This is a genomic window from Streptomyces thermocarboxydovorans (assembly GCF_039524635.1).
Taxonomy (GTDB): domain Bacteria; phylum Actinomycetota; class Actinomycetes; order Streptomycetales; family Streptomycetaceae; genus Streptomyces; species Streptomyces thermocarboxydovorans.
Genome location: NZ_BAAAGU010000009.1, coordinates 1 through 54,382, shown reverse-complemented (window position 1 = coordinate 54,382; position 54,382 = coordinate 1). Strand labels below are relative to the sequence as shown.

Sequence of the window (54,382 nt, the reverse complement as noted above, 5' to 3'; positions counted from 1 at the left end):
GGTCCGGTTCTGGTTCGGTGAGCTCGACGAGCCCCGCACCGTCATCGCCGGAGACGACCTGCGTTTCACAGCCGGGGAACTCGACTTCACACTGAGCTGACAGGGGGGCGAGCATGCCTCTGCTGTCCACCCTCGTCGACACCTTCAACGACGGCGTCCTGGGCCCCGAGTGGGGCAACAGTTACGGCGGCACCACCGAGACCGGCGGTCGCGCGGTCGTCCCGTGCACCACCGACTATGCGGGCTGCCAGACCGGCTATGCGTGGACCCTCGCCGGCAGCGGCTTCTTCGTGCAGGTGCCCGTCACCCCCGACCCTGACGGGGCCACCGCCGAAACCTATGCGGCCGTCACCGTGCAGGGCACCGTCGAAGGCACCCGCGTCGGCTTCATCATCAACAAGTTCACCGGCAAATTGCGCTGCGTCAGCGAGGTCGGCTACTGGGACGACACCGCCGTCGAGATCGACTACGACCCCGAGGATCACCTCTTCCTGCAGCTGGTGGAGGACGACGGCGACCTCATCTGGTCCACGTCGCCCGATGGGGAGACGTGGACGACGCAGCGCACCCTGGCCACGCCGGGATGGATCGTCACCGATGCGGAGATGTGCGCGCTCGACATGAGCGCCCACCGCGACGGCGGCGACCCCGATACAGCCGAGTTCGACTTCTTCAATACGTTGTCGGACGCCGGGGTGGTCACCGCGTCGGCCACGCTCTCCGCGGCCGCCGCCCTCGATGCCGGAACCCCGGCGCTGGTCGCGAACGCCACAGGCTCCCTCACCGGCGAGACGGCCCTGTCCGGGGTGCTGCGCCTGACCGCGTACCTGTCCGCTTCGCTCACCGCCTCCGCGACGCTCACCGCGCACGCGGGCGCGCCCGCACTCCCGGAGGTGGCGGAATTGGCGGCCGGAGACTGGGACCTGTACATCGAGCAGGGCGCCACCTTTCTGCTCCGGATCGTCGTCGACGACGATCCGGAGTTCACGTGGGACGGGTGGACGGCGCGCTCGCAGATCCGCTCCGAGGCGTCTGAGCGCGGTGATCTGCTGCTGGATCTGACGCCGTATCTGACGGTGGACGGCGGGGAGATCCGCATCCAGGTGCCCGCCTCGGTCACCGAGACCCTGACCCGCAACGGCAGGTGGGATCTTGAGGTCGTCAACGGCTCCACCGTCGTCCGGCTGCTTAACGGGCGGGCGATTGTTTCGCCGGAGGTGACCCGGTGAGGATCCGAGTCATCGGCGAACGCCCCGCCGACAAGATCAGTGTGCAGGGTGTGCAGTCGCGTGTCGTGGCCGTGTCCGCCGGGCTCGTCTCCTCCGTGAACGGTCAGACCGGCGGGGTCACGCTCACCGCGGAGATGGTGGGTGCGGACCCGGCCGGCTCCGCTGCGGCGGTGCTGGACGCGGCCGTGCAGGCTGCTGCGGACGCCCAGGCGGCGGCGATCGACGCAGCCGCCCTCGACGCCACCGCGAAGGTCGAAGCGCACGTGGAGGCGGCCGACCCGCACGGGGACCGCGCCTACGCCGACGCGACCTTCCTGCCGCTCGAGGGCGGCACCCTATCGGGTGGGATCTTCGCCGACCTCGGTGAGCGGGTCCTCTTCGCGAAGACCACGTCGACGACGGAGCACGCGGTCACCATCTACCAGGCCGCCACGTCCGGCTCGTCGGGTGTCGCCCTCAACGTCATCAGCGACAAGCCGTCGGACTCGGCGATGTACCTGACCGGGCACGAGACCGCCCGCGGCACCCTGAAGATCACCCACAAGAACCCGGGGCCCGAAACCAACTCGGACGCCTCAGCAGCGGCCCTGTCGATCGACCTCCAGCGCAACGACATCGGCGGCACGGCAGCGCAGGGCATTGTCATCCTCGCCACCGACGGCGCCACCACCGGCAACCTCATCCTCGCCCGCAACAACGGCCGCGACGACTTCGTCGTCAAAGGCTCCGGCCGGGCAGGGGTCGGTATGAGCATCGGCGAAGTGCCAGAAGCCTCCCTCGAGGTGAAACAGCCCGACACCACGACCGTGGGTCTGGTCGTCACCGGGGCGGCCTCGACGACCTCCGCCCTGTTCCAGACCAAGACCAGCGCGGGGACCGCGACCTTCGAGGTTGGCGCCTCGGGCGCCATCGTCCACCGCGCCGTGTCCTTCTACACCAACTCGCTTCAGTTGGGGTCCACCTCGTCCGACCTCGGCGGCAGCGCAGGCGCCGTGATCAGCATGAAGAACGCCACCACCGCCCCCACAACCAACCCCACTGGCGGAGGAATCCTCTACGCCGAAGGCGGCGCACTCAAATGGAGGGGATCCAGTGGCACCGTCACCACCATCGCCAACGCCTGACCAGCACGGCCTCTACGGCTGCCCGCACTGCACCGACGCCGTCACCGACCTCGACGCGCACCTCGAAACCTGCCAGGCCCACCGCGAACAGCAACTCGCCGAAGCCCGCCGGCTCCTCGCCGAAGAACAACGCCAGCAAGACGAAGCCTGCCGCGCCGAGATCGAAGCCGTACTCGCCAAGTACGGGCGCAAGCTCGTCGTCACCCAGCCGCAGATCACCATCGCCCCCGCGTAGGGAGACCACCATGCCCCGCACCGCCATCTCCGCCATCCAGGCGAGCCGCTCCGGGACGGTACTCCCCGCGGCCACCGCCGGCGACGTCGCCAACGGCAACAGCTGCGCCAACGACGGCCGCGTCATCCTCATCGTCAACAACACCGGCGAGAGCGAGCGCACCATCACTTTCCAGACCGCCGTCTCCGTCGACGGCCTCACCGCGCCCGTGCGCAGCGAGGCCATCCCTGCAGGCGAGACCCAGGTCTTCGGGCCGTTCTCACCCAACGACTACGGCAACCCGCTCGCCTTCAACGTCGACAACGCCGAGCTGACGATCAACGTCATCCACGTCTAGTCCTGGAACGACCCATCCCTGCGGCGCTGGTGGTTGGACAGGTAGTGCCTGCACTGCGGGCAATGCCTGGCAAAGCCGCGCTTCACCATCAGGCTGATGCCGGCCGTGCACAGATGCAGGAAGCCCACAGTCCAGTCCTGCCCCATCCTCGCCATACCCGGCTTGGTGCACGTCGTGCAGTCACGACACCCACTCGCCACGAGAACACCCCCCTCTTCTGGAACCCCCCTGGTTCCTCGAGGAGGGAACGCTAGCGCATGAGGGGAGGCCCGCATGCCAGTAGCGCCACCCACCCGGTGCGGTGCAGTAGGGTGCCATGCCCTGGCCACCAAGCGTGGTCGATGCGATGACCATCAGCCTCAGCCCTGGGCCGGCCGGCCCTCGCCTCAAGAGCGGTACGGGATGAGCAGCGGAACCATGCGCGCACTCAAGCGGCAGGTCATGGTCAGGGACAACGGCTGCTGCTACATCTGCGGCGGCGAGGGCGCCGAGGAGCTGGAGCACAAGGTGCCCATCAGTCGGGGCGGTGCACCTCGCGACCTCGACAACCTGGGCGTGGTGCATGCCTCATGCCATGAGGGCAAGAGCAGGCAAGAGGCCATCGAGGGTGCCAGGCGCGCCCGATCCCGCACCTGATCCTCCCCGGGCGAGGCCGGCCATCACGAGTCGGCTCGGCGACGGGGGAGGGGGAGTCGAAATCGCTGGCGGTGATCGCCGGGGGACCGCCGCGGCCAGTCAGGGAGACGCGTGCTCACATCGCTGATAGGGGGTCTGCCATGGCCAAGGCTGCGGCGCCGGCCGCCCTCAAGCTGATCACCGGCCGTGCCCCGGGCCGGGACTCGGGCGGGCGCAAGGTGGAGCCGGGGCCGGCGTTCAAGCGGGTGCCGCCGAAGCCGCCGACGTGGCTGAGCGCGGAGGCGAAGGCGGAGTGGCGCCGGGTGATCCCGGAGCTGTCGCGTCTGGACCTGGTGAAGGAGCAGGACCGGGCTGCTCTGGCCGCGTACTGCGAGGCGTGGGCGACGTTCGTCGCGGCGACCCGGGTGGTTCAGGAGGAAGGTCTGGTCATCAACGCACGGCAGGGCAAGCTCGCGCACCCGTGTGTGGCGATCGCGCGGAACGCCGGCCGGGAGATGCGGAGCTGGGCGGCTCATTTCGGTCTGACGCCGTCGACCGAGCAGGCCCTGGCGCGAAGCGGGGGCGACGATGGCGAGGAAGCGAACCCCTTCGCCGGCAGCGGCTGAGTCGGGCATCAGTCCCGAGGTGGCCTGGTACATGGAGGAGCGGGGCATCCCGTTGCCGGACTGCCCGCCGCGGTTTCAGACGCCGTCGCCGCGGGAGGCTCCGGGCGCGGTGTTCGACCCGGAGCGTGTGGACCGGGTGCTGCGGGCGTTCCATCTGCTGAGGCACACGCAGGGCAAGTGGGCGGGTAAGCCGCTGGATCCGGATCCGTGGCAGGTGGCGTACATCCTGGCTCCGGTGTTCGGTTACGTCCGCTGGGACGACGAGGCCGAGGGCTATGTGCGGATCGTGCGCAAGCTGTACGTGGAGGTTCCGCGCCGTAACGGCAAGACGACCTTGTCGGGCGGTATCGCCGTCTATCTGATGGCGGGGGACGGCGAGGCGGGCGCGCAGGTGTACGCGGTGGCGACGAATGAGCGGCAGGCGCGGTTCACGTTCGACCCGATCCGGCAGATCGCGGAGCGGGCGCCGGCGTTGAAGGGCAACGTCAAGGCGTTCACGAAGAAGATCACGCATCCGGCGTCGGGTAGCTACTTCACGGTGGTGTCGAGCATCGCGGAGGCGATGCACGGCGCGAACGTGCACGGGGCGATCATTGATGAGCTGCACGTGCACAAGACGCCGGACCTGGTGGAGACGGTCGAGACGGGCACGGGTTCGCGCCGCCAGCCGCTGGTGGTGACGATCACGACGGCGGACGACTCGCGTCAGGGCTCGATCTACGACCGCAAGCGCGGCTATGTGGAGCAGCTGGCGCGGGGCGCGCTGACGGACCCGGACACCTACGGTGTGGTGTGGGGTGCGGACCCGGACGCGGACCCGTTCTCGGAGGACACGTGGCGGGCCGCGAACCCTGGCTATGGGGTGTCTCCGTCGGCGGCGTATCTGCGCGGTGCGGCGGCGGAGGCGAGGCAGTCTCCTGCGGACCTGGCGAAGTTCCTGCGGCTGCATCTGGGCCTGCGGACGAAGCAGGAGACGAAGTACCTGCAGCTGGAGGACTGGGACCGCAACGCGTCGATGGTGGACGAGCAGCGGCTGGCCGGCCGTGAGGCGTATGGCGGGCTGGACCTGTCGGCGACGTCGGACCTGACGTCGCTGTGCTGGCTGTTCCCCGATGACGAGCGCGGCGGGTTCGATGCGGTGTGGCGGGTGTGGACGCCGGAGGAGCGGCTGAAGGACCTGGACAAGCGCACGGCCGGTGAGGCGTCGGTGTGGGTGCGTCAGGGCCTGCTGCATCTGACTCCGGGCAATGTGGTCGATTACGACTTCATCAAGGCGCAGATCGAGCGGGACATGGACGCGTTCGATGTGCGGTCGCTGGGCTACGACCCGTGGAATGCGTCGCAGCTGACGAACGACCTGATGGAGCTGGGTGCTCCGATGGTGAAGGTGCGGCAGGGTTTCGCGACGATGTCGCCGCCGACGAAGGAGTTGCAGCGTCTGCTGCTGGCGGGCACGGCGGAGCGGCCGCTGCTGCGGCACGGCGGGAATGCGTGTGTGCGCTGGCAGGTGGACAACTTCGCTGTGGCGATGGACCCGGCGGGGAATGTGAAGCCGGCGAAGGACAAGGCCGGAGACAAGATCGACGCCGTGGCGGCTCTGATCACCGCGTTGTCTGAGGCGATGACGCGTGAGCAGCCGGTGCGGAGTGCCTACGAGGACGGCGGCCTGGAGGTCGTGTGAGGGGGTGGCCGTCGTGTGGGGCTGGTTTCCGTGGCGCAGGACTGTGGTGCGCAGGCGGGTGGTGGTGAATCTCGCGGACAAGGCGTTCGCGGGGGTGCTGTGGGCGAAGCGGGGTCCGCTGCTGGTGCTGCGGGACGTGACGCTGATGCAGCACGGGGCCGCGGACACGCCGATGGACGGTGAGGTCATCGTGGAGCGGTCCCGTGTGGAGTTCATCCAGGCGACGGGAGGCTGACGTGGCGTTCGTCGTCTCCCAGGGCCGCCTGTCGGCGGTGTCGGTTGCTCCGATGACGGCTCCGGCCGCGTGGGTGCAGCTCGCGGACGGTGTGTACCGCGAGTACGCGCACCTGTATCGGGTTCAGCCGCAGATCCGCACTGTGGTGAGTTTCCTGGCCCGCAATATCGCCCAGTTGGGGCTGCACGCCTATCGCAGGGTGTCGGACACGGACCGGGAGCGGCTGACGGATCACCCGCTGCCGCGGATCCTGGCCGCGCCGGGGGCTCGGCTGACCCGGTACCGGCTGATCGAGCGGCTGGTGTCGGACATTGCGATCTACGACACGGCGTACTGGGTGAAGGTCCGTATGGACCGTGGCGGGGTGGTCGGGGTGATCCCGGTGCCGCCGACCCGGATGACGATCGAGGGCGACAACTGGCTGGAGCCGGAGGAGTTCGTCGTCCATGGTTCGCGGGGTGATTTGAGGCTGCGCCCGGATCAGGTGGTGCATTTTCACGGCTATGACCCGGTGGATCTGCGCACGGGTTCGTCGCCGATCGACTCGCTACGGAGTCTTCTGGCGGAGGAGTTCGAGGCGAACCGGGCGCGCGAGCAGATGTGGCGCAACGGGGGCCGGTTGTCGGGTGTGCTGAAGCGGCCGGCGGACGCTCCGAAGTGGGATCCGGTGGCTCGGAACCGGTTCAAGGAGGGGTGGCGCTCGTACACCCGGGGCGGCGGGACGCCGATCCTCGAGGACGGCATGGAGTACGAGCAGCTGGCGATCGATCCGGCGAAGGCTCAGTACATCGAGGCCCGCAAGCTGACGCGGGAGGAGGTCGCGGCGGCGTATCACATTCCGCTGCCGATGGTCGGGATCCTCGACCATGCGACGTTCTCCAACATCAAGGAGCAGCATCAGCAGTTGTACCAGGACACGCTGGGGCCGTGGCTGCAGATGATCCAGGAGGAGATCGGTCTTCAGCTGATCCCGGATCTGCCGGACTCCGACGGCGTGTACGTCGAGTTCAACCTGCAGGAGAAGCTGCGGGGGAGCTTTGAGGAGCAGGCGCAGCAGCTGCAGACGGCGGTCGGCGCGCCGTGGCTGACGCGGAACGAGGCGCGGGCTCGGATGAATCTGCCGCAGATCGACGGCGGCAACGACCTGATCACGCCGCTGAATGTTCTGGTGGGCGGGCTGGCGTCGCCGACGGACACCGCCGGCGAACTGGCCCCGGGGGCTGTCCCAAAAGCGCAGGGCCGCCTGGTCCTGGTGAAGGCGGGGCGGCCCGAAGGACTGGATGACGCGGACGCTGAACGGCGGCGGTTCGCGGCCGAGCTGCAGGCGCTGACCCAGCGGCACGCGGATGATCTGCTGGCCGGGCCGCCCGAGGACCCCGACGGTGTGCCCGAGTGGTGGGCGCGGGATCGGGATGTGCGGGTGGCGCAGCTGCAGGCGCTGATCGAGCGGCACATGGTGCGGATGGCGCAGCTGGGCGCGTGGGATGTGCTGGAGGAGTTCAACCCGCGTGCCGAGGGCTGGTCGGCCGAGGTGATGGACGCCTGGCTGGCGGCGGCGGCTCTGCATCATGCGGAGCTCCACGACGGGGCGGGCGAGACGGCCGTCGTGGAGGCCGCTGCGGCACCGCCTCCGGTGGAGGAGGGCGGCCTGGCGGCCGGTCTGGCGCTGGCTGCGGCGAGTTGGGTGGCGTCGGCTCTGACCCGGTCGGAGACGGCCGCCACCGAAGCCCGTTCTTTCGGCGGGCACGACGCGGCGGAGGCGTCGGGTGTGGGGTTCAAGCAGTGGGTGACCACGAGCGCGAATCCCCGCTCGCAGCACGCCGCGATGAACGGGGAGAAGGTCCCGCTGGGCGGGGCGTTCTCCAACGGGCTGCGCTGGCCCGGTGATGGACAAGGTGACGCGGCCGAGACGGCGAACTGCCGCTGCCTGCTGACGTACTCGAATTCGGAGTGACCATGCGGATCAAGAGCTGCCCGGTGCGGATCAAGGCCGCGGGCACCCACGAGGGCACCGACGAGGGCGTGTTCGAAGCCATCGTTGCTGCCTACAACGTCGACAGCGTCGGCGACAAGATCGTCCCCGGTGCGTTCGAGGCGACCCTGGCCGAGTGGAAGGGCCGCGGCGACCCCATCCCGGTGCTGTGGTCGCACATGTCCCACGACCCCGAGTACCACATCGGTGAGGTGCTCGAGGCGGAGGAGCGGCCCGAGGGGCTGTGGGTGAAGGCCCGCATCGACACCGAGCCCGGCACGAAGGCCGCCCAGGTGTACAAGCTCCTCAAGGGCCGCCGTGTCACCCAGTTCTCGTTCGCCTACGACGTCGAAGAGGGCTCGTGGGTGGACGAGAAGGACGGCGACGGCTACTACGAGCTGCGCAAGCTGAAGCTGTACGAGGTGGGCCCGACCCTGATCGGAGCCAACCAGGCCACCGAGCTGATCGATGTGAAGAGCCGGCAGGCCGCAGAGACGTTCCCGGACCTGGCCAAGGTTCAGGAGGCCCTGGAGGGCCTGAAGGCCGGCAGGACGCTGTCGGCGAAGAACGAGCAGCGGGTGCGTGACATCGCGCGCCTGGCTACCGAGCTGCTGGACTCGCTTCCTTCCAGCGCCGACGAATCGCAGGACGCTGAGAAGGCCACGCCTGCCCCGCCCGCTGACGCCTCGCCCCAGGAAGCCCCTGAGGCCAAGGCGCAGCCCGCCGGGCCGAGCCCCGCCTCGCTCCGTCTGCACACCGACCTCGCCGCCCTGGCGGCCGAGGCTGACACGCTCACGGATTGAGGAGAGACGTGGACAAGATCCAGGAGCTGAAGGACCAGCTCAAGCACCACCTGGCGCAGGCGCAGGCCATCGCGGTGAAGGCCGAGGAAGAGGCCCGCGACTTCACCGACGCCGAGCGCAGCCAGGTCACCGATCACATGAACCAGGCGAAGGCCGCCAAGGAGGGCCTGGAGAAGGCCAAGGCGACCGCCACGATGAAGCAGGCCCTCGCCGACCTGGGCGAGGGCGTAGAGCTGGAGGAGAAGTCGGCCGGCGAGCGCCGCACTCCTTCCGGGCTGATCGTGCCGGACGGGAAGGCCTCGCTGGGTGAGTCGTTCGTCAAGTCGGCCGAGTACCAGGGCCTGCTGGCGACCGCCCCGAACGGCGTGTTCGGCAAGGACCACCGCGTGCAGTCGCGGCCGGTCGGCTACAAGACGCTCGTGACGGGCTCCTCCGACACCTCCGGCGGCGCGTTCGTCACCAACGACATGCGCGGCCTGCAGGTCGGCGCGACCGCGTTCCAGCGTCCTCTGCGGCTGCGGGACGTGGTGACCACTCTGACGACCACGTCGGACACCATCGAGTACGTGCGGCAGACGTCGCAGACGAACAACGCTGCTGCGGTCCCGGAGTCCACGACCACCGCGGACCCGGAGAACATGACCACCGCGAACGGCGTGAAGCCGGAGAGCGCGCTGGCCTGGGCGAAGGTCACCACCCCGGTGCGGACGATCGCCCACTGGATCCCGATCACCAAGCGGGCCCTGTCCGACGCCTCCCAGGTGCGCAGCCTGATCGACGCCTTCCTCCGGTACGGCCTGGAGGAGGAGCTCGAAGATCAGATGATCTCCGGTGACGGCACCGGGGAGAACCTGGAGGGCCTGTCGAACGTCTCGGGCGTGCAGTCGCAGTCCTTCGACACCGACCTGCTCACCACCACCCGCAAGGCCCGCACCAAGGTGCGGCTGAACGGGCGCGCGGTGCCGAACGCGTACCTGCTGAACCCGGCCGACCTGGAGACCATCGATCTCCTGCAGGACAACGAGGGCCGCTACTACTTCGGCGGCCCGCAGGGCCTGGGTACGGCGGCGTCGCTGTGGGGTCTGCCGGTCATCGAGACCGAGGCCGTCCCCGCGGGCACCGGCTACGTCGGCGACTTCTCCAAGGCGGTGCTGTGGGACCGCGAGCAGGCATCGATCACCGTGTCCGACAGCCACGCCAACTTCTTCATCCGCAACATGGTCGCGATCCTCGCCGAGATGCGGGCCGCCTTCGGTGTCATCCAGCCGAACGCGTTCGTCGAGATCGACCTGACCGCCTGATCGGAGGCCCGACATGGCGTACCTGAACCCGGGAGCGGGAGCAGCCCGCGAGGGCAAGCAGACGGCGGCCGTGCCCAACGCGGCTGCCGCCACGGCGGAGCCGGCTGAGGGGTCGACTCCGACGAAGGCGGAGTACGACGCTCTTCTCGACGACGTCAACGCACTGCGCACCAAGCTCAACGCGCTGCTGACAGCGATGCGAGCGTCGGGACAGCTGGCCTCGTAGTGCTGGTCAACTCACGGACAGTCCGGGGCCGATGCCCCATGTGCGGCGCCGATCACGCCGTATGCGGTGCGGCCCCGGACTCCACTCCCGTCGATGAACGAATGGAGGTGGCCGCCGTGGGCGGACCGCTGAAGAAGTACGAGGTGACCATGCCCTCCGGGGCCGTGACCACCATGAAGCTCAACGAGGACGACGCCCGCAGGCTCGGCGTCCTCAAGGAGCCGGAGCCCGAGAAGAGCGCCCCGGAAGCGTCGGCCGAGACGACGGAGCCCCAGACCGACACCGAGCCGCAGAAGGCACCGGCGAAGGCCAGGACCCCCCGGAACAAGAGCCGTGCCGCGGCCAACAAGGACGGCGGTACGAACGGTGGCGACGACTGACTACCTCGCCGGCCCGGGAGACCTGGCGGCGTGGCTGGGCGTACCTGACACCGACCCGAAGCTTCTCCAGGCCCTGGCCGCGGCCTCCAGCCGCTTCCGGGGCGCCGTCCGCCACCCGGTTTCGTTCGTGGCCGACGACACGACCGTGCTGGACGGCAACGGCATGGAGGCGCTTCCGCTGCCCGCCGCCCCGGTCACGGCTGTGACGTCTGTCGAACTGGACGGCGAGGCGCTGACCTACCGCACCGACTACGAGTGGTCCGCGGACGGTTTCCTGCGCAGGGTCGGCGGCTGCTGGCCCTGCCGGCTGCGCTGCATCGAGATCGTGTGGAGCCACGGCTACGAGCCGGTGCCGGAGGACATCAGCGAGGTCGTCCTGGACCAGGCGCGCGCCCAGTACACGGTGCGGCCCGGCCTGACCTCGATGACGGTGGGCGGCCAGTCCGTCGCGTTCGGCGCGCAGGCGTCGATCGGGGTCACCGCCCAGTGGACGACGGTCGTGGAACGCTACCGGCTCAACCAGGGGGATGCCCCGTGAGCCTGATGTTCCACCAGTCGTTCGTGCGGGTGCGCGCCCCGCTCGTCACCGACCGCTACAACAACGCAAAGCGTGACTGGGCCAACGCGGCACGGACCACGGTGACCGGCGTGAACATCCAGCCGGCCGGTGTCCCGGTCCGGTCCGAAGAGGACACTGCGGACCGGCAGACCACCACCACGACGTGGAACCTGCAGACCGCCGAGGGCGTCGACCTGGATTTGCTGGAAACCGACCGCATCGAGTTCGACGGCATGACGCTCGAGGTCGACGGCAAGGTGGGCCGCTGGCCCGACCCGTTCGGTCCCGGCGTCCACCACGTCGAAGCCCGGCTGAAGGAGGTCGACTGATGGCCCGCACCCGTGTCACGTTCGACCGCAGCGTCTTCCGGCAGATCGCCTCCAGCCAGCAGATGGCCGCCTACATGCTGTCGCTGGCCAACCGGGGCAAGGCCATCGCTGAAGCGCTGGCCCCGACCTACAGCGGCCCGACGTGGGGCAACGAGATCCGCTCCCAGGACTACAAGCGGTCTCTGGAGGCGACGGTCGTCCGCAACAGCTTCGGCTGGCGCGGCGAGATCGCCGCGAACGTCGCCTATGCGGTGCAGGTCGAGTTCGGCACCGGCCGCCCGTACACCTCGCAGGAGCGCCCCCAGGAGGGCCATTCACCGAAGTGGCGGGTCCTGGGCCGCACGCTGGAAGCGATGAGGAGCTGACACATGCCCCGGATCAAGCTGTCGAGCTGGTACGGCGACCACAAGCCGGGCGACGAGATCGATGTGGACGAGGTGCTGCTGAAGGCGCTCCGCAAGGACGGGGTGGTCGCCGCGGTCGTCCAGGCCCCGGTCGAAGAGCCGGCGCCCGCACCAGCGCCGCAGCAGCCCCCGGCGCATTCCGCCCCGGTCGCCGAGCGCCCGGCGCCCGCCGTTGCCGAGACGGGCCGCAAGCGGCGATGACCCTGCCTGTCGTACCGATGCCGGACGTCGAGCAGGTTGCCCTCGAACTCCTGGCGGAGGCGCTCGACGACGAGGTGACGGTCGGCAGTGAATGGCCGGAGAACCTGGCGCAGCACCTTCCGGTGGTGGCCGTCAGCCTCGGACCCAGCGGGGGAACCGGCATCAAGACCGTCACCGCGACCCGCGGCCTGGACATCGACGTCCTGGCCGCCAGCAAGGGCGAGGCCCGAGACCTTGCCGCTCTCGTGTCGGCGCATCTGATCGCCGCGCAGGGCACGGTCCGGCCCGGAGCCCGCATCTACGGGGTGGAGGAGACCAGCCTGATCTGGCTGCCCGACCCGGTCACCAACATCCCCCGCTACGTGCTCGTGATGAGCATGGTGGTCCGCCCCGCGTAGCTGTACCCAACCCGCATCCCGTTTCTGCCCATTTCACCCGGCGGCGTCTGGCCGTGCGGGTCCTCGCTATGCCTGGAGGCAACCCGATGGCGAACGACGCCGACAACGTGCGTGTGGGCCTTGGCGGCTCCATCTACATCGCCCCCAAGGGCACGACCGCCCCGACCGACCTGGACACCGCCTGGCCTGCCGGGTGGGTGGATCTGGGCTACCTGTCCGACGACGGCGTCGAGATGAGCTACTCGACGGAGACCGAGGACATCAACGCCTGGCAGTCCCTCTCCCCGGTCCGCAAGGTGCTGACCGGTGTCGACATGACGCTCGGGTTCACCGCGATCGAGCTGAAGACATCGACGGTGACCCTGTACTTCCCGTCGTCGTCGATGACCGAGGTGACCACCGGCGTGAACAAGCTGGCGATCCCCGCGGCACCGACGCCGGACGAGCGCGCCATCGGCCTGGAGTGGGCCGACGGCGACATCAAGAACCGGCTGATCATCGCCCGCGGCGAGGTCACCAACCGCGACTCGATCACCCTGGCCCGCTCGGGTGCGGTGGCGCTGCCGATGACGGTGTCGGCCTACGCCGACACCGCACCGGAGATCGCCGTGTGGCTGTCCAACGACCCGGCGTGGGCGCCCGAGTCCTGACCGAATCTCCCGGCAGGCGTGCCATGCGGGTCGCGCCTGCCGGGCCCCAACCCGCTACCACCCGCAAGGAGAGCAGCATGACCAGCAAGACCACCGGCACCGAAGTCGTCGACCTCAACGCGCTCGCCAAGGCACGCCGCGACGCCCTGCCGAAGCCCACCACCTTCAACCTGTTCGACGTCGAATTCACCCTGCCGCCGATCAAGGCGCTCCCGTTCGAGCTGCAGGAACGCGTCGGCGACCTCGACAACACCGTCGAGATCCTCAAGGAGCTCCTGGGCCGCGACAAGGTGCAGGAGATGTACAAGGCCGGGTTCACGTTCGGTGACCTGGAACTGATCGCGCTGGAGTGGCAGAAGCGCTCCGGCGTGGAGCCGGGGGAATCGCCGGCCTCCGCCGCTTCCTAGAGGAATACGCGGAGGCTGTCGAGTGGGACATCGCCCACTACTGGCCCGGCCGGTCGCTGCTGGAGCTGTACCGCGGACAGATGTCGTGGCGTGAGCTGCGCGTCTTCCTCAAGCACCTGCCCACCGACTCCGCGACCGCGCGGGCGGTGCGCAAGTCCACGCCCGAAGAGGACGCGTGGACGCTGGTGCCGCAGCTGCTGGCGAGCGTCGTGGACGCCGTCCGCGAGAACTCTTTCCTGCAGCTGAAGCTGCACGGCGACCCGAAGAAGACGGGCCGGCTCAAACCACCGGACCCGATCCCGCGGCCGGGTGTGGAGCCCGCGAAGAAGAGCAACGTCATCCGCTTCGGTGGCCGTCACGGCTCCGGGGCCAAGCAGCTGGCGGCCGTGTTCGGGAGGCCCGCCGCGAACCAGTGATGGGGGTGCGCGGTGGCTGCTGGCGGTGTGCTCGTCGGCCGGGGCTATGTCTCCATCCGGCCGGAGTTCGAGGGGGACTGGTCCCGCTCCGTGACCTCCCGCGCATCCAGCGCGGGCAAGGCCGGGGCGGGCGCTTTCTCTAAGGCGTTCGGTGCGGGCATGCGCGGCATCGGCGCCCTGGCCGGTGTGGCGATCGGCGCCAACCTGGCTTCCGCTGCCGCGGGCGCGGCGGCGCTCGCCCCTGCTCTGGCCACCGCGGGCGCGGCCGCGGGCGCACTGAAGATCGGCCTGTCCGGTGTCGGCGAGGCGCTGAAGGCCGCGTTCGACACGAAGGCGATGAAGTCCGACGCCCAGGCGGCGGCCAACGCCACCCGCGCGGTGGAGTCGGCGCAGCGCGGCCTGGCCAACGCCCAGCGCAACCTGGCGGACGCGCGGGTGCAGGCCGCCGAGCGGATCCGGGACGCCCAGAAGGCCGTCGCGGACGCCGAGGAGAACCTGGCGCGGGTCGTGGATGACTCGGCGCGCAGGCAGCGGGACGCCCAGCGGGCTGTGCGGGATGCCGAGCGGGACCTGCGGGACGCCCAGCGGGATGCCCGTGAGGCGCAGGCCTCGCTGACGGACGCCCGCCAGGAGGCGACGCGTGCCCTGCAGGACATGAACCAGCGGCTCGCCGAGGGGCGCCTCGACGAGCGTGAGGCCGTCCTGCGCCTGAAGCAGGCCGAGCGTGAACTGCGCGCCGCGCAGGTGACGCCGGGTACGACGTTCGAGCAGCTGGAGCGTCTGCGGATCGCGCACGAGCGGGCCAAGCTCAACCTGAAGGAGCAGCGCGAGGAGACCAAGCGGCTCGAGACCGACACGGCGAAGGCCAACAAAGCCGGCGTGGAGGGCTCGCAGCAGATGCTGCGCGCCCGCGAGCGCATCAAGTCGGCGAACGAGACGGTCGCCGACCGTGAGCGGGCACTGGCCCGCGCGCAGGAGGAGGCCCGCCGTACCGGTGTGGAGACCGCCCGGGATGTCGCCGACGCGCAGGAGGCCCTGGCCGAGGCGCAGGCCGATGTCGCCAAGGCCCGCCGTGACGGCGCCCGGCAGGTCGAGGACGCCGAGCGGGCTGTGGCGGAGGCCGCTGCCGCGGTGGCGGACGCGCAGGCTGCCGCCGCGGCGCAGACCAGCCAGTTCGGCGAGGCGATGGCCGAACTCGCCCCCAACGCACAGAGCTTTGTGCGCGCGGTGCAGGGGCTGGCGCCGGCGTGGGACAACCTCAAGCTGAGCGTGCAGAACGAGCTATTCCGGGGCCTGGACGACACGGTCACCACGCTGGGCCGGGCCACGATCCCGGTGCTGCAGCGGCAGCTGACCGCCACCGCCGGCGTGTGGAACGCCATGGCCAAGAGTGCCGCGAACGCGGTCACCGAGATGGCGCGGAGCGGGCAGCTCGAGCAGATCCTCGCCGGGGCCACGGAGAACTTCCGCGCATTCGAGCAGGTGCCGGGCCGTCTGGTCACGGCGTTCGGGCAGCTGGCGGTGGCCGCCCAGCCTGCCTTCAACGCCCTTTCGAAGCAGATGGCCGGCGCCATCACCAGTTTCACGGACGGCATCGCCAAGGGCTTCGAATCGGGTGGCCTGCAGCAGTCCATCAACAGCGCGTTCGAGGTGATCTCCCAGTTCGGGACGCTGCTGGCGAACGTTCTCGGCACGGTCAACCAGGTCATGAAGGCCGCCTCCGATGCGGGGGCGTCCATCCTCGGATCGCTCGCCGCCGTGTTCGGCGAGCTGCGCCGTGTGCTGGCGACCGACGAGATGCAGGCCACGATGCGGGCCCTGTTCGCGTCGATCGCGCAGATCGTCAACTCGCTCGTCCCCATCATCGGGGCGGTCGTGCAGGCTGCTGTTCCGCTGCTGGCGGCGATCGCACAGCCGATCGCTCAGCTCGCCACCGCGGTCGGTCCGCTGCTGTCGCAGCTGGCGACCGTCATCGGGCAGGCGCTGCTGCCGATCGTCGACGCGCTCGCCCCCGCCCTCGTGCTGGTCGGCGAAACCCTGGTGCAGATGGTCGCCGCGGTGATGCCGCTGCTGCAGCCCATCGCCGCCCTGATCGCCCAGGTGATCTCGGCGCTGGCCCCTGCCCTGCAGCCGATCGTCGCGGTGGCGACGCAGCTGGTGAACCTGCTGGTCGGCCCGCTCACCCTGGTCATCCAGGCGCTGACGCCTGCCCTGGTGCAGATCGCCGGGCTGGTCGCCGGCGTGTTCCAGGCGCTGCAGCCGATGCTGCAGCCGCTGATGGGATTGCTCGCGCAGGTCGCGCAGATGCTGGCCGAGGTGTTCGCTCAGGCCCTCGCCCAGCTGATGCCGGTGCTGCTTCCCCTCGTCGACGCCGGCCTCATGCTGGTCGAGACGGTGTTCGAGGCGATGCAGCCGCTGCTGCCGGTCATCGGGCAGGCGCTGGAGATGCTCGGCGCCGCGCTGCTGCAGATGCTGCCGTCGCTGACCGGGTTCGCGGATGCTGCCGTGCAGCTCGTCAAGGGGCTGGCGCCGCTCATCCCGGTCGGGGTGCAGCTGGTGCAGGAGGTCCTCGAGGCGCTGATGCCGATCCTGCCGACGGTCGCGGACGCGTTCGTGCAGATCGCCACGGCGGTCCTCGGCATCATGGGCCCGCTCGGCGAGCTGATCGCCTCTGTGGCGGCGCAGCTCGCACCGGTGCTCGCCGATATCGCCCCCATCTTGGGGGACTTCGTTGGCCTGCTCGCGGACAGCCTGGCGCAGATCCTGCCGCCGCTCGCCGAGGCGCTGGTGCAGCTGGTGAAGGCGTTCGCGCCGATGATGCCGCTGTTCGCGCAGCTGATCGGCATGGTGCTGAAGATTGCGGCCGGCGTGCTGATCCAGCTCCTGCCGTCGATCATGCAGTTGGTGCAGGCCGGTGTGCAGCTGGCGATCGCGCTGCTGCCGCTGGTGCCGCCGCTCACTCAGCTGATCATCCTCGGTGTGAGGCTGGCGGTCGTGATCCTGTCGCGGCTGCTGCCTCCGCTGCTGCAGTTCGCCGGGTTCCTGATCGGCAAGCTGGCAGGCGCGATCTCCACCACGATCGGCTGGGTCACGAAGATCATTTCGGTGATAGCCCGCCTGGTGGGGTGGGTGACCACCAAGCTCAGTGCCGCCTTCACCGGACTGAAGGACCGCACGCTGATCATCTGGCGGCAGATCCAGTTCTACATCTACGGGGCGTGGCTGTACATCCTGCGCAAGACCCTCTATCCCATCCGGGACTTCTTCACCAAGACCGTCCCCGGATGGGGCCGCTACCTGCGGGACCGGATCGTCGGCGCCTTCGTGTCCATGGGCCGAGGATTCCTCGACCGGTGGAACTGGATCAAGCGGAACGTCCTCAACCCGATCAAGAACTTCTTCACGGTCACCGTCCCGGGATGGGGCCGGTCCCTGCGCGACCGGATGGTCAACGCGTTCGCTCAGGCTGCCACCCGTATCCGCGACGCCTTCGCCAAGATCCGCGGCTACGCGAAGAAGCCCGTCCAGTACGTCGTCGACATCGTCTACAACAACGGCATCCGCAAGGTGTGGAACCTCGTCACCGACGCCTTCGGTGGCAAGCACCTCAAGCCGATGAAGTTCGCCACCGGCGGTGTCATGCCCGGCTACACGCCGGGCCGCGACGTGCACCTCGTGCCGTCCGTCGCCGGCCCCGTCGCCCTCTCCGGCGGCGAGGCCATCATGCGGCCCGAGTGGACCCGCGCGGTCGGCGCCGAGTACGTGCACGCCATGAACGCCGCTGCCCGCCGCGGCGGCGTGCAGGGCGTCCGCAGCGTGCTCGGGTTCGCCGACGGCGGCATCTTCTCCGGCATCGGCGACCTGGTCAGCAAGGGCTGGGACAAGGTCAAGGCCGGGGCCAAGTGGCTGAAGGACACTTTCGGCGGCGCCATCAAGGCCGGAGTGAAGTCGGTCATCAACCCGCTGATCAGCAAGATTCCCGGCGGCAACACCGGCTTCGTCGGCCTGATGAAGGACCTCGCCCGGGGCGCCGTGAAGCGGCTCCTGGCCGGCGGCAAGGAGGGCGACAAGCGGGCCACCCCGACCGTCAAGTACTCGCCGTCCGCGGGCGTCGAGCAGTGGCGGCCCGTGGTGCTGCGTGCATTGCGGGAGGTCGGGCAGTCTGCGGGCCACGCCAACCGGACGCTGCGGCGCATGCAGCAGGAGTCCGGCGGCAACCCGAAGGCCGTCAACAAGTGGGACATCAACTGGCAGCTCGGCCACCCGTCGGTGGGTCTGATGCAGGTCATCGGGCCGACGTTCCGGTCCTACGCCGGGAAGTACCGGCGCAAGGGCCCGTTCATGTACGGGGTGTCCATCGACCCGCTCGCCAACATCTACTCGTCGATGCGGTACGCGCTGTCGCGGTACGGCAGCCTGCCGCGGGCGTATGACCGGGCGGGCGGCTACGACGCGGGTGGCTGGCTGCCCCCGGGTGTCACCAAGGCTGTCAACCTGACCGGCAAGCCCGAGGCGGTCCTGACGAACGCCCAGTGGCGCACCATGCAGGCCGCCGCCACGAGCGGGGGCGGACTGCAGCCGGGCGACCGTCTGCTCCTCGTCGTCGACGGCCACGAGTTCCACGCCTATGTGGACACCCGCGCCGACGGCCGCGTCCAGGCCGCGCAGGGCGAGCTGATCCAGGTACTCAACGCGGGCTGAGAGGAGGTCTCCGTGCCGATCCCCGGGAATCTGCTCTCCGCGACGACGGAGATGGTCGACCCGAACATCTCGGGCTGGGCGGCCAAGCTCAACTGCACTCTATCGAAGGGGACGGGTGGCCGGAACGGGGACGGCTGCCTGGTCGTCAAGTCGGTGGCTGCGGGGGAGATGCAGGCCCGCACCGTCTCCTCCTACCCCGTCACCGCCGGCACCCTGTACTACGCGTTCGCGGACGCGTCGGGGGTGGCGTCGGAGCGGATCGGTATCCGCTGGCTGACCGGGGCGGGCACCGAGGTGTCCATTTCCTGGTCGGTGTCGACGACGGGCTCGTCGACGGCGTGGCATCGGGTGTCGGTGGCGGCGGTCGCCCCGGCGGGGGCGGCGCAGGCACAGGTGCTGCTGGGCAGCACCGAGGCCGCCCCGGCCGCGAACCATTTCTGGGAGAACGTCTACCTCGGCCTGCCGATCCGCACGCTGGGCAATCTGCTGCCGTTCAACACGGAGTCCACCGAGTTGGACACCTCGGGCTGGGCGGCGGCCGCCAACGCCACCGTCTCCCGCCAGGTGCCGGTGTTCTCGTGGTCGGCCACCAACTGGACCGCGGGCGGGCACACCCTGTGCATGACGGCGGCCGCCGCCGGTAACGCCAGCATTCAGGCGGTGGACCGGCCCGCGGTCACCCCCGGCCAGGAGTATCTGGCCTACGCCTACGTGCAGCCCCCCACCGTCGCCTCCACCGCCTGGATCGAACTCCGCTTCTTCGACAGCGTCGGCAACCAGGTGCAGGCGACCAGGGCGGTCCTGGCGCCGCCGACGCCCGCGACCGGCATCTACCGGCAGCGCGTGTCGGCGACCGCACCGGCGGGCGCCGCCACGTGCACGCTCGCGGCCGGCCTGGACGGCGCGAGCGCGGGACAGGTGCTGCGGCTGGAGACCGTCGTCATCACCGCGGCGCCTGTCATCCAGTCCGGCAGCGTCGTCCCCTACGCCGACGCCAGCTTTGAGCAGGGCATCGCAGCCTGGTCGACCGTCTCCGGTGTGGCGACGCTCGCCCGCACCAGCCCGTGGGGCGACTCCGGATTCGACGGCAACTACGCGCTGGCCATCAGCTCGGCGACGGCTACCGAGTCCACGATCCAGTCCGGCAAGTATCCGGTGACGGAGGGCCTGAACTGGAGGGCGCAGGCGCTCGCCCACCCGGATGAGGGCACCTGGTCGACGGCGACGATCCGTGTCCGCTGGTACGACGCCGAGGACGCCGACCTGGGCGCCAGCACCGGCACGGCGTTTCTGCTGCCGGGCTCGTCCTGGTACATCCTGCAGTCCGACCAGATCGCTCCGGCGGGGGCGACGCAGGCAGCGATCGAGATCGTGGCCACCGCGTCGACCACCAACGCGGTACTGCATATCGACCGGGTCGCCCTGTGGGAGGTGCTGCCGCTCACGTCGGTGGTCGCGGACTCCGAGCGTGGCTACATCACGCTCACCCTCCGCGAACTCACCATCGACAACACGATCACGATCTACCGGGTGGGGCCAGACGGATCCCGCACGCTGGTGCGCGGCGAGTCCGGGCTGATCGACCGGCAGACCATCACCTCCGACCTCCTCATCATCGAGGACCACGAGGCGCCGATGGGCGTGCCCGTGTCGTACCGCATCGAGGAGTACGACTCCAACGGCAACCGCTCCACGCGCACCTCGGACACCGTCACCCTCACCCTCGCCGACCTCAACGAAGCCTGGCTGAAGGACCCCGGCAACCCGCAACGCAACCTCAAGGTGCTGGTGCAGAAGGCGCCGAACTGGCAGCGGCCTGTCGAACAGTCCGCGTTCGTGGTGCGCGGACGGCGCAACAAGGTCGTCCTCTCCGGCAGGCGCCAGGGCCTGGAGGGGGAGCTGGAGATATGGACCCGCTCCGACGAGGAACGCGCAGCCCTGCACCTGCTGCTCGACTCCGGCAACACCCTGCTGTGGCAAGCCGCGCCGGGCATGGGCGTCGACGACATGTACGTGTCGGTCGGGCAGGTCACCGAATCCCGTATCACCCAGCTCGCCCAAGAGGTGTGGCGGGCCTGGCAGCTGCCGCTGGTGGAGCAGGACATGCCCGTCACCACCGGCATCAACGGCAGCGGGGGCCGCACCTGGCAGGACGTACTGACCGAGTTCGCCGCGGCCGGCGACCTGCTGGACGTGTACGACACCGCCGAGGATCTGCTGCTCGACCGCCGGGGGTGACGCCGTGTACCCGGTATCCGACCGCTTCCTGGCCCGGCTCGCCGAGTCCCACACCCCCGTCACGCAGGTGCAGCTGTACTTGACGACGGGGGAGGTCGTCGACCTCGAGCACACGGGCGGCAGCGTGACGGTGGACCGCTCGCAGGCGATCCGCCGCACCTGCTCCATCACCGTGCCCGACCCCACGGTCATCCCGCGCACCCCGGCCGACCAGCTCGCCACCTACGGCGCCACCCTGCGCGTGGCTCGCGGTGTCGAGTACGGCGACGGCAGCCAGGAGCTTGTGCCGCTGGGGGTGTTCCGGCTGGACTCGGTCGACGGCGACGTCACCGAAGGCCCGGTCACCTTGCAGGGCAAGGACCTGTCGGCGCGGGTGGCGGACGACAAGTTCACCGCCCGCTACCAGGCGTCCGGCACCGTCGTGTCGGCGATCACCGGGCTGATCCGGCGGACCATCATCGGCGCCGACATCCAGGCCCTCATCGACGACGAACCCATCGGATCACGCTGGTTCGATGTCGAGGCGGACCCGTGGGAGGGCTGCCGGGAGATCGCCGCCGCCGCTGGCGCCGAGGTGTACTGCAACGCCGACGGCATCTTCGTCATCTCCACGCTGCCGGAGCTGACCGAGACGGATCCGGTGTGGGCGGTGGAGGCCACCGAGGGCGGCGTGTACATCTCCGGCAGCCGCGCCATGAGCAGCGACGGCGTCTACAACGGCGTCCTCGCCCGCGGAGAAAACACGAGCGACGGCATCCCGCCTGTGCAGTACCTGGCCGTCGACGACGACCCCAACTCGCCGACGTACTGGTCGGGCCCGTATGGGCGCCGGCCCATGTTCTACAGCTCGTCCACGCTGACCACGACGAACGCCTGCCAGAAGGCCGCCCGGCTGAAGCTCGCCGAGGCGAAGGCACCGAACAGCAGCGGCGACATCAGCTCGCTGCCGAACCCGGCGCTGGAGCCGGGGGACGTCATCCGCGTCACGCACGAGGACGGCACCCGCGAACTCCACCAGATCGCCTCGTTCTCCGTGCCGCTCGACATCGGCGGCGACTTCCCGCTCGCCACCATCTCGGCGAAGGAGGACTCGTGAGATCGAACCTCTCCGTCAACCGCGAGTTGAAGGCGGCGCTCAAACGGTCGGCGCAGCGGGCGGGGGAGCAGACGCCGGCCGTGCGCGGCTCCGACTGGCGGCTTGCCACCGTCACCGCCGTCCCCGGCGACGGCCTCATCGAAGTCGACGGCGACATGGAAGTCCGCCACCTCGCCACCTACGCCGCCCCCGCGGTCGACGACGTGATCGTCATCTCCCAGTCCTCCAGCGGCAACTGGATCGCCCTCGGCCCCCTCGCCGACTGAGCACACGAAAGGAGAGGGCATGCCGACCCAGGACCCCTACGGGCAGGGCATCAACCTCATCTCCCTCACCGACGCCCCCGACATGGCCAAGGCGATCAGCGACCTGGCCGCCGGCGTCATCCCCCGCGGTGTGATGCGGTTCGCGTCCGCGTCCGCCCGCGGCGCGGCGATCCCCACACCCGAGGAGGGCATGGTTACTTACCTCCTCGACTCCAACCGGATCGAGATGTACAACGGCTCCGCCTGGGTGACGCCGGAGCCGAGCCTGGTGACCGGCACCACCGGCCTGTCCGCTGCGGCCGGCTGGTCCGTCAACTACTTCAACGGCGTCCGCCAGGGCCGGGTCACCAGCATCGACTTCTACATGACCCGCACCGGCGCCAACCTCACCCCCACCAACGGCAACATCAACGACGTGGTCGCGGCCACGGTCCCGACGAGCTGGCGGCCCACCCACGCCATCGTCAACGCCTGCTGGGACTCGGGCTTCGCACACGGCGGATTCATCCTCGACACCAACGGCGTCGTCACCATCCGCACCGCGAGCTACGTCATCGAAACCGGGCACAACCTGCGCTTCCAGTGCACTTTCCTCCGCACCGTCTTCTGACCGACCCGCGCCCCGATGGAGCCCGCATGGCCACACCCCTGTCCGCGTCCGCGTTCCTCGCCGCCCTCCACAACGAGGGCGTGCAGGTTGTCGAAGTCGGCAACTGGGAGACGCACAACCGCAACCAGAAGGGCCCCTGGGGACCCGTGCACGGCGTGATGATCCACCACACCGTCACCAAGGGCACCGCCAACACCGTCGACCTGTGCCGCCGCGGCCACAGCACCCTCCCCGGCCCGCTGTGCACCGGCGTCATCGCCAAGGACGGCAAGGTCCATCTCGTCGGCTACGGCCGCACCAACCACGCCGGACTCGGCGACCCCGACGTCCTCGCCGCAGTCATCGCCGAGAAGAAGCCGCCCGCCGACAACCAGGCCACCGTCGACGGGAACCGGCACTTCTACGGCTTCGAGTGCGAGAACCTCGGCGACGGCGAAGACCCCTGGCCCGCCGCCCAGCTGGAGGCCATCGAGAAGGTGGCCGCCGCGATCTGCCGCGCGCACGGCTGGAACGAGCGGTCGGTGATCGGGCACCTGGAGTGGCAGCCCGGGAAGGTCGACCCCCGCGGCTTCACTATGGACTCGATGCGGGATCGGATCGGGGACCGGCTCGGAGGTAAGACGCCGACGCCCGCACCCCTGCCGACGCCGCGGCGTCCCGTGGTCGACCTCTCGCAGCTGATCGCCGCTGCCCGCACCAATCCGCAGGCGTCCGGCCAGCCCGTCACCTATGCGGGCGTGCGCACCGTGGAGGCCGCCCTCGTCGACCAGGGCCTTCTCTCCAAGCGCTACAGCGATGGGCACTACGGCACCACCACCGTGGCCGCCTACGCGGCCTGGCAGCGCCACCTCGGCTACCGCGGCAGCGACGCCGACGGCATCCCCGGCAAGACGTCGCTCACCCAGCTCGGTGACCGCTACGGATTCAAGGTCACCGCGTAACCCACTCGAGTCAGGAACCCTCATGAAGATCTTCGGCCGTGAACCGGCTCTCCTCATCGCCACGATCAGCGCCGCCCTGTCCCTGCTGGTCACCTTCCAGTTCGGGCTGTCCGCCGAGCAGGCGGGTGCGATCGTCGCCGTCATCAGCGCCGTGTTCGCCGCGGCCACGGCCGCCGTCACCCGCCCGATCGCGCCGTCCGCGTTCACCGGTCTCGTCGCCGCCGTCGCCGCGCTCCTCGCCGCCTACGGCCTCGAGCTGTCGGCGGAGAAGGTCGGCGCCATCAACGCCGTCGTCCTCGCCGGCCTCGCGCTGCTCACCCGCGGCCAGGTCACCCCGTCCGGCCCGTCGACACCGGCCACCGCCGAGCCGCCGCGGGCCATCTGATCGGAGCCACCTGTGGACGAGCCGACCCTCGGCGAGGTGGTCCGGCGCTTCGAGGATCGGGTCGTCGACCTACGCGACGACATACAGCAGCTCGGGCGCCGCCTTGACGAGAAGGTCGACCAGCGCATCTACGACCTGCGACACGAATCCCTCAGCGCCCGCGTCACCACCCTGGAGACCCTCCGGGAGAAAGACGCCGAGAAGCTCGTCGCCACCCGCCGCTGGCTCGTCGGCGCCGTGATCGTGCCACTCGTCGGCATCCTGCTGCCGGTGGTGATTCTCCTCGTGCGGGGGGCGTGATCGTGACACGTGCAGAACTCCGCAAGGAGGAACGACGCTGGCGGCGCGGCGACATCCTCGCCGTGACCGGCGCACTCGTTATTGGGGGCGCCTTCGCGTGGATCGTGCTCAGCGTCCAAGGACTCACGCACGAACTCCACACCGCCAACCAGGCTCGCGACGCGCTCGCCGCACAAGTGCAGCGCCTTGGTGAGTCCCCTGTGGCCGGACCGCCCGGATCCCGCGGCGAGCCCGGCCAGTCCGTGCGCGGCCCGAAGGGCGACCCGGGAGATCCGGGCGAGCCAGGAGACTCCGGCGAGCCGGGCTCCCCAGGCCCATCCGGATCACCCGGACAGCCGGGGCAGGCAGGAGAGGACGGAGAGCCGGGCCAGCCCGGACCGCCCGGCGCACCCGGATCCGACGGCGAGCCGGGAGCAAACGGCGAAGCGGGAGAGCCCGGACCGCAGGGACCCCAGGGCGATCCCGGGCCGGCCGGACCCCAGGGGCCAGCCGGCGAGCGAGGGCCAGCCGGTCCGCCGCCGTCGGGCTGGACGTTCGAGTACCGCGGCACCACCTACGAGTGCACCCCCGACGGGGACGGCTCTACGCGCTACACCTGCCGTCCCAGCGACGGTGGTGGCGGTGGAGGTCTGCCGCTGCCTCTGGCTGCCGGACTCGACCCGCACCGCCGCGAGTATCTGTAGGAGGCATCATGCCTGAAGCGCGCGAGCGGCCGCCGCGCCGCGACGACACCGCCGCAGACATCCAATCCCTCGTCCGCCTCGGCCGCGAGGAGCCGCCACCCGTCCCCGCCCCGTCCCCGCAGCCGTTCCTGGAACCGGCCGGCTGGCCGCCACCCGACGACGAACCCGCATGACAGACGCCCCCACCGCTTCGGCGGTGGGGGCGTACTGCTGTGCGGGCTCACGGAGTTGGGGTGATGGACTCTCGATAACATGCCATATCCGGGCCCCGCTCCCACCAAGGAGTGGGGCCCGTTGCCGCGCTCAGCGGCCCTCGCGGATCGCCACGGCCAGATCCTTGATCGCAGCGCCGACCGCCAGGAGCGCATGCACCTGGGCCCGGGCAAGGAGCGCCGCTTGGTCGGCAGACCCGTTCTCCTCTGCATAGGTGTCGTCCAGGGTGTTGAGCGCCCTCGCCTGCAGCTGGTCGTACCTTCGCTCCACCATGTCCGCCCTCTCGTCGCCTGCTTGGGTCGCGAGTCTGCCGAAGGCGGGGCGGGTTGTCAGCAGCGCCCGACCCTCTGGGGCAGGCGTCGAGAAACGACCGTCTGCCGTCAGGTGGTCGGCCAACTGTGTTCCTGCAGCACGAGAATGACGTAAACCCGTGTCCCTAACTATGTCGCACAAAGGCCTCGGAATCGCTACGCTAGGTCTATGAGAATCGGATACGGCCGCGTCTCCACGCGCGACCAGAACCCAGACGCACAGGAGGACGCTCTCAAGGAAGCCGGCTGCGACCCCGTCTTCGTCGACAAGGCATCCGGCAAGCTCGCCTCCCGGCCCGAACTCGACAAGGCCCTCATCGCCGCGCGTGAGGGAGACGAGTTCGTCATCACCAAGCTCGACCGTCTCGGCCGCTCCCTGAAGAACCTCATCGAGTTGTCTGAGCAGCTGGACAAGAAGGGCGTCAACCTCGTCGTCCTGAGCCAGGGCATCGACACCAGCACCCCGGCGGGCCGGATGTTCTTTCAGATCCTGGGGGCCATCGCCGAGTTCGAGCGAGCTCTCATCGTTGAGCGCACCCGCGACGGCCTGGAAGCCGCCCGGGCGCGCGGTCGGGTCGGCGGCAGGAAGCAGGCACTCAAGCCGCGACAGATCAAGCTCGCGCAGGAGATGTACGACGAGCTGGGCGAAGACGGCAAGCGCAAGCACACCGTGCAGGACATCGCCAACGAACTCGGCGTCGCCCGCACCACCATCTACCGCTACCTCGAAAGAGAGAAGTGAGGACACCGACCACAGAACGGCGCCCCGCCCAGGGAAAGTGGGCGGGGCGCCGCTGCGTCAGCCTACTGACTCTCGATCGAGAAGCCGTCGTGCCCGGCGCAGAGAGCATCCGGGCAGTACCAGAGGACGGACACGTCAGGATCGACGCTGCCACTCATGTCGCTCAAGGGCCTACGGTCGACGCGACTCATCTTGCCGCAGTGAATGCAGGGGTGGGCGCGGAGCCGGCGGGCTTCGGACTGGCTGTAGATGGTCTTCGGAGTGCTCATGCTCGGACGGTACGACCAATCTGCCGACACGTTCCCCCCGCTCTACTCGCTGTCCTGCGCCACGCCGTAGGTACCGCTATTCGCCCTGCGTTGTCCTCTTCCCCGGCTACGTCCGTGGCGGCTCGATGCCCGCCTACCGTCCGCGCCTGGCTCACCTGGCGCGCCGCCGCAGGCATCACCACCGGCCCCGCCTTCCTGCCCATCACCGTCCACGGCCGCCTCGGCAACCACGCCCTCTCACCCGAAGCCGTCCGCGAGATCATCGCCCGCAACGCCGAACGCGCCGGCCTCACCGTCCGCCTCACCGGCCACAGCATGCGAGCCGGATTCATCACCACCAGTCGGCGGGCCGGGAAGCGAGAGGAGAAGATCCGCGAGCAGTCCGGCCACGCCGAGAACAGCCCCGCCTTCTGGGGGTACATCCGCGAAGCCGACAAGTGGACCGACGCCGCATCGGAGGACATCGGCCTGTAGCCGCCCTCCCCGTGCCACACTGCTCATAGGCCCGTCACGCAAGTCCCCCGTCGTGGCGGGCCTTCTGGCATCCTGGGTTTGCTGCTGACGCGCCGGCCGCGGACGGTGCTCAGAGGCGATGGCCCGAGGCCGCGGGCGCGACCGCCACCGTCCGAGCGCCCCCTGCCCCCCCAGCAGCGGGGCGCTCACGCTGTCCGGGCGGACGCCTCCGGAATGATCTTGTCGCGGTGGGTGGCACGCTGCCGCCATGATTCATGAAATGAAGCTCAAGCCCATCGTCCGGCCCGTCATCCACCCCTCCGGGATGGTTGTCTGCCTGCCGACCGGACTGAAGGAGTTCGTCTGCTCCTGCGGCGGCCGATACACGCTGCCCAGCCTCGAGCTGCCGCACAAGACCGTTCCTGGCCGCGAGCATCTGATCGTGGTGCGGCCCACCTGCTCGTAGACTGGCCGCATCTATCAGCCCATGCTGGCTGCGTGCTGAAGCCGCCCCCGCCCGTACAGCGCCGGACCGGGGGCGGACTGCTGTCACGCCGCGGTCGTCACCTCGGCGCGCACCGCCTGCACCCACTCGTCCCGCAGCTCCTCGTACCGCTCACGGGTCGGCCCCCACAGCCAGCCGCCCGTCTCCTGCAGCAGGGCACGGATCTCCGCATCCACCACGGCAGACGGCCGCACGAGGCCCTGGTCAGGCGGGACGGGAGACATGCCGTCGATCGTATCGGCGGCCTCCGACAAGCCGCTATGAGTTCCCGCCCGGCGGCTGGGGGAGCTCGGTCACGAACGTCCCGATACCCGGCTGCATCTCTGCCAGCCCGGCCTGCCGGAGCTCCTTCAGTACACGCTTGGCGGTGACCTGGCTGATGCCGAACTCGTCGCACACTGCCATCGCGGAGGGGAGCCGGCCGCCGGGCGGGTAGGTGCCGTCGAGGATGCGCTCCGACATCACGGCGTACACCTGCCGCCACCTCGGAATGTCCGGCTCCCATTTCATGATCTCGGACGCTAGGCGGGACCAGCCGAACACGCGAGATCAGACGACCCATACGACCTATACCGCTTATCCCGCGCGGGTATCTTGAAATTGCAGGTGCCCCCGCGACCGCGCACACGGCCCGGGGGCTGGCCGACAGCTGCAAGGGAGCCGTCAGCGTGGACGAGCGTAGAGACCCCCAGGCGCCCGCGGGAAGACGCCCGCCACCCCCGGTCGCCGCCGCGGCAAGCAGGCTGTCGCCGCCACAGGAGGCGTGGCAGCGGTACGTCGACCACACGCTGAACGTGTGCGACACCTGCCGGGGTGTCGACGGACCGCCCTGCCAGCAGGCCGAGGATCTGTACGCCGCCTGGCGCGAGGTGGCCGACGCCGCGATGGACCGGGTGTGGCACACATAAATCGCTGGCCAAAGCATTGACGTGCAGTGATCGGGGTGCGCACCCACTTCACAAGGTCATTAAGGTGCTGTTGACTGAGTTTCAATAGTCCCCGGTCAGGACGCGGCCGTAGCGGTGCAGTCACCCGTGCAGGAGGTCTGTGACGTGAATCCGCAGCGCGTGGGCCACCAGCAGGAGGTGGCTCAACTTCATCTCGTGCCCGGCCTCCATGCGCTGGATCGTCGACCGGTCGATGCCGGCGGTGTGGGCGAGGGACTCCTGGGTGAGGTTTTGGTGGAGTCGTCTCACGCGGATGCGGTCGCCGACGGCCCTGCGGGCCGCTGGGACCCACTCGGGAAGTTCGGCTGGCACCCGGCCAACGTCTTACGGATCATGATCATAAGTCAGCAGCAGATTTGAGGCACTTTTCGATCATGGAGTGAGTCTCGCTGCACCGCACCGACAGCTCTTCGGTCTGACATATGCCGCAGGGCCTCGTATAGTGTCCATGAATCGAACGCGCGTTCGCTCTTTCGGGTGAACCGAAGCCCTGCGCCGTGGGTCATCCGATGCACAGGGAAGCAGGAGAGGCAGACACACATGAAGAGCCACCCCTGCAGCGGGCTCAGCGCTTCCAGAGCGACCAGTGGTCGAATCGGCGCCGATCGCTGGTTTGTGGTGCCACCCTCCGGGCCGCAGGACCTACCTCCCAAGTAGCGGCCCGGAGGGTGGCTCCACTCATTCAATACGACGCCCATGGGAGAAGGGTGGGAGAAATAGGCCCCAAATTGCTGCACCCAGCTACGCGTTCCTGCGAGATACTGCGCGAAAATCTACGCAACTAGGCTGACAGGAACCAGCGCGAACACGCACTGCTAGCTCCCGGATTCGCCCGCATGAGGACTCAGCACACCTGCGCTGACCAGCGCAATCACCACAACGCCCAGCGCGATGCGGTACCAGACGAACGGCATGAAGCTCTTCGTAGAGATGAATTTCATGAACCAGGCGATCACCAGGTACCCCGTGCCGAAGGCGATCACCGTGGCGAACACGGTCGGGCCCCAGGAGACATGGCCGCCCTCGGCGGCGTCCTTCAGCTCGAACAGGCCGGAGGCGAGCACCGCCGGGATCGCCAGCAGGAACGAGTAGCGGGCCGCGGCCTCGCGGCGGTAGCCCATGAACAGGCCGCCGCTGATGGTGGCGCCCGAGCGGGAGACACCCGGGACGAGCGCCATGGCCTGGCAGACGCCGTAGATCAGACCGTCCCTGACGGTCAGTTCGGTCAGCTCCTTGCGCCGCTTGGCCGCTCGGTGCCGGCCCCCGCTCTCGTCCCGCGCCGCCAGCCGGTCGGCGACGCCGAGGACGATGCCCATGCCGATCAGCATGGCCGCGGTGAGCCGCAGATCGCGGAACGGGCCCTCGATCTGGTCCTTGAGCGTCACCCCGAGCACGCCGATGGGGATGGAGCCGACGATGACCAGCCAGCCCATCCGGGCGTCGTTGTCCCGGCGCATCTGTTTGTCCGTCAGCGACCGTGTCCAGGCCGTCAGGATGCGACCGATGTCCTTGCGGAAGTAGATCAGCACCGCCGTCTCCGTGCCGATCTGGGTGATGGCGGTGAAGGCGGCGCCGGGGTCCTCCCAGCCCGAGAAGGCGGCGGTCAGCCGCAGGTGCGCGCTGGAGGAGATGGGGAGGAACTCGGTCAGCCCCTGGACGAGTCCGAGGATGAGGGATTCAAACCAAGACATGAGGTAGCGGAGTCCAAGTGCCGGTCGTGGAACGGGCGACGGGCACACCGGGCTGCCGCTTGCGCGGTGACTGATGATCGGGCGTGCCGGGGGCAGCGTAGCGTCCCGAGGTGAACAACCCCGGTACGGCGACCCAGGCGGCGTCGTCCGGCGGGTGACGGCGGAGTGGACGGGTGAGTCCGGGCCACAGCCCGCGGTTCAGGCGGCCGTCGGGCCGCTCACCGTCCACCCGGGTGCCTGCGGACGGGGCGTCAGATCCTCGTGGCGCACCGGCTCGCCGCAGGCGCGGCAGGTGACGACCGGGACCAGATCCTCGCCGCAGCTGTGCTCCAGCACCATGGGCCGGTCGCCGTCCGGCCGCAGATGGCGGTTGCCCCAGTCCATCAGCGTCATCAGCACGGGCTCCAGCTCCAGTCCCGCCGCGGTGGGCCGGTACTCGAAGCGCTGCGGGCGCTCGCTGTACAGCCGCTTGGTCAGGATCCCGGCCTCCACCAGCCGCTTCAGTCGCGTGGCCAGGATGTCGCGCGGCGCGCCGATGTTGCGGGCGAGCTGGTCGAACCGGCCGTTGCCGAGGCACACCTCGCGCAGCACAAGCAGGGAGTACTTCTCGCCGACCAGGGCGAGCGTGTCGGCGATCGAACAGGGGCGCGGTTCCTTGGAGGCGGCCATGGCGGCAAGTCTAGGTGAGGGTTGGATTTTCCAACCCACCCGGTTATGGTGGGTCCAGATTTCCTACTCATCGGTAATCGCCAGAACGCCCAGATCGATATATCGCCAGATCGTCACGGTCACCGCATCGGCCGGCAGGAACGGCCGGTGCTCCGGTCACCGCCCGGACGGCCAAGGAGGCCCGCACCATGCGTGACGCAGTCGTCGTCGAAGCCGTACGTACCCCGATCGGCAAGGGCAAGCCCAACGGCGCCCTCGCCCACGTCCACCCCGTCGAACTCCTCGCCCACACGCTGCGGACCCTCGTCGAGAGGTCCGGGGTCGACCCCGACCTGATCGACGACGTGATCGGCGGCACCGTCGACCAGGTCGGCGAGCAGGCCATGAACACCACCCGCTACGCCGTACTGTCGGCCGGCTTCCCGGAGTCGGTGCCGGCCACCACCGTGGACCGCCAGTGCGGCTCCTCCCAGCAGGCCGTGCACTTCGCCGCCCAGGGCGTCATGTCGGGGGCGTACGACCTGGTCGTCGCCTGCGGCGTGGAGTCGATGAGCCGCGTCCCGATGTGGTCCAACGTGCCGCCCGGGGCCGACCCGTTCGGGCCCGGTGTCGCCGAGCGCTACCCCGAGGGCCTGGTCCCGCAGGGCGTCAGCGCCGAGCTGATCGCCGCCAAGTGGTCCCTCACCCGCGAGCGGATGGACGCCTTCGCCGTCTCCTCGCACCGCAAGGCGACGGCGGCCTGGGACACCGGCCTGTTCGACGCCGAGGTCGCACCGCTCGAGGGCCTGACCCGGGACGAGAGCGTCCGGCCGGACACCGGTCCGGAGGTGCTGGCCGGTCTCAAGCCCGCCTACCACGACCCGGCGTTCGCCGAGCGCTTCCCGCAGATCGAGTGGAACATCACGGCGGGCAACGCCAGCCCCGTCAACGACGGCGCCTCCGCCGTGCTCATCACCTCCAGCGAGACGGCCGCCCGCCTCGGCCTGCGCCCGCTGGCCCGGCTGCACAGCTTCGCCGTCACCGGCTCCGACCCGCTGCTGATGCTCACCGGCGTGGTCCCGGCCACCGAGAAGGTCCTGCGCCGCGCCGGCCTGACCATCGACGACATCGATCTGTTCGAGGTCAACGAGGCGTTCGCCAGCGTCGTCCTGGCCTGGCAGCAGGAGACCGGCGCCGATCTCGCCAAGGTCAATGTGCACGGCGGCGCGATCGCGCTCGGCCATCCGCTGGGCGCCAGCGGCACCCGGCTCACCACCACCCTGGTCCACGCGATGCGCGCACGCGGCGCCCGCTACGGCCTGCAGACCATGTGCGAGGCCGGCGGACTCGCCAACGCGATGATCCTCGAGGCGGTCTGAGGGGAAGGCCCGGGCCGCAGATCAGCCCGGGTCGACAGATCGGCGCCCGGTCCGCACCTCGGCCTCGGAGGCCCGGGCGACGCGAGCCCTCAGTGCCCGCGCAGCCGGTGCCGCTTGCGCCAGGCCACCACGGCACCGGCGAGCGCCGGCACGGCGATGCAGGCCAGCGCGATCAGAAAGGCGGGCGAGGTCGGCGCCGAGGCGCGGGCGCCGGCGACGACATAGGCGGCGGTGTTCGGGATCGAGCCGAGCGCCGTCGCCAGCAGAAAGGGCGTCAGACCCATCCGGGAGACCGAGGCACAGTAGTTGGCCGCCGCGAAGGGTACGCCCGGGAACAGCCGGGTGGCCAGCATCGAACGGAAGCCGTGCCGGCTGAGCTGATGGTCCGCCGCCTTCAGCAGCCGCCCGCGCAGCAGCGGGCGCAGCGCGTCCTGGCCGAGCGCCCGCCCCAGACAGAACGCGAGCCCTGCCCCGAGCACCGTGCCCGCCAGCGCGGAACCCAGACCCAGCTGGGTGCCGAACAGCGCGCCGGCCGCCAGGTTCAGCAGCGGGCGCGGCACGAACGCCACCGTGCAGGCGCCGTACGCCACCGCGTAGGCCACCACGGCCGCCGCTCCGGACAGGTGCGGCGGCCAGCCGTTCGTCAGCAGTCTCTGCGGCTCGAAGACCAGCACCGCCGCCGCGGCGGAGGCCAGCAGCACGACCAGCAGGGTCAGCCGCGACCAGGGCGAGAGCAGGGCTCTGGCGCAGCGCGCCGCGAAGGGCGCCGGAGGAACCGTGGCGAGCGCGCCCTCGGGGACGGCGAGCTCGGTCGCTGTGGTCGCTGTCGTCGCCGTGGCCCGGGGAGAGGCCGCGGCGGTGCCGCCAGAGCGGGTGGTGGCATCGAGCATCCGGTGACACTAACCGACATATGTCTGTGATCGCCGTAGTCTGCGTCTCATGGGTGTCACAGGGAAGCGCGCGCCGCGCATTCCGGCCGGCCCGCTCGCGGACACCGTGCTGGAGCGGCTCACCGCCGCCTACGCGCCCGCCGCGGACCCGGAGCGGGCGGCGGCGATGCGGGCCTGCATGAAGGACGTCTCGCCCTTCCTGGGGCTGAGCTCGCCGGTCCGCCGCGCCCTGGACCGGACCGTGGTGCGAGGGCTGCCCCGCCCCGACGAGACCGACTGCACCGCGATCGCCCTGCGCTGCTGGGAGCTGCCCGAGCGGGAGTACCGGTACTTCGCGGTGGACTGGCTGCGCCGCCAGGTGCGCCACTGCTCCTCCGGCTTCCTGCCCGTCGTCCGGCATCTGATCACCACCGACCCCTGGTGGGACACCGTCGACCTGCTCGCCGTCCATGTCGTCGGCCCGCTGGTCGCCGCCGACCCCAAGCTCAAGGACGTCATGGACGAGTGGGCCGGCGACGACGACCTGTGGCTCGCCCGCACCGCCCTGCTCCACCAGCTGCGCTACAAGGCGCGCACCGACACCGGCCGGCTCTTCGGCTACTGCCTGCGCCGGGCCGGGCACCCCGACTTATTCATCCGCAAGGCCGTCGGCTGGTGCCTGCGCGAGTACGCCAAGACCGACCCGGACGCGGTGCGCGCCTTCGTCGCCGAGCACCGGGACCGGCTCGCGCCGCTGTCGGTGCGGGAGGCGCTCAAGAACATCGGCGACTGACCAGTCGTCAGCCGCCGACCGGGCGCCCATAAATCGTTCGACGGAACGTGACGCATCCGCGATGATCGTCGTCATGTTCCGGTACGCCTTCCACGTCGCAGCATCCGCCGCCGCGGATGCCCTGAAGGCTGCCGTTCGCTGCTTCCTCACCGCCGTCGACGGCGCCCGAGGCTGACCCTCCCCGGATCGTTCCGGCGGACCCCGCATGGGGAGGGTCGGCGAGTGACCGGGGTCCCGTTTCCCTTTCACCAGGTTCACCAGGCTTCGAGGTACCGCCATGTCCAAGACGGCGTACGTCCGCACCAAACCGCATCTGAACATCGGCACGATGGGCCATGTCGACCACGGCAAGACGACCCTGACCGCCGCCATCACCAAGGTGCTCGCCGAGCGGGGCGCCGGCACGTTCGTGCCGTTCGACCGCATCGACCGGGCGCCGGAGGAGGCCGCCCGCGGCATCACCATCAACATCGCGCACGTCGAGTACGAGACCGACACCCGGCACTACGCGCACGTCGACATGCCCGGCCACGCCGACTACGTCAAGAACATGGTCACCGGCGCGGCGCAGCTCGACGGGGCGATCCTCGTCGTCTCCGCGCTCGAGGGGATCATGCCGCAGACCGCCGAACACGTCCTGCTCGCCCGGCAGGTGGGCGTCGACCACATCGTCGTCGCCCTCAACAAGGCCGACGCGGGGGACGAGGAGCTGATCGACCTGGTCGAGCTCGAGGTCCGCGACCTGCTCACCGCGCACGGCTACGGCGGTGACTCCGTGCCCGTGGTACGGGTGTCGGGGCTGAAGGCGCTGGAGGGCGACCCCCGGTGGACGGCCTCGATCGACGCGCTGCTCGACGCGGTGGACACCTATGTGCCCATGCCGGAGCGGTATCTGGACGCGCCGTTCCTGCTGCCCGTCGAGAACATGCTCACCATCACCGGGCGCGGCACCGTGGTCACCGGTGCGGTAGAGCGCGGGACCGTGCGGGTCGGCGAGCGGGTCGAGGTGCTGGGCGCGTCCCTGGAGACGGTCGTCACCGGCCTGGAGACCTTCGGCAAGCCGATGGAGGAGGCGCAGGCCGGGGACAACGTGGCGCTGCTGCTGCGGGGTGTGCCGAGGGACGCCGTGCGGCGCGGGCACGTGGTGGCCGCGCCGGGCAGCGTCGAGCCGCGCCGGCGGTTCACCGCCCAGGTGTATGTGCTGTCCGCCCGCGAGGGCGGCCGCACGACGCCCGTCTCCACCGGGTACCGGCCGCAGTTCTACATCCGCACCGCGGACGTGGTCGGCGACATCGACCTCGGTGAGGCGGGTGTCGCAAGGCCGGGGGAGACGGTGACGATGACCGTCGAGCTGGGGCGGGCCGTCCCGCTGGAGCCCGGGCTCGGGTTCGCCATCCGAGAGGGCGGGCGGACCGTCGGCGCCGGGACGGTGAGCACCGTTCTGTGAAAAAGCGCCCTGATGTGAGGGGAGTTCCTCATATCAGGGCGTGCGCGGGGACCGCGGGCCGGCCGGGGGCCGGTCGTGCGGTTCCCCGCGCTGCCATGGGTGGCGAGGGCCCGGCACAATTGGCGGGTGAACGAAGCCGTACCTGTCACCAGGGTCACCGACCACGGCACCGCCAAGCTCATGCCCGATGTCGACCGGGAGCGGGCCTGGTTGCTGACCGTGGACGGGGCGCCGCAGTCCTACGTGGACCTGGACGATCCCGCCCATCTGGAGTTCGAGTACGCGCGGCGGCTCGGGCATCTGCTGGACGTCGTCGACGAGCCCGGGCGTGCCCTGGACGTGGTGCACCTCGGCGGCGGGGCGCTCACCCTGCCCCGGTACGTGGCGGTGACCCGGCCCGGCTCGCGGCAGGACGTCGTCGACGCCGACGGTGCGCTGCTGCGGCTGGTGGCCGAGCATCTGCCGCTGCCGGAGGGCGCCCCGATCGCGCTGCACGCGGCGGACGCGCGGGCCTGGCTGGAGGGTGCACCGGACGACAGCGCGGACGTCGTGGTCGGGGACGTCTTCGGGGGCTCGCGCGTGCCCGCGCACCTCACCTCCGTCGGCCATGTGCGCGAGGTGGCGCGGGTGCTGCGGGACGACGGGGTCTATCTGGCCAACCTGCCGGACGCGGCGCCCTTCGACTTCCTGCGCTCCCAGCTCGCCACTCTCGCCACCCGGTTCGGGGAGCTGGTGCTGATCGCAGAGCCGGGGATGCTGCGCGGGCGGCGGTTCGGCAACGCGGTGCTGGCCGCCTCGCACCGGCCGCTGGACATCGCCGCGCTCAGCCGGCTCACCGCCGCCGACGCCTTCCCGGCGCGGGTCGAGCACGGCGCCGCGCTCGGCGCGTTCATACGGGGCGCCCGGCCGGTGCGGGACGAGGACGCCGTGCCCTCACCCGAGCCCCCCGACGGGGCGTTCGGCATCGGCTGAGCCGCCGTCCTGCTCCGCGGGTGTGCCCGTCACGTGCACGGTGCGGCGGCGCAGCCGGCGCACATCGGGCACGCACAGCACCGCGGCCGTGGCCAGGACGATCAGCGCGGCACAGCCCCACAGCGCCTGCGGGCGCCCGAACGCCGTCTCGGCCGGGCCGGCCAGGGCGGTCGCCAGCGGCACGAAGGCGACCGAGCCGAACCAGTCGTAGGCCGAGACGCGGGACAGCTTCTCCTCGGGGATCTCCTGGTGCAGCGCGGTCATCCAGGAGACGCCGAACACCTCCAGGCTGACCCCGGTCGCGAACATCGCCGCGCACAGCACCGCAGCCGGCGCCGGCACGGCGAGCGCCGCGGACGGCAGGGCGAGGGGGAACACGCACAGGGTGCCGGTGCGCAGCAGACGGCGGGGCTTCCAGCGGGTCATCAGCAGCGCCCCCACCACGGTGCCCGCGCCGAAGAACGCCAGCGCGAGCCCCCAGGGGCCGGCACCGCCCAGATGGTCCCGGGCGACCAGCGGGCCGTAGACCGCCTCGGCGGCGCCGACCACCGCGTTGGCGAGGGAGAACTGCAGGACGATGCTCCACAGCCAGGGCCGGCCGGTGAACTCCCGCCAGCCCTCCCGGAGATCGGCCAGCAGCCCGCCGCCCTGGGCGCGCGGCGGGATGTGCCGGACGTCGAGGAGGGCGCGCAGTGCGGCGGCCAGAGCGAAGGCGGCCGCGTCCGCCGCCAGCACCCAGCCCGGTCCGATCGCGGCGACCAGGGCGCCGCCGAGGGCGGCACCGCCGAGCGACGCCCCCTGCATCGCCATGCGGAACACGGCGAACGCCCGGCCCGCCTGCTCGCCCTGCACCGAGGACAGCAGCATGCCCTCGGCGGCCGGCCCGAAGAACGCCTGGCCGGTGCCGCCGAGGGCACTGAGCAGCATCATGTGCCACAGCCGCGGCTCGCCCGCCAGCACCAGGGCGGCGAAGACGGCCTGCGAGCCGCAGTTCAGCACGTTGGCCGCGACCATCACCCGGTGCCGGGGCAGCCGGTCCGCCACCGCCCCGCCGATCAGCAGGAACAGCACCAGCGGCACGGTGCGCGCGGCGGCCACCAGACCGACGTCACCGCCGTCGCCGCCCGCCTCCAGCACGGCGAACGCGGCGGCGATCAGCGCACCGCTGCTGCCGAGGCTCGTGACCACGGCGGAGGCGGTCAGCAGGGTGTAGTTGCGGCCCGCCCAGGTCGGGCGGCTGAAGGGCTTGGCGGTCGGCACCCCGTGACTATCGCCGGAGCCCCGCCGACTTGCCAAACCGGACCCGGGAGGTACCGGTCACCGAGCGGTGCGGCGGCCCTGTCACGCAGGGCCTGCCGCGCTCGTCGGTCACTCGTCCGTCATTCGTCGGTCGGGGGCTCCTCGGTCAGCCGCACCGTGCTGAGGATCTTCTGCACGGTCGCCTCCGGGATCTCGTCCTTCACGCCCTTGGCCCCGTACAGGTTCCAGGTGACGAAGTCCCCGGCGCCGTTCTTGAAGGCGAAGGTGATCGCCTTGCCCTCGCTGTCGCACTTGCCCTTCTGCGGAGTGCCCTCCGAGTGGGCGGTCGCGACGTGGCCCTTGATGCCCGACTTGGTGGTGTACGGCTTGGGCTTGCTGAACTTGACGCTCTTCTTGTCGGGCTCGGTGTAACCGCCGTAGATCCACCACGGGACGCGGGTCTCGGCCGCCTGCTCGGTGTCCTTGGCGCCGTTCTCACCGCGGGTGCCGGCGGTGGCGAGGGCGGTGTCCTCCGTGCGGCCGTCCTTGTCCTCGTCGGTGGTGCACCACTTGGACTTCAGGTAGGCGGGGGCGGTGACGGTGGTGCGTTCCCACTCGCCGTCCTCGCCCTTCCATTCGAAGCCCACGCTGGTGCCGGGGTTCTCGATCTCCCAGTCGGCGGGCACGTCGAACTTGGTGCCGAAGCGGGTGTTCACGACGACCTTCCAGCCCGGGATGGTCGCCTTCTCCTCCTCACCGCCCCGCGGGTTGTCGTCGGAGGGGGAAGTGCTCGGCTCGGCCGAGGAGTCCTTGGACGCGGTGGCGGACGGCTTCCCGTCCTTCTTGGTCGCCGTGTCGTCCTTATCACCGCCGAGCACCAGGAAACCGGTCACACCCGCGGTCACGACCACGGCGGCCGCCGCGATGATCGCCACCAGCTTGGTCCGGTTGCCGCCGTCCCCGCCCTGCGGCGGCTGCGGCGCCCCCGGCTGACCTGGAGCACCCCACTGCGGCTGCTGGCCCGAGTACGGGTTCGGCTGCTGATATCCGGGCTGCTGATACGGATTCGGCTGCTGATACCCCGGCTGCTGGTACGGGTTGTTCTGCGGGTTCTGCTCGCCCCCGGGCGGCTGCTGTCCTGGCCACATGGGCAGCAACCCTAGCCGGGCGGGGGACACGATTGGGTCACCACCCTTTGACAGGGGCGTAGCAAGACCGTCCCGCCCCGGTCACCGCGCAGGTCCTGCACCGTGCCTCCACCCGTCCCGCCCTGGTCAGACCGAGCTACTCGTGGGTAACCTTCGGTCATGAGCGCAGACCAGATGTCCATCGGCGAGATGCTCGCCGCCACGGTGCCCATGGCCCGGACCCTGAATCTCCAGTTCCTGGAGACCACTCCGGAGCGGGCCGTGGTGTCGCTGCCGGACCAGCCCGACTACCACAACCACGTGGGCGGGCCGCACGCCGGCGCGATGTTCACCCTCGGCGAGTCGGCGAGCGGTGCCATCGTGCTCGCCGCGTTCGGCGACCAGCTCTCGCGCGCCGTGCCGCTGGCGGTCAGCGCCGAGATCTCCTACAAGAAGCTCGCCATGGGCCCCGTCACCGCCACCGCCACCCTCGGCCGCCCGGCCCCCGAGGTCGTCGCGGAACTCGACGAGGGCCGCCGCCCCGAGTTCCCCGTCACCGTCGAGATCCGCCGCGAGGACGGCGCCGTCACCGGCGAAATGAGCGTCATCTGGACCCTGCGGCCCAACGGCTGAGAAGTCTGGGATCGTTCGGGCACCTCGGATCAGGTGCCCGAAGCCGGAGCCCCGACAGCACGGAGCGCTTCCGGGCAACGGGGGAGTCCCGCCACCTCAGACCGTGCTGCCCGCCCCGTACGGGGCGTAGAGGTCGAGGAGGCGGATGCGGGCGGCGTGGAGGCGGTGGGCGACGACGTTGCCCACCCATTCGGCCACGGCCTGGCCGAAGACCGGGTCGGCGTGGCGCAGGGCGTTGACGGGCGCGGCGTCGAACTCGTAGGCGCGCACCAGCGTCTCCGCCTCGGCGCCCAGATGCCAGATGTGCGGCTCGAACAGCCAGGACCAGCCGACGAGTTCGTTGTGCCTGAGGCGTTCGATCACCGCGGGGCGGCGGCCGGGCACCCGCATGTCGAGGGCGACGGTGCCGGTCCGGACGACCCAGAACCGGTCGGCGCGTCCGCCCTCCTCGAACAGCCGGACGCCTTGCGGGAAGGACACCTCGCGGGCGAGCTCCATCAGACGTGCCCGGTGCTGGGCGGGCAGTGCGCGGATCGCGCTGGGGGACGGGGGAGCGAACATGGCGGGCCTCCCTGAGCTGAGGCGTTGCGGGTGAGCGGTCTGCCGTTTGCACGGTCCAGCCTCCCGCGCCGCCGGCCGCACCAGAAGGGGCCGAACGGCCCTGCGGGCCCGGCACACGGCCCTGACCCGGCCGCCCCGGGCAGGGCCCTCCGGCGCCGGGACGGGCCCCGCGGCCCCTGTGCGCGGGAGGCGGGGCGCACCAGGCTGAAGGTGACCGCTCCGACCCCAGGAGGTCACCATGTCCCGCCCCCTCATCACCGGCCTGGACGGCTCGCCCGAGAGCAGGGCCGCGGCCGAATGGGCGGCCCGCGAAGCGGCGCTGCGTGCCGCACCGCTCCGGTTGCTGCACGTCCACCCCACGGTCGTCGCCCCGCTGCTCGGCGGGGGGACGGAGCCGTCCTTGAGCGAGTCCGTCGCCGCCTCGGAGGACTCGGTCGGAACCTGGCCCCGGATGCTGCGGGAGACCGCCGAGGGGCTGCGGCTGCGCCACCCCGGTGTCGAGATCGAGACCGAGCACCGCATCGGCTCCGCCTACGACGTGCTGATCCGCGCCTCGGACGAGGCCGAGCTGCTCGTACTCGGCTCCCGCGGCATGGGCGGCGTCGGCGGGTTCCTGGTCGGCTCCGTGGGGCTGGTCGTCGTGGCGCACGTCCGGCGTCCGGTCGTCCTGGTGCGGGCCGGGGAGCAGGCCGCCGACGAGCATCAGCCGGACCCGGCCGGGATCCCCTCCGCCGCCACCTCCTACCTCCCCGTGCTGCTCGGCCTCGACGTCGACGACCCCTCCGACGAGCTGCTCGCCTTCGCGTTCGCGGAAGCGGAGCGGCGGGAGGCGAGCCTGCGGATCGTGCACGGCTGGAACCTGCCGCCGTACTACGTCTACGGCGTGCCGGCCGACCCCGAGCGCTACCAGGAGATCGCCGCCGTACAGGCCGCGCTGCTGGCCGGCCTGGTGCGCCCCTGGCGGGAGAAGTTCCCGGGCGTCGAGGTGACCGAGGAGTCCTTCGGCGGCACCCCCTCCGTCCGCCTGGTCGAGGCCGCCGCCCGGTCCTCGCTGCTGATCGTCGGACGCCGGATGCGCCGGCACGCCATCGGGACCCGCATCGGCTCCGTCACCCACGCCGTGCTGCACCACGCCACGGCCCCGGTCGTGGTGATCCCGTACCACTGAGACTCCGGAACTCACCGACACCGGCCACGGCGCGCACATTGCGCCACATGCCGCCGTACGCACGCGAGAGGCATCACACCGGAACAGACTGGTACCCCCCTGCTGATGCCCGGCGCGGAGCGCACCCGCCGACCACTCACGGAGTCAGCCATGCCCGAGGACCAGCACACCGGACCCAGCGACGAGGAACTGCGCACCCTGGACGCCCACTGGCGCGCCGCCAACTACCTGTCGGCGGGCCAGATCTACCTGCTGGACAACCCCCTGCTGACCGAACCCCTCAGGCCCGAGCACGTCAAACCGAGGCTGCTCGGCCACTGGGGCACCTCACCGGGCCTGAACCTGGTGTACACCCACCTCAACCGCGTCATCCGGGCCCGCGACCTGGACGCGCTGTGCATCTGGGGTCCCGGCCACGGCGGGCCCTCCATCCTGGCCAACACCTGGCTGGAGGGCACCTACGGCGAGATCTACCCGGACGTCGGCCGGGACGCGGCCGGCATGGCACGGCTGTTCCGGCAGTTCTCCTTCCCCGGCGGCGTGCCCAGCCACGTCGCCCCCGAGGTCCCCGGCTCCATCCACGAGGGCGGCGAGCTCGGCTACTCCCTCGCCCACGCCTACGGAGCCGCCTTCGACAACCCCGGCCTGCTGGTCGCCTGCGTGATCGGCGACGGCGAGGCCGAGACCGGCCCGCTCGCCGGGTCCTGGCACTCCAACAAGTTCCTCGACCCCGTCCACGACGGTGCCGTCCTGCCGATCCTGCACCTCAACGGCTACAAGATCGCCAACCCGACCGTCCTCGCCCGCCTCCCCGAGCCCGAGCTCGAAGAACTGCTGCGCGGCTACGGCCACGACCCGGTCACGGTGAGCGGCGACGACCCGGCCACCGTCCACCGGGCCATGGCCACCGCCATGGACACCGCCCTCGACCGCATCGCCGAGGCCCAGCGCGCCGCCCGCGAGGACGGCGTCACCGAGCGGGTCCGCTGGCCCGTGATCGTGCTGCGCACACCCAAGGGCTGGACCGGCCCCGCCGAGGTGGACGGCAAGCCCGTCGAGAACACCTGGCGCTCCCACCAGGTGCCGCTGCCCGGCGTCCGCGAGAACCCCGAGCACCTTCGGCAGCTCGAGGCCTGGCTGAAGTCGTACCGCCCTGGGGAGCTCTTCGACGCCGACGGCCGGCCCGTCGACGAGGTCCTCGCCTGTGTGCCCGAGGGCGACCGCCGCCTCGGCGCCACCCTGCACGCCAACGGCGGCCTGCTGCTGCGCGCACTGCCGCTGCCGGACCTCGACGAGTTCGCCGTACCCGTGGACAAGCCCGGCACCACCCTCCACGAACCCACCCGCGTCCTCGGCGACCTGCTCGCCCGCGTGATGAAGGACACCGAGGCCCGCCGGGACTTCCGGCTCGTCGGCCCGGACGAGACCGCCTCCAACCGCCTCGACGCCGTCTTCGACGCCAGCGGCAAGGCCTGGCAGGAGCGCACCCTCGCCGTCGACGAGCACCTCGACCGGCACGGCCGCGTGCTGGAGATCCTCTCCGAGCACCTCTGCCAGGGCTGGCTCGAGGGCTATCTGCTCACCGGACGGCACGGCCTGTTCTCCTGCTACGAGGCGTTCGTGCACATCGTCGACTCGATGGTCAACCAGCACATCAAATGGCTGCGCACCTCGCGCGAACTGACCTGGCGCGCCCCGATCGCCTCCCTCAACTACCTGCTCACCTCGCACGTCTGGCGCCAGGACCACAACGGCTTCTCCCACCAGGACCCCGGCTTCGTCGACCATGTGCTCAACAAGAGCCCCGGGGTCGTCCGGGTCTACCTGCCCCCGGACGCCAACACCCTCCTCTCCGTCGCCGACCACGCCCTGCGCAGCCGCGACTACGTCAATGTGATCGTGGCCGGCAAGCAGCCCTGCTACGACTGGCTGACGATGGACGCCGCCCGCGCCCACTGCGCCCGCGGCGCCGGCATCTGGGACTGGGCCGGCACCGAGAACGGCGGCGAGCCCGACGTCGTCCTCGCCTGCGCCGGCGACGTCCCCACCCAGGAGGTGCTGGCCGCGGCCCAGCTGCTGCGCCGCCATCTGCCCCAGCTCGCGTTCCGCGTCGTCAATGTCGTCGACATCGCCCGGCTGATGCCCCGCGAGGAGCACCCGCACGGCATGCCCGACTTCGAGTACGACGGCCTGTTCACCACCGACAAGCCGGTGATCTTCGCCTACCACGGCTACCCGTGGCTGATCCACCGCCTCGCCTACCGCCGCACCGGCCACCAGCACCTGCACGTGCGCGGCTACAAGGAGTCGGGCACCACCACCACGCCGTTCGACATGGTGGTCCGCAACGACCTCGACCGGTACCGGCTCGTCATGGACGTCATCGACCGGGTGCCCGGCCTCGCCGTCCGCGCCGCCGCCGTGCGCCAGCGCATGGCCGACGCCCGCACCCGCCACCACGAGTGGATCTGTGAGCACGGCACCGACATGCCCGAGGTCGCCGAGTGGAGCTGGAACCCGTGAGCGCCAGGCACCCTCTTGTGAACCGGTAGGCTGCACGGACCGCGCGCCGTGACCGGGCGCGCGGCCCGCAGACACAGAACGCAGCTCGGGGATCGGAAGGAAATCGGCGTTGCACGTCCAGGAATGGCTCGAGACCGTGCCCGCGGTCGCCGTCTACGCGCTGGTGGGAGTGGTCATCGGACTGGAGAGCCTGGGCATCCCGCTGCCGGGTGAGATCATCCTGGTCTCCTCGGCCCTGCTCGCCTCCCAGCACGGCGACATCGACCCGGTGATCCTCGGCGCCTGCGCCACCGCCGGCGCGATCATCGGTGACTCCATCGGATACGCCATCGGCCGCAAGGGCGGACGCCCGCTGCTCGCCTGGCTCGGCAGGAAGTTCCCCCGCCACTTCAGCGAGGGGCACATCGCCACCGCCGAGCGCAGCTTCCAGAAGTGGGGCATGTGGGCCGTCTTCTTCGGCCGCTTCGTCGCCCTGCTGCGCATCTTCGCCGGCCCGCTCGCGGGCGTGCTGCGCATGCCCTACTGGAAGTTCCTCACCGCCAACGTTCTCGGCGGCATCCTCTGGGCGGGCGGCACCACGGCCGTCATCTACTACGTCGGCATCGTCGCCGAGGCCTGGCTCAAGCGCTTCTCCTGGCTGGGCCTGGTAGCGGCGGTCCTCATCGGCGTCACCTCGATGCTGGTCCTGAAGCGCAAGGCAAAGAAGGCCCAGCCGACGGAAACGACGACCCCCGAGCCCGCCACCGCCACCACGGACTGACCCCCGCCCCCCGGGGCGACCCGCGACCGGGCGCCCGCGGACCGACCGCGGCCACGGCGCCCGCCGGCCGACGGCCACCAGCGGGGCTCGCGTCGGCTGTTCATAGCCTGGGCGCTGCCCGGCCCTGACGGTGGGGCTCGCCGGCTGACCGCGGCCGTGGCGCCTGCCGGCCGACTGCTTCCGGGGCGCCCGCGCCGGCGTTCATAGCCTGGGCGCTGCCCGGCCCTGACGGTGGGGCTTCTGGCCGGCTGCGGCCGTGGTACCCGCCGGCCGACGGCCACCCAGGCTCCCGCGCCGGCAGGCCGCGACCACGGCCCCCGCCCGACCGTCCCCCTGATGTCCGCCAGCCGACTGCCGCCCCGGCGTCCGCGCCGGCGGTTCGTGGCCAGGGCGCTGCCCGGTCGTGATCGACGCACGCAAGCCGAGACTGCGGCGCTACGCCAGATACCTCCTGGTCCCGCGTTCGCCGTCTTCCCGCGCCTGCCCGGTCCGGGCCTGCGCCTGCTGCTCCGCCTACGCCTCGGACTCGTCCCGGTGGGTGCGGGCCAGGCCCGCGTACATGGTGCCGTTGAGGGTGAGGCCCTCGCGTTCCTCGGGGGTCAGCGAGCGCCTGACCTTCGCCGGGACACCGGCGACCAGGGATCCCGCGGGCACGACCATGCCCTGGGGGACCAGTGCCTGGGCGGCGACGAGGGAGCCGGCGCCGATCACGGCTCCGTTCAGCACCGTCGCGCCCATGCCGATCAGGCAGTCGTCCTCGACGGTCGCCCCGTGCACCACCGCGTTGTGGCCGATGGAAACCCGCTCACCGACCCGCACCGGGAATCCCGGGTCGGCGTGCAGGGTGCAGTTGTCCTGCACATTGCTGTCGGCGCCGACGGAGATCGACTCCACGTCGCCCCGCAGCACCGCGCCGTACCAGACACTCGCCCCCGCCTCCAGAGCCACGTCCCCGACCACGGACGCGGTCGGCGCCACGAACGCCTCCGGGTCCACCTTCGGTTCCCTGCCGCCCACACCGGTGATCAGCGCCTCGTGCGTCATCTCTCGCCTCCTCGTCGGTTCGAGAACGAACCGTACGTCACACCCGTGGGGTGAAGATCACAGCCCCCGGAGGGCCCGGCGGGCCCGCCCGCTCAGTACGGTGAGCCCGTGCCGAAGAGCAAGAACACGTTCTCGTCCTGGCCGCGTCGCCTAGCGCAGCGCGCGGTCCATGCGGGCTGGGCGTGGATACAGCGCACGGGCTCGGTGACCGCCGCCAACCCCGGCCGGCTGCGCTTCGGCGCGATCGGCGAGGCCACCCGCCTCGCCTTCCCGCTGGGCACCGTCTTCGGCGAACCCTGGATCCACCTCGGCTCGCACTGCATCATCGGCGAGCAGGTCACCCTCACCGCCGGCCTCATGCCCGACCTGGATCTCGGCCCCGAGCCGATCCTGCGCATCGGCGACGGCGTCGTCCTGGGACGCGGCAGCCATGTCATCGCCGACACCAGCGTCACCATCGGCAGCGACTGCTACTTCGGCCCGTACGTCTACATCACCTCCACCAACCACTCCTACGACGACCCGCACCAGCCCATCGGCAAGCAGTGGCCCCGGATGGAACCCGTGGAGATCGGGCCGGGCTGCTGGATCGGCACCGGCGCGGTGATCCTTCCCGGCGCGCGGATCGGCCGGAACGTGGTGGTGGCCGCGGGCGCGGTGGTCCGGGGCACGGTGCCCGACCACGCCGTGGTCGCCGGTGCCCCCGCCCGCGTGGTGCGGCGCTGGACGCCCGCCGACGGCTGGCAGCCGCCCCTGCGCACGCCCGCCCCGGTGCCGATCCCGGAGGGGACCACCCCGGACCAGCTGCGGGCGCTGTCGGAGCTCGGCGAAGCGGACATCGAGCGGCTGGCGGAGCTGGAACCGGAAGGCTGATCCAGGCGTCGCCGTACCGCCCCGCAGTACAGTTCGCTGCACAGCCAGGTGCATCAGACCCCACCAGGTGCGCCGGACCGCGGTCCCGTGCCGCGGCCGGCACACCGGACCACGCACCCCACACCGGCAGAACCGCCGGCGCACTCGCCGGCCCGGACGGAAGCGAACCGAACGGACCCATCGTGACGGACCTCGAGCTGCTCACCCAGTCCCTCGCGCGCAACGTCAAGCGCTGGCGCACCGAGCGCGGCTTCACCCTGGACGCGCTCGCCGCCCGCGCCGGAGTGAGCCGCGGCATGCTCATCCAGATCGAACAGGCCCGCACCAACCCCAGCATCGGCACGGTCGTCAAGATCGGGGACGCCCTCGGGGTCAGCGTCCCCACGCTGCTCGACTACGAGCGCGGCCCGCAGGTCCGTGTCGTCCCCGCCGACCAGGCCGTACGCCTGTGGCACACCGAGGCCGGCAGCTGGAACCGGCTGCTCATCGGCACCGAGGCCCCCGGACCGCTGGAGATGTGGGACTGGCGGCTGATGCCGGGCGAGTCCAGCGACTCCGACCCCCACCCGGGCGGCACGTTCGAGCTGCTGCACGTCACCGCCGGCGAACTGACGCTCACCGTGGACGGCGAGGAGCACCGCGTCCCGGCGGGCGCCAGCGCCTCCTTCGAGGCCAACGTCCCCCACGCCTACGGCAACCGGGGCGATGTGCCGATGGAGATGGTGCTGACCGTCTCGGTACCCCCCGTCCACTGACCCATCCGCCGAGGTGGGTTACGGTGCGGTCATGCGCGCACCGATCGGAGACTTCGACCACGCCACCCCCGCCCCCGACTGCCTCGACGAGCTCGCCCCGCCGGTCGCCGCCGCCATCCGCGCCTGGAGCGGCAGCGTGCCCGCCGAGCAGATCGTCTACGTGGACACCGACCCGCGCTGGGCGGACACCGCCGTCTTCGTCGAGCACTACGGGCAGGACCTGCTGGACAAGTCGGCCAACTGCGTGATCGTGGGCGCCAAGCGGGGCAGCGAGCGCACCCTGGCCGCATGCCTGGTCCTGTCCACCACCCGGGTCGACGTCAACAACGTGGTACGCCGCCAACTGGGGGCCCGAAAGGCCTCGTTCGCCCCGATGGAGACGGCGACGGGGGAGACCGGCATGGAGTACGGCGGCATCACCCCGATCGGCCTGCCGGACGGCTGGCCCCTCCTGGTGGACGCGGCCGTCGTCGACCTGCCGTACGTCCTCGTCGGCAGCGGCCGCCGCCGGGGCAAGCTGCTGGTCCCGGGCAAGGCCTTGGCCGAACTGCCGAACGCGGTCGTGCTGGAGGGTCTCGGCGTCTGACCGGCCGGACGGCCGGGGTCGGTGACGCCCGCCGCACGAGTGACCGCCTCGCCGGGTCCCGCTCCGGCCCAGGTCCGTCACCAGCAACGGCTGCGGATAGACCCAGTGATGACAGCCCGTCAACTCGTGGTAGGGGAAGCGGAAGCGCTCCCCGGCGAAGCGGAACTCGCAGGCGGTGTGCCGCTCGGCCTGCTCCAGCAGGTTCCCGGCCAGGCCTCGTTGCTCCAGGCCCCGCACCGCCCATTCCTCGATCACCCCGGCACGGGGGCGCTGTTCGATGAACTCCCGCGTCTCGGTCTCCAGCACCAGGCAGTCCACACCGGCCGCGCGCAGGATGCAGCCCACGGTGAGACCGGCGAACCCGGCGCCCACGACGACGACCGGAAACCGTTGCGGAGAAGGGGAGTTGGTGTGGGGGGAGGTCTGGGTCACCGGGTCATTATGCGCGCGGCTCCGGCGGTTTGTGGATGGCTGCGCGGCGGGCCGCCCAGGGCAGCGTCAACCGCGCTGGGGGAGCCCGAGCCGGGGGATCTCGATCGCCGGGCAGCGGTCCATCACCATCTCCAGACCCGCAGCGCGGGTCCGTTCATAGGCCGCCTCGTCAATCACGCCGAGCTGGAACCAGACCGCCTTGGCGCCCTTGGCCGCCGCCTCGTCCGCGACGGCGCCCGCGAGGTCGCTGTTGACGAACACGTCCACGACGTCCACATCGAAGGGGATGTCGGCGAGCGAGGGGTAGCCCTGCTCGCCGTGCACGGTCTCGGCCTTGGGATGCACGGGGACCACACGCTTGCCGAACCTCTGCAGTACCTGGGCGACGCCGTACGCGGCGCGCCGCCGGTTGGTCGACAGGCCCACCACGGCCCAGGTGTCACCCAGCTCGCTGAGGATCTTGCGGACCGTTGCATCGTCGCCGTACACCGTGCGCCTCCAGGGACGTGATGAGCAGTAAAGGCCGTGTACAGGCGACAACCGTACCGGAGGCCCGGAGATTCCCGGCGGACGCCGGACCGTGGGGACCCCCGCCCTCCCCGCAGCGCGCAGCCCGCGGCCCGCGCACCCCGAACACGCCCTCGTCGAATTCCGCCACGAGCACTCGAAAAGCCGTGCGAGATGACTGCGCGCGGGCGCTCACCCGCCTACGCTCGGCTCGTGCTGCGCATCACCGACGCCCGAACCGGCGCACTCGTGGACGCCGTCCCCGCCAGACGGGGCCTGACCCGCATCGAGGCCCACACCAGTGGCTTCGACCCCACGAACCTGCGTGTCCTGCTCGTCGCCGACCTTCTGGTGCGTGCGCTGGAACTCGGCGGCACACCGGTGTGGGCGATGCTCTCCGGCGAGCGCGAGCAGGCCGAGCTGCGCGCCGCGGGCGCGGCCCTCGGCGTACGGCCCCTGGAGGACGCGCATGACGCCGGGACCGGGCTGGGCGAGGCCCAGGTGCTGCACGTCCTCGCCGACGGCAGCGCCGCGGCACCCGAAGGCGTGCGCGTGGCGGTGGCTCCGGTGCACGGCGAGGGGATTCCCGGCGTATCCGACGGCACGGACCCCGCCGCGCTCCGGCTCGCTCTGCTCTCCCACCCCCGCGACACGGCCGTGCGGCTCGGCCCTCAGGAGCTGAGCGAGGCCGCCGGGGCCCTCGCCGAGTGGCGCGGCGCGGTCGCCGCCTGGGCGCATCACCCCTCGCGGCCCATCCCTGACCCCGTGCGCGCCGACCTGCGCGCCGCCTGGGAGAACGACCTGGACGTGCCCGGAGTCCTCCGCGTGCTGCGCGAGGTGGCGAGCGACCCCGGCATCCCGGACGGCGCCCGCTTCGAGACGTACGCCTACGCCGACCGCCTGCTCGGCGTCGACCTCACCCGCGGCCTCGGGGCCCCGGCATGACCGGGCCCGCGGGGACCGGGCCGCTGCGCCGGCTGGTGGTGCTGCGCCACGCCAAGTCGGCCCGGCCGGAGGGCGTCCCCGACCACGAGCGCCCACTCGCCCCGCGCGGGCTCCGGGACGCACCCGCCGCCGGACGCGCCCTGGCCGAGGCCGGCCTGCTCCCCGCCCTGGTCCTCTGCTCCACCGCCGTACGCGCCCGCCGCACCTGGGAACTGGCCGCCGAGGAGTGGGCGACGGATCCGCCGGTCCGCTACGACCCGCGTTTGTACGGTGCCGACGCCGCGGACCTGCTCGCCGTGGTGCGCGAGGCGCCCGAGGACGTCCGCACGCTCCTGCTGGTCGGCCACAACCCCGGCCTGGAGGACCTGGTCCTGGACCTGGCCGGCGACGCCCTCGACGGCACCCTCGCGGCCGTCCGCACCAAATTCCCCACCTCGGCCGTCGCCGTCCTCGCCTGGCACGGCACCACCTGGCGGGACCTGGACACCGGCGGCGCGCTCCTGACCTCGGTCACCGTCCCGCGCGGGACCTCGGCCTAGCCGGAACGCACCGCCCGCACGCGGGCGCATAGGCTGGTCCGATGCAGGACGAGTACCGCACCGTCGCCCGCCCGGGTGTGCACGAGACCGAGATCAACCGTTCCCGTTTCCTGTGCTCGCTCGCCCCGGCGGCCACCGAGCAGGAGGCGCAGGAGTTCATCGCCGCCGTCCGCAAGGAGCACGCCGACGCCACCCACAACTGCTGGGCGTACGTCATCGGCGCCGACGCCTCCGTGCAGAAGGCCAGCGACGACGGCGAACCTGGCGGCACCGCCGGGGTGCCCATGCTGCAGATGCTGCTGCGCCGCGACATGCGGTACGTCGTCGCCGTGGTCACCCGCTACTTCGGCGGCGTCAAGCTCGGCGCGGGCGGACTCATCCGCGCCTACGGGGGCGCCGTCGGCGAGGCGCTCGACGCCCTCGGCACCGTCACCCGGCGCCGCTTCCGGCTGGCCACGGTCACCGTCGACCACCAGCGGGCCGGCAAGATCCAGAACGATCTGCGCGCCACCGGACGCGAGGTGCGCGACGTGCGCTACGGCGAGCAGGTCACCATCGAGATCGGCCTGCCCGACGCCGACGTGGACGCCTTCCGCGCCTGGCTGGCCGACGCCACCGCCGGGACCGCGGGATTCGAACTGGGCGGGGAGGCGTACGGGAACGCCTGAGACCGCCCGAAGCGGCGCGCAGACCCTTTCGTCGGGCTGAGACAACGCGAACCGGCGACGCGAAGAAGCATCTTGGGTGCATAACAGGCGTACCGGGCGCCGGGTGTGACGGTGCGAACGCCGTGAACGGTGGCGATACGGGAGTAACCGCCCGTGCTGTCAGACCCGGCCGTTAGTCTCGGGGATCATGAGACTGCTGCACACTTCCGACTGGCACCTCGGCCGGGCGTTCCACCGGGTCGGCATGCTCGGTGCCCAGGCCGAGTTCATCGGCCACCTGGTGGAGACCGTGCGTGAGCGCGGCGTCGACGCCGTGGTCGTGTCGGGAGACGTGTACGACCGCGCGGTGCCGCCGCTCGCCGCCGTCGAGCTGTTCGACGACGCGCTGCACCGCCTCGCCGACCTCGGCGTGCCGACAGTGATGATCTCCGGCAACCACGACTCCGCGCGCCGCCTCGGCGTCGGAGCCGGGCTCCTCGGGCGCGCCGGCATCCATCTGCGCACCGAGCCGTCCGCCTGCGGCACACCGGTGCTGCTGTCCGACGCCCACGGGGACGTCGCCTTCTACGGGCTGCCCTACCTCGAACCGGCCCTGGTGAAGGACGAGTTCGGCGTCGAGCGGGCGGGCCACGAGGCGGTGCTCGCCGCCGCCATGGACCGCGTCCGCGCCGACCTCGCCGCCCGCCCGGCCGGCACCCGCAGCGTCGTCCTCGCCCACGCCTTCGTCACCGGCGGCCAACCCAGCGACAGCGAACGGGACATCACCGTCGGCGGGGTCGCCGCCGTGCCCGCGGGCGTTTTCGAGGGCGTCGACTATGTGGCGCTCGGGCATCTGCACGGCTGCCAGACGCTCAGCGAACGCGTCCGCTACTCCGGCTCCCCGCTGGCCTACTCCTTCTCCGAGGCCGGCCACCGCAAGAGCATGTGGCTGATCGACCTGGACGCCGGGGGAGCCGTCACCGCCGAACGCATCGACTGCCCCGTGCCCCGGCCGCTCGCCCGCATCCGCGGCACCCTGGAGGAGCTGCTCGCCGACCCCGCGCTCGCCCCGCACGAGCAGGCCTGGGTCGAGGCCACCCTCACCGACCCCGTCCGCCCCGCCGACCCCATGGCCCGGCTCACCGAGCGCTTCCCGCACACCCTCAGCCTGGTCTTCGACCCCGAACGCGCCCCCGACGACCCCGAGGTCTCCTACGCCCGCCGCCTCGCCGGCCGCAGCGACCAGCAGATCGCGGAGGACTTCGTGGCCCATGTGCGCGGCGCCGGACCCGACGAACGGGAACGGGCCGTGCTCCGCGACGCCATCGACGCCGTGCGCGCCGACGAGGCCCTCCAGGAGGTGGCCCGGTGAGGCTGCACCGCCTCGACATCACCGCCTTCGGCCCCTTCGGTGGCTCCCAGAGCGTCGACTTCGACGCCCTGTCCGCCGCCGGGCTCTTCCTGCTGCACGGCCCCACCGGCGCCGGGAAGACCTCCGTCCTGGACGCCGTCTGCTACGCGCTGTACGGCGCCGTCCCCGGAGCCCGGCAGGGCGGCCAGGGCATGTCCCTGCGCAGCGACCACGCCGCCCCGGCCACCCGCACCTCCGTCACCCTCGACCTCACCGTCGCCGGACGCCGGCTCGAGATCACCCGGCAGCCGCCCTGGGAGCGTGCCAAGAAGCGCGGCACCGGCACCACCCTCGACAAGGCCCAGACCTGGCTGCGCGAGTACGACGCCGTCGCCGGCACCTGGAAGGACCTCAGCCGCTCGCACCAGGAGATCGGCGAGGAGATCACCCAGCTGCTCGGCATGAGCCGCGAGCAGTTCTGCCAGGTGGTGCTGCTGCCCCAGGGCGACTTCGCGCGCTTCCTGCGCGCCGACGCCGAGGCACGCGGCAAGCTGCTCGGCCGGCTCTTCGACACCCGCCGTTTCGCCGAGGTGGAGAAGCGGCTCGCCGAGCGCCGGCGCGCCACCGAGACCCAGGTGCGCGACGGAGACGCCGCCCTGCTCGCCGACGCCCACCGCATGCAGCAGGCCGCCGGCGAGGCCATGGACCTGCCCGAGCTGGCGCCCGGCGACCCCGGTCTCGCCGACGCCGTGCTGAACGCCGCTGCCGTCGCCCGCAGCACGGCCCGCGAGCAGCTCGACATCGCCCGCTGCCGGCTCGCCGCCGCCGAGTCCGCACAGGCCGCCGCCGACCGCGCCCTGCACGAGACCCGCGAACGCGACCGGCTGCAGCGGCGGTTCGCCGGGGCCCGCGAGCGCGCAGCACGCCTCGAGGAGCGGGCCGGCGCCCACCAGGAGGCGCAGCGGCGCATGGAGCGGGCCCGCAAGGCCGAGACGGTCGCCCCCGCCCTGGAACTGCGCGAGTCCGCCGACATCGAGCACCGGCGCGCCGCCGACGCCGAGACCCGCGCCCGTGCCCTGCTGCCGGCCTCCCTCGCCGACGCGGGCGCGACCGCCCTCGCGAACACCGCCCGCCGCGCCGCCGAGGAACTGGGCGGACTGGAGTCCGCGCGCCGCGCCGAGCGCAGACTCGCCGAACTCCTCGAGGAACGCGCCGGCCTGGACCGCCAGGAGCGCGCCGATGAGGAGATCCTCCAGGACGCCGAGACCTGGCTGGCCGGCTGGGAGGAGACCCGTACCGCCCTCCAGACCGCCATCGACAGAGCCCAACAGGCCGCCACCCGGACCGAACAGCTCGCCGAGCGCCGTGAGCCCGCCCGCCGCAGGCTCGCGGCGGCCCGCCGGCGCGACCAGCTCGCCGCCGAGGCCGAGGAGGCCCGTGGCCGCGCCCTCGACTCCGCCGAGCGCGCCGCCGAGGCCGGCCGGCGCTGGCTGGACCTCAAGGAGCAGCGCCTCGACGGCATCGCCGCGGAGCTGGCCGCCTCACTCACCGACGGCGAGCCCTGCGCGGTCTGCGGCTCCCGGGAGCATCCCGCGCCCGCCCGCAAGGACGCCGGGCACGTCGACCGCGCGGCGGAGGAACGCGCACTGAACGACTACCAGCGCGCCGAGGAGGAGCACGCCGAGGACGAACGCCGCCACGGCCGGCTCCGCGAAGCACTCGCCGCGGCCACGGCGGAGGCCGGCGACACCCCCACCGAGCAACTCGCCCGGGAACTGCGGGAGCTGGAGCACGCCCACGCCGAGGCACGCGACGCCGCCTCCGGCCTGCACGCCGCGCAGGAACGGCTGCGCCAGGCCGAGCACGAGCACGAACTGCGCGTCTCCGCCCAGCGCGAGGCCGCCGTCCGGGCCGCCGCCCGGGTGGGCCACCGCGACCGGCTGGAGCGGGAACGGGCCGCGCTGGAGGAGGAGCTGGCCCAGGCGCGGGGCGAGGCGCCCAGCGTCGCCGCGCGCGCCGCACAGCTGGAGGAGAGCGTCGCCCGGCTCACCGACGCGGCCCGCTCGCCCAGCGCCCGGCGGGCGGAGAGCTCGTCCCGGGTCAGG

64 protein-coding genes and 1 pseudogene (1 of these 65 cut by a window edge) are annotated in these 54,382 nt (G+C 71.3%); 50 read left to right on the top strand and 15 right to left on the bottom strand.

Features of this window, described 5'->3' with window-relative positions:
* The 3 genes in view from ABD198_RS05980 to ABD198_RS05970 are tightly spaced (at most 13 nt apart) and all read left to right on the top strand, a layout consistent with a single transcriptional unit that may run on beyond the window.
* Positions 1-100, top strand: partial view of a phage tail fiber protein gene (locus tag ABD198_RS05980; RefSeq protein ID WP_343998315.1) — the 3' portion only. The gene continues 281 nt to the left of window position 1, outside the view; only the last 100 of its 381 coding nucleotides appear in the window; its start codon lies off the left edge, out of view; the stop codon is at positions 98-100.
* 13 nt (positions 101-113) lie between these two features.
* A complete protein-coding gene (locus ABD198_RS05975; protein WP_343998314.1) occupies positions 114-1,229 on the top strand; it encodes a hypothetical protein in 1,116 nt (371 codons plus the stop codon).
* Positions 1,226-2,353: a hypothetical protein gene (locus ABD198_RS05970; protein WP_343998313.1), complete on the top strand. Its 1,128-nt coding sequence runs from the start codon at positions 1,226-1,228 to the stop codon at positions 2,351-2,353. Before ABD198_RS05975 ends, ABD198_RS05970 begins: the two co-directional genes overlap by 4 nt.
* On the opposite strand, the gene ABD198_RS05965 is transcribed toward ABD198_RS05970, so the two are convergent.
* Positions 2,331-2,600, bottom strand: coding sequence for a hypothetical protein (locus ABD198_RS05965; protein ID WP_343998312.1), 270 nt, complete (start codon positions 2,598-2,600; stop codon positions 2,331-2,333). The two genes, ABD198_RS05970 and ABD198_RS05965, sit on opposite strands and share 23 nt — an antisense overlap.
* Here ABD198_RS05965 and ABD198_RS05960 point away from each other — a divergent pair.
* The 27 genes from ABD198_RS05960 (at position 2,599) to ABD198_RS05830 (ending at position 25,521) form a co-directional block, all read left to right on the top strand.
* Positions 2,599-2,925, top strand: coding sequence for a hypothetical protein (locus tag ABD198_RS05960; RefSeq protein ID WP_343998311.1), 327 nt, complete (start codon positions 2,599-2,601; stop codon positions 2,923-2,925). The genes ABD198_RS05965 and ABD198_RS05960 overlap by 2 nt on opposite strands.
* 417 nt (positions 2,926-3,342) lie before the next feature.
* Complete coding sequence (locus ABD198_RS05955; protein ID WP_343998310.1) at positions 3,343-3,561, top strand: HNH endonuclease; 219 nt, start codon at positions 3,343-3,345, stop codon at positions 3,559-3,561.
* A 140-nt stretch (positions 3,562-3,701) separates the two neighbouring features.
* Positions 3,702-4,166 (top strand): phage terminase small subunit P27 family, encoded by a 465-nt coding sequence (locus ABD198_RS05950; RefSeq protein WP_343998309.1) that lies wholly within the window; start codon positions 3,702-3,704, stop codon positions 4,164-4,166.
* Between the two features lie 19 nt (positions 4,167-4,185).
* Positions 4,186-5,847, top strand: a complete 1,662-nt coding sequence (locus tag ABD198_RS05945; protein ID WP_343998308.1) for a terminase large subunit — start codon at positions 4,186-4,188, stop codon at positions 5,845-5,847.
* 4 nt (positions 5,848-5,851) lie between these two features.
* Positions 5,852-6,082 carry a hypothetical protein gene (locus ABD198_RS05940; RefSeq protein ID WP_343998307.1) on the top strand — a complete coding sequence of 77 codons (231 nt, stop codon included), beginning with the start codon at positions 5,852-5,854 and terminating at the stop codon, positions 6,080-6,082.
* A gap of 1 nt (position 6,083) precedes the next feature.
* Complete coding sequence (locus ABD198_RS05935; protein ID WP_343998306.1) at positions 6,084-8,036, top strand: phage portal protein; 1,953 nt, start codon at positions 6,084-6,086, stop codon at positions 8,034-8,036.
* A gap of 2 nt (positions 8,037-8,038) precedes the next feature.
* Positions 8,039-8,857 (top strand): HK97 family phage prohead protease, encoded by an 819-nt coding sequence (locus ABD198_RS05930; protein ID WP_343998305.1) that lies wholly within the window; start codon positions 8,039-8,041, stop codon positions 8,855-8,857.
* An 8-nt stretch (positions 8,858-8,865) separates the two neighbouring features.
* Positions 8,866-10,158, top strand: coding sequence for a phage major capsid protein (locus ABD198_RS05925; protein ID WP_343998304.1), 1,293 nt, complete (start codon positions 8,866-8,868; stop codon positions 10,156-10,158).
* Positions 10,159-10,171: 13 nt separating this feature from the next.
* Positions 10,172-10,384 carry a hypothetical protein gene (locus ABD198_RS05920; protein WP_343998303.1) on the top strand — a complete coding sequence of 71 codons (213 nt, stop codon included), beginning with the start codon at positions 10,172-10,174 and terminating at the stop codon, positions 10,382-10,384.
* Between the two features lie 116 nt (positions 10,385-10,500).
* Positions 10,501-10,764 (top strand): hypothetical protein, encoded by a 264-nt coding sequence (locus tag ABD198_RS05915; protein ID WP_343998302.1) that lies wholly within the window; start codon positions 10,501-10,503, stop codon positions 10,762-10,764.
* A complete protein-coding gene (locus tag ABD198_RS05910; protein WP_343998301.1) occupies positions 10,751-11,302 on the top strand; it encodes a mobile element protein in 552 nt (183 codons plus the stop codon). Before ABD198_RS05915 ends, ABD198_RS05910 begins: the two co-directional genes overlap by 14 nt.
* Positions 11,299-11,652 carry a hypothetical protein gene (locus ABD198_RS05905; RefSeq protein ID WP_343998300.1) on the top strand — a complete coding sequence of 118 codons (354 nt, stop codon included), beginning with the start codon at positions 11,299-11,301 and terminating at the stop codon, positions 11,650-11,652. The genes ABD198_RS05910 and ABD198_RS05905 overlap by 4 nt, the downstream gene beginning before the upstream one ends.
* Complete coding sequence (locus tag ABD198_RS05900) at positions 11,652-12,017, top strand: hypothetical protein (protein WP_343998299.1); 366 nt, start codon at positions 11,652-11,654, stop codon at positions 12,015-12,017. The genes ABD198_RS05905 and ABD198_RS05900 overlap by 1 nt, the downstream gene beginning before the upstream one ends.
* A 3-nt stretch (positions 12,018-12,020) precedes the next feature.
* Positions 12,021-12,257: a hypothetical protein gene (locus ABD198_RS05895; RefSeq protein ID WP_343998298.1), complete on the top strand. Its 237-nt coding sequence runs from the start codon at positions 12,021-12,023 to the stop codon at positions 12,255-12,257.
* The gene (locus ABD198_RS05890) at positions 12,254-12,655 is read left to right on the top strand and encodes a hypothetical protein (RefSeq protein WP_343998297.1); all 402 of its coding nucleotides are present in this window, start codon (positions 12,254-12,256) and stop codon (positions 12,653-12,655) included. The genes ABD198_RS05895 and ABD198_RS05890 overlap by 4 nt, the downstream gene beginning before the upstream one ends.
* 86 nt (positions 12,656-12,741) lie before the next feature.
* Positions 12,742-13,305 carry a phage tail tube protein gene (locus tag ABD198_RS05885; protein WP_343998296.1) on the top strand — a complete coding sequence of 188 codons (564 nt, stop codon included), beginning with the start codon at positions 12,742-12,744 and terminating at the stop codon, positions 13,303-13,305.
* Between the two features lie 77 nt (positions 13,306-13,382).
* Positions 13,383-13,712, top strand: coding sequence for a hypothetical protein (locus tag ABD198_RS05880; protein WP_343998295.1), 330 nt, complete (start codon positions 13,383-13,385; stop codon positions 13,710-13,712).
* Positions 13,655-14,128: a hypothetical protein gene (locus ABD198_RS05875; RefSeq protein WP_343998294.1), complete on the top strand. Its 474-nt coding sequence runs from the start codon at positions 13,655-13,657 to the stop codon at positions 14,126-14,128. Before ABD198_RS05880 ends, ABD198_RS05875 begins: the two co-directional genes overlap by 58 nt.
* Before the next feature lie 12 nt (positions 14,129-14,140).
* Positions 14,141-18,829, top strand: a complete 4,689-nt coding sequence (locus tag ABD198_RS05870) for a transglycosylase SLT domain-containing protein (RefSeq protein WP_343998293.1) — start codon at positions 14,141-14,143, stop codon at positions 18,827-18,829.
* Between the two features lie 12 nt (positions 18,830-18,841).
* Positions 18,842-21,067 (top strand): hypothetical protein, encoded by a 2,226-nt coding sequence (locus ABD198_RS05865; protein ID WP_343998292.1) that lies wholly within the window; start codon positions 18,842-18,844, stop codon positions 21,065-21,067.
* Positions 21,068-21,071: 4 nt separating this feature from the next.
* On the top strand, positions 21,072-22,163 hold the full coding sequence (locus ABD198_RS05860; protein WP_343998291.1) for a DUF5047 domain-containing protein: 1,092 nt from the start codon (positions 21,072-21,074) through the stop codon (positions 22,161-22,163).
* Positions 22,160-22,429, top strand: a complete 270-nt coding sequence (locus ABD198_RS05855) for a hypothetical protein (RefSeq protein ID WP_343998290.1) — start codon at positions 22,160-22,162, stop codon at positions 22,427-22,429. Before ABD198_RS05860 ends, ABD198_RS05855 begins: the two co-directional genes overlap by 4 nt.
* A 19-nt stretch (positions 22,430-22,448) precedes the next feature.
* Positions 22,449-23,039, top strand: a complete 591-nt coding sequence (locus ABD198_RS05850; RefSeq protein ID WP_343998289.1) for a hypothetical protein — start codon at positions 22,449-22,451, stop codon at positions 23,037-23,039.
* A 26-nt stretch (positions 23,040-23,065) separates the two neighbouring features.
* On the top strand, positions 23,066-23,980 hold the full coding sequence (locus ABD198_RS05845) for an N-acetylmuramoyl-L-alanine amidase (RefSeq protein WP_343998288.1): 915 nt from the start codon (positions 23,066-23,068) through the stop codon (positions 23,978-23,980).
* Positions 23,981-24,002: 22 nt separating this feature from the next.
* Positions 24,003-24,365 carry a hypothetical protein gene (locus ABD198_RS05840; RefSeq protein ID WP_343998287.1) on the top strand — a complete coding sequence of 121 codons (363 nt, stop codon included), beginning with the start codon at positions 24,003-24,005 and terminating at the stop codon, positions 24,363-24,365.
* A 12-nt stretch (positions 24,366-24,377) separates the two neighbouring features.
* The gene (locus ABD198_RS05835; RefSeq protein WP_343998286.1) at positions 24,378-24,665 is read left to right on the top strand and encodes a hypothetical protein; all 288 of its coding nucleotides are present in this window, start codon (positions 24,378-24,380) and stop codon (positions 24,663-24,665) included.
* A gap of 691 nt (positions 24,666-25,356) precedes the next feature.
* Positions 25,357-25,521: a hypothetical protein gene (locus tag ABD198_RS05830; RefSeq protein ID WP_343998285.1), complete on the top strand. Its 165-nt coding sequence runs from the start codon at positions 25,357-25,359 to the stop codon at positions 25,519-25,521.
* Between the two features lie 130 nt (positions 25,522-25,651).
* Here ABD198_RS05830 and ABD198_RS05825 read toward each other — a convergent pair whose 3' ends face one another.
* Complete coding sequence (locus ABD198_RS05825; protein ID WP_343998284.1) at positions 25,652-25,957, bottom strand: hypothetical protein; 306 nt, start codon at positions 25,955-25,957, stop codon at positions 25,652-25,654.
* Between the two features lie 84 nt (positions 25,958-26,041).
* Between ABD198_RS05825 and ABD198_RS05820 the strand changes: the two genes are divergently transcribed.
* Complete coding sequence (locus ABD198_RS05820) at positions 26,042-26,614, top strand: recombinase family protein (protein ID WP_343998283.1); 573 nt, start codon at positions 26,042-26,044, stop codon at positions 26,612-26,614.
* Positions 26,615-26,676: 62 nt separating this feature from the next.
* Here ABD198_RS05820 and ABD198_RS05815 read toward each other — a convergent pair whose 3' ends face one another.
* On the bottom strand, positions 26,677-26,883 hold the full coding sequence (locus tag ABD198_RS05815; protein ID WP_343998282.1) for a hypothetical protein: 207 nt from the start codon (positions 26,881-26,883) through the stop codon (positions 26,677-26,679).
* A gap of 114 nt (positions 26,884-26,997) precedes the next feature.
* Between ABD198_RS05815 and ABD198_RS05810 the strand changes: the two genes are divergently transcribed.
* On the top strand, positions 26,998-27,357 hold the full coding sequence (locus ABD198_RS05810; protein ID WP_343998281.1) for a site-specific integrase: 360 nt from the start codon (positions 26,998-27,000) through the stop codon (positions 27,355-27,357).
* Between the two features lie 259 nt (positions 27,358-27,616).
* Entirely contained in the window at positions 27,617-27,802 is a 186-nt protein-coding gene (locus tag ABD198_RS05805; protein ID WP_343998280.1) for a hypothetical protein, read from the top strand.
* Positions 27,803-27,885: 83 nt separating this feature from the next.
* On the opposite strand, the gene ABD198_RS05800 is transcribed toward ABD198_RS05805, so the two are convergent.
* Positions 27,886-28,065 (bottom strand): hypothetical protein, encoded by a 180-nt coding sequence (locus tag ABD198_RS05800; RefSeq protein ID WP_343998279.1) that lies wholly within the window; start codon positions 28,063-28,065, stop codon positions 27,886-27,888.
* 34 nt (positions 28,066-28,099) lie between these two features.
* Complete coding sequence (locus ABD198_RS05795; protein WP_343998278.1) at positions 28,100-28,351, bottom strand: winged helix-turn-helix domain-containing protein; 252 nt, start codon at positions 28,349-28,351, stop codon at positions 28,100-28,102.
* A gap of 158 nt (positions 28,352-28,509) precedes the next feature.
* On the opposite strand from ABD198_RS05795, the gene ABD198_RS05790 reads away from it, so the two are divergent.
* Positions 28,510-28,749, top strand: coding sequence for a hypothetical protein (locus tag ABD198_RS05790; RefSeq protein WP_343998277.1), 240 nt, complete (start codon positions 28,510-28,512; stop codon positions 28,747-28,749).
* A 120-nt stretch (positions 28,750-28,869) separates the two neighbouring features.
* Here ABD198_RS05790 and ABD198_RS05785 read toward each other — a convergent pair whose 3' ends face one another.
* The 3 genes from ABD198_RS05785 to ABD198_RS05775 all read right to left on the bottom strand — a co-directional run bounded on the left by ABD198_RS05785 (position 28,870) and on the right by ABD198_RS05775 (position 31,148).
* A complete protein-coding gene (locus tag ABD198_RS05785; RefSeq protein WP_343998276.1) occupies positions 28,870-29,100 on the bottom strand; it encodes a helix-turn-helix domain-containing protein in 231 nt (76 codons plus the stop codon).
* Between the two features lie 503 nt (positions 29,101-29,603).
* Positions 29,604-30,479 (bottom strand): undecaprenyl-diphosphate phosphatase, encoded by an 876-nt coding sequence (locus ABD198_RS05780; protein ID WP_343998275.1) that lies wholly within the window; start codon positions 30,477-30,479, stop codon positions 29,604-29,606.
* Between the two features lie 198 nt (positions 30,480-30,677).
* Positions 30,678-31,148, bottom strand: a complete 471-nt coding sequence (locus tag ABD198_RS05775) for a winged helix-turn-helix transcriptional regulator (protein WP_343998274.1) — start codon at positions 31,146-31,148, stop codon at positions 30,678-30,680.
* Between the two features lie 188 nt (positions 31,149-31,336).
* On the opposite strand from ABD198_RS05775, the gene ABD198_RS05770 reads away from it, so the two are divergent.
* Complete coding sequence (locus ABD198_RS05770; protein ID WP_343998273.1) at positions 31,337-32,506, top strand: thiolase family protein; 1,170 nt, start codon at positions 31,337-31,339, stop codon at positions 32,504-32,506.
* Positions 32,507-32,595: 89 nt separating this feature from the next.
* Here the strand turns inward: ABD198_RS05770 and ABD198_RS05765 are convergent, their stop codons facing one another.
* The gene (locus tag ABD198_RS05765) at positions 32,596-33,396 is read right to left on the bottom strand and encodes a TVP38/TMEM64 family protein (protein WP_343998272.1); all 801 of its coding nucleotides are present in this window, start codon (positions 33,394-33,396) and stop codon (positions 32,596-32,598) included.
* A 49-nt stretch (positions 33,397-33,445) separates the two neighbouring features.
* On the opposite strand from ABD198_RS05765, the gene ABD198_RS05760 reads away from it, so the two are divergent.
* The 3 genes from ABD198_RS05760 (at position 33,446) to ABD198_RS05750 (ending at position 36,587) form a co-directional block, all read left to right on the top strand.
* Entirely contained in the window at positions 33,446-34,168 is a 723-nt protein-coding gene (locus ABD198_RS05760) for a DNA alkylation repair protein (RefSeq protein WP_343998271.1), read from the top strand.
* A gap of 277 nt (positions 34,169-34,445) precedes the next feature.
* Positions 34,446-35,615, top strand: coding sequence for an elongation factor Tu (tuf, locus tag ABD198_RS05755; RefSeq protein ID WP_343998270.1), 1,170 nt, complete (start codon positions 34,446-34,448; stop codon positions 35,613-35,615).
* Between the two features lie 126 nt (positions 35,616-35,741).
* Positions 35,742-36,587 carry a spermidine synthase gene (locus ABD198_RS05750; protein WP_343998269.1) on the top strand — a complete coding sequence of 282 codons (846 nt, stop codon included), beginning with the start codon at positions 35,742-35,744 and terminating at the stop codon, positions 36,585-36,587.
* On the opposite strand, the gene ABD198_RS05745 is transcribed toward ABD198_RS05750, so the two are convergent.
* Both ABD198_RS05745 and ABD198_RS05740 read right to left on the bottom strand, forming a co-directional pair.
* A complete protein-coding gene (locus ABD198_RS05745) occupies positions 36,549-37,847 on the bottom strand; it encodes an MFS transporter (RefSeq protein WP_343998268.1) in 1,299 nt (432 codons plus the stop codon). The genes ABD198_RS05750 and ABD198_RS05745 overlap by 39 nt on opposite strands.
* Positions 37,848-37,966: 119 nt before the next feature.
* The gene (locus tag ABD198_RS05740) at positions 37,967-38,974 is read right to left on the bottom strand and encodes a DUF8017 domain-containing protein (RefSeq protein ID WP_343998267.1); all 1,008 of its coding nucleotides are present in this window, start codon (positions 38,972-38,974) and stop codon (positions 37,967-37,969) included.
* 174 nt (positions 38,975-39,148) lie between these two features.
* On the opposite strand from ABD198_RS05740, the gene ABD198_RS05735 reads away from it, so the two are divergent.
* Entirely contained in the window at positions 39,149-39,586 is a 438-nt protein-coding gene (locus ABD198_RS05735) for a DUF4442 domain-containing protein (RefSeq protein WP_343998415.1), read from the top strand.
* Positions 39,587-39,682: 96 nt separating this feature from the next.
* On the opposite strand, the gene ABD198_RS05730 is transcribed toward ABD198_RS05735, so the two are convergent.
* On the bottom strand, positions 39,683-40,147 hold the full coding sequence (locus ABD198_RS05730; RefSeq protein WP_343998266.1) for a cyclic nucleotide-binding domain-containing protein: 465 nt from the start codon (positions 40,145-40,147) through the stop codon (positions 39,683-39,685).
* A 238-nt stretch (positions 40,148-40,385) separates the two neighbouring features.
* Between ABD198_RS05730 and ABD198_RS05725 the strand changes: the two genes are divergently transcribed.
* The 3 genes from ABD198_RS05725 (at position 40,386) to ABD198_RS05715 (ending at position 44,598) form a co-directional block, all read left to right on the top strand.
* Positions 40,386-41,315: a universal stress protein gene (locus tag ABD198_RS05725; protein WP_343998265.1), complete on the top strand. Its 930-nt coding sequence runs from the start codon at positions 40,386-40,388 to the stop codon at positions 41,313-41,315.
* Positions 41,316-41,465: 150 nt separating this feature from the next.
* Positions 41,466-43,838, top strand: a complete 2,373-nt coding sequence (locus ABD198_RS05720; protein ID WP_343998264.1) for a phosphoketolase family protein — start codon at positions 41,466-41,468, stop codon at positions 43,836-43,838.
* 109 nt (positions 43,839-43,947) lie between these two features.
* Positions 43,948-44,598 (top strand): DedA family protein, encoded by a 651-nt coding sequence (locus tag ABD198_RS05715; protein ID WP_343998263.1) that lies wholly within the window; start codon positions 43,948-43,950, stop codon positions 44,596-44,598.
* Between the two features lie 513 nt (positions 44,599-45,111).
* Here ABD198_RS05715 and ABD198_RS05710 read toward each other — a convergent pair.
* Positions 45,112-45,642: a gamma carbonic anhydrase family protein gene (locus ABD198_RS05710; RefSeq protein WP_343998262.1), complete on the bottom strand. Its 531-nt coding sequence runs from the start codon at positions 45,640-45,642 to the stop codon at positions 45,112-45,114.
* A 108-nt stretch (positions 45,643-45,750) separates the two neighbouring features.
* Between ABD198_RS05710 and ABD198_RS05705 the strand changes: the two genes are divergently transcribed.
* The 3 genes from ABD198_RS05705 (at position 45,751) to ABD198_RS05695 (ending at position 47,856) form a co-directional block, all read left to right on the top strand.
* On the top strand, positions 45,751-46,515 hold the full coding sequence (locus tag ABD198_RS05705) for an acyltransferase (RefSeq protein ID WP_343998261.1): 765 nt from the start codon (positions 45,751-45,753) through the stop codon (positions 46,513-46,515).
* Positions 46,516-46,697: 182 nt separating this feature from the next.
* Positions 46,698-47,270: a helix-turn-helix domain-containing protein gene (locus ABD198_RS05700; RefSeq protein WP_343998260.1), complete on the top strand. Its 573-nt coding sequence runs from the start codon at positions 46,698-46,700 to the stop codon at positions 47,268-47,270.
* A gap of 31 nt (positions 47,271-47,301) precedes the next feature.
* Positions 47,302-47,856, top strand: a complete 555-nt coding sequence (locus ABD198_RS05695) for a YbaK/EbsC family protein (protein ID WP_343998259.1) — start codon at positions 47,302-47,304, stop codon at positions 47,854-47,856.
* 62 nt (positions 47,857-47,918) lie between these two features.
* Here the strand turns inward: ABD198_RS05695 and ABD198_RS05690 are convergent.
* Both ABD198_RS05690 and ABD198_RS05685 read right to left on the bottom strand, forming a co-directional pair.
* A pseudogene (locus ABD198_RS05690) lies at positions 47,919-48,288 on the bottom strand (FAD-dependent monooxygenase); the annotation flags it as partial.
* A 66-nt stretch (positions 48,289-48,354) separates the two neighbouring features.
* On the bottom strand, positions 48,355-48,777 hold the full coding sequence (locus ABD198_RS05685) for a CoA-binding protein (protein ID WP_343998258.1): 423 nt from the start codon (positions 48,775-48,777) through the stop codon (positions 48,355-48,357).
* 192 nt (positions 48,778-48,969) lie between these two features.
* Here ABD198_RS05685 and ABD198_RS05680 point away from each other — a divergent pair, with 192 nt between their 5' ends.
* From ABD198_RS05680 to ABD198_RS05660, 5 genes are all read left to right on the top strand, one after another.
* Positions 48,970-49,740 (top strand): hypothetical protein, encoded by a 771-nt coding sequence (locus ABD198_RS05680; protein WP_343998257.1) that lies wholly within the window; start codon positions 48,970-48,972, stop codon positions 49,738-49,740.
* On the top strand, positions 49,737-50,279 hold the full coding sequence (locus ABD198_RS05675; RefSeq protein WP_343998256.1) for a SixA phosphatase family protein: 543 nt from the start codon (positions 49,737-49,739) through the stop codon (positions 50,277-50,279). Before ABD198_RS05680 ends, ABD198_RS05675 begins: the two co-directional genes overlap by 4 nt.
* A gap of 41 nt (positions 50,280-50,320) precedes the next feature.
* Positions 50,321-50,947, top strand: coding sequence for a YigZ family protein (locus ABD198_RS05670; protein ID WP_343998255.1), 627 nt, complete (start codon positions 50,321-50,323; stop codon positions 50,945-50,947).
* A 187-nt stretch (positions 50,948-51,134) separates the two neighbouring features.
* Positions 51,135-52,298 (top strand): exonuclease SbcCD subunit D, encoded by a 1,164-nt coding sequence (locus ABD198_RS05665; protein WP_343998254.1) that lies wholly within the window; start codon positions 51,135-51,137, stop codon positions 52,296-52,298.
* Positions 52,295-54,382 (top strand): AAA family ATPase (locus ABD198_RS05660; RefSeq protein WP_343998253.1); only part of this gene is annotated, 2,088 nt, incomplete at its 3' end. The genes ABD198_RS05665 and ABD198_RS05660, both read left to right, overlap by 4 nt.

Excerpts from the sequence above, each read along its gene's own strand:
- ABD198_RS05975 (WP_343998314.1), top strand. The coding sequence starts at position 114 with ATGCCTCTGCTGTCCACCCTCGTCGACACCTTCAACGACGGCGTCCTG.
- ABD198_RS05960 (WP_343998311.1), top strand. The coding sequence starts at position 2,599 with ATGCCCCGCACCGCCATCTCCGCCATCCAGGCGAGCCGCTCCGGGACG.
- ABD198_RS05965 (WP_343998312.1), bottom strand. The coding sequence starts at position 2,600 with ATGGTGGTCTCCCTACGCGGGGGCGATGGTGATCTGCGGCTGGGTGAC.
- ABD198_RS05955 (WP_343998310.1), top strand. The coding sequence starts at position 3,343 with ATGCGCGCACTCAAGCGGCAGGTCATGGTCAGGGACAACGGCTGCTGC.
- ABD198_RS05950 (WP_343998309.1), top strand. The coding sequence starts at position 3,702 with ATGGCCAAGGCTGCGGCGCCGGCCGCCCTCAAGCTGATCACCGGCCGT.
- ABD198_RS05930 (WP_343998305.1), top strand. The coding sequence starts at position 8,039 with ATGCGGATCAAGAGCTGCCCGGTGCGGATCAAGGCCGCGGGCACCCAC.
- ABD198_RS05920 (WP_343998303.1), top strand. The coding sequence starts at position 10,172 with ATGGCGTACCTGAACCCGGGAGCGGGAGCAGCCCGCGAGGGCAAGCAG.
- ABD198_RS05900 (WP_343998299.1), top strand. The coding sequence starts at position 11,652 with ATGGCCCGCACCCGTGTCACGTTCGACCGCAGCGTCTTCCGGCAGATC.
- ABD198_RS05895 (WP_343998298.1), top strand. The coding sequence starts at position 12,021 with ATGCCCCGGATCAAGCTGTCGAGCTGGTACGGCGACCACAAGCCGGGC.
- ABD198_RS05890 (WP_343998297.1), top strand. The coding sequence starts at position 12,254 with ATGACCCTGCCTGTCGTACCGATGCCGGACGTCGAGCAGGTTGCCCTC.
- ABD198_RS05885 (WP_343998296.1), top strand. The coding sequence starts at position 12,742 with ATGGCGAACGACGCCGACAACGTGCGTGTGGGCCTTGGCGGCTCCATC.
- ABD198_RS05880 (WP_343998295.1), top strand. The coding sequence starts at position 13,383 with ATGACCAGCAAGACCACCGGCACCGAAGTCGTCGACCTCAACGCGCTC.
- ABD198_RS05850 (WP_343998289.1), top strand. The coding sequence starts at position 22,449 with ATGCCGACCCAGGACCCCTACGGGCAGGGCATCAACCTCATCTCCCTC.
- ABD198_RS05845 (WP_343998288.1), top strand. The coding sequence starts at position 23,066 with ATGGCCACACCCCTGTCCGCGTCCGCGTTCCTCGCCGCCCTCCACAAC.
- ABD198_RS05840 (WP_343998287.1), top strand. The coding sequence starts at position 24,003 with ATGAAGATCTTCGGCCGTGAACCGGCTCTCCTCATCGCCACGATCAGC.
- ABD198_RS05830 (WP_343998285.1), top strand. The coding sequence starts at position 25,357 with ATGCCTGAAGCGCGCGAGCGGCCGCCGCGCCGCGACGACACCGCCGCA.
- ABD198_RS05820 (WP_343998283.1), top strand. The coding sequence starts at position 26,042 with ATGAGAATCGGATACGGCCGCGTCTCCACGCGCGACCAGAACCCAGAC.
- ABD198_RS05815 (WP_343998282.1), bottom strand. The coding sequence starts at position 26,883 with ATGAGCACTCCGAAGACCATCTACAGCCAGTCCGAAGCCCGCCGGCTC.
- ABD198_RS05805 (WP_343998280.1), top strand. The coding sequence starts at position 27,617 with ATGAAGCTCAAGCCCATCGTCCGGCCCGTCATCCACCCCTCCGGGATG.
- ABD198_RS05800 (WP_343998279.1), bottom strand. The coding sequence starts at position 28,065 with ATGTCTCCCGTCCCGCCTGACCAGGGCCTCGTGCGGCCGTCTGCCGTG.
- ABD198_RS05795 (WP_343998278.1), bottom strand. The coding sequence starts at position 28,351 with ATGAAATGGGAGCCGGACATTCCGAGGTGGCGGCAGGTGTACGCCGTG.
- ABD198_RS05780 (WP_343998275.1), bottom strand. The coding sequence starts at position 30,479 with ATGTCTTGGTTTGAATCCCTCATCCTCGGACTCGTCCAGGGGCTGACC.
- ABD198_RS05775 (WP_343998274.1), bottom strand. The coding sequence starts at position 31,148 with ATGGCCGCCTCCAAGGAACCGCGCCCCTGTTCGATCGCCGACACGCTC.
- ABD198_RS05770 (WP_343998273.1), top strand. The coding sequence starts at position 31,337 with ATGCGTGACGCAGTCGTCGTCGAAGCCGTACGTACCCCGATCGGCAAG.
- ABD198_RS05765 (WP_343998272.1), bottom strand. The coding sequence starts at position 33,396 with ATGCTCGATGCCACCACCCGCTCTGGCGGCACCGCCGCGGCCTCTCCC.
- ABD198_RS05760 (WP_343998271.1), top strand. The coding sequence starts at position 33,446 with ATGGGTGTCACAGGGAAGCGCGCGCCGCGCATTCCGGCCGGCCCGCTC.
- tuf (WP_343998270.1), top strand. The coding sequence starts at position 34,446 with ATGTCCAAGACGGCGTACGTCCGCACCAAACCGCATCTGAACATCGGC.
- ABD198_RS05740 (WP_343998267.1), bottom strand. The coding sequence starts at position 38,974 with ATGTGGCCAGGACAGCAGCCGCCCGGGGGCGAGCAGAACCCGCAGAAC.
- ABD198_RS05735 (WP_343998415.1), top strand. The coding sequence starts at position 39,149 with ATGTCCATCGGCGAGATGCTCGCCGCCACGGTGCCCATGGCCCGGACC.
- ABD198_RS05730 (WP_343998266.1), bottom strand. The coding sequence starts at position 40,147 with ATGTTCGCTCCCCCGTCCCCCAGCGCGATCCGCGCACTGCCCGCCCAG.
- ABD198_RS05725 (WP_343998265.1), top strand. The coding sequence starts at position 40,386 with ATGTCCCGCCCCCTCATCACCGGCCTGGACGGCTCGCCCGAGAGCAGG.
- ABD198_RS05720 (WP_343998264.1), top strand. The coding sequence starts at position 41,466 with ATGCCCGAGGACCAGCACACCGGACCCAGCGACGAGGAACTGCGCACC.
- ABD198_RS05710 (WP_343998262.1), bottom strand. The coding sequence starts at position 45,642 with ATGACGCACGAGGCGCTGATCACCGGTGTGGGCGGCAGGGAACCGAAG.
- ABD198_RS05695 (WP_343998259.1), top strand. The coding sequence starts at position 47,302 with ATGCGCGCACCGATCGGAGACTTCGACCACGCCACCCCCGCCCCCGAC.
- ABD198_RS05680 (WP_343998257.1), top strand. The coding sequence starts at position 48,970 with ATGACTGCGCGCGGGCGCTCACCCGCCTACGCTCGGCTCGTGCTGCGC.
- ABD198_RS05675 (WP_343998256.1), top strand. The coding sequence starts at position 49,737 with ATGACCGGGCCCGCGGGGACCGGGCCGCTGCGCCGGCTGGTGGTGCTG.
- ABD198_RS05670 (WP_343998255.1), top strand. The coding sequence starts at position 50,321 with ATGCAGGACGAGTACCGCACCGTCGCCCGCCCGGGTGTGCACGAGACC.
- ABD198_RS05665 (WP_343998254.1), top strand. The coding sequence starts at position 51,135 with ATGAGACTGCTGCACACTTCCGACTGGCACCTCGGCCGGGCGTTCCAC.